Below are 54,374 nucleotides of genomic sequence, written 5' to 3' on the forward strand. Positions count from 1 at the left end.
TTCGGCAATGCCGACGCCCGATTCCAGTCTCTGTCCGGTGACTGTTTCGGATCCGTTACGAAGGCAGTTTCTCAAGCGGAAGTCGAGCCGGTCGATGCCGAGCTTGCCGGCCAGCTCGTCGTACAAGGTCTCCTGCATGATGGTCGCTTGCGGCACGCCGAAGCCGCGGAAAGCGCCGGAAATCGGCCCATGTGTATGGATGGCGCGGCCTTCGGCGCGGTAGTTCGGGGTCGCGTAGGGACCTGAGGCATGCACCGGCACACGGTTGGCCACGGTCGGTCCCCAGCTCGCGTACGCCCCGGTGTTGAAATCGCCTGAGAAAATCATGCCGGTGACATGGCCCTCGGCATCGGCGCCGATGGTCGCTTTCATCTGCGCCGGGTGGCGCTTGGTGGTCGACATCATCGATTCATTGCGCGTGTAGGCAAGCGCCGCCGGCCGCCCGGTCCTCATCGCCACCAGGCCGACCAGCGGTTGCAGGGACACGTCGAGTTTGGAACCAAAACCGCCGCCCGTCGCGGTCGGCACGATGCGCACCTTGTCGACGGGCAGGCCCAGCACCTTCGCCGTGTCGTCGCGGTCCATATAGGGCGCCTGCGTGCAGGCGACGACGACCAGCGTGTCGCCATCCATATAGGCATGGCCGGCTTCCGGCTCGATATAGGCATGCTCGACATAGGACGTCTCGATCGCACCGGTCACGGTGCCAGCGGCATCGGCAAGCGCCGTCTCGGGATCGCCGCGTTCGACGAAGCCCTTGGTCAGAAGGTTGGCCGGGCGGTTCACATGGATCAGCGCCGCTCCTTCGGCCTGTGCCTCGCAAGGCTGCAACAGATGTGGCAATTCGGTCCAGCGGATCGGGAAATCCGACAGGTCGAGATCGAGCATCGCCTCGCGCTCGCCGGCAACAAGCGCCACCGCCTCGCCGCGAAACCGCGCCAAGCCTTCGGCGAGAGCCGGCTGGTCGGCGAACGGACCGATGACGCCGAAACAGTTCTTTCCCGGGATATCGGCCGCCGTGAAGATACCGGCGATGCCGGGACGAGCTTTTGCCCAGCCGTCGAGGTCGCCGAAGGCGAAGCTGGCATGGTAGTGCGGCGAGCGGATTACCAGCACCGCCAGCGCATCGGCCGGGAACGAATCGCCGCCGAATTTCTCACCGCCGGTCACCTTCGGCACGCCATCGAGCCGGATCGGGGAGGAGCCAATGGCGTGACCGGACCGAGGCAGACGGAAATCCAGGCTTGCAGCCTGGGCGGAGGCATCCATCACAGCAGCGACGATCTTCCGGTACCCGGTGCAACGGCAGAGGACACCACCAAGCGCGTCCTGCACTTCGATCTCGCTCGGCCTGGCTTTCTTGTCCAGCAGGGCCGTCGCCGCCACCAGCAGGCCCGGCGTGCAGATGCCGCACTGCGCCGCACCATGCGCCAGGAAGGAGGCCTGTAGTGCCGACAGCCGGCCATTGGCGAGCCCTTCGACCGTCGTTACCGACGCTCCGGCGGCCGACGCCGCCGGCATCAGGCAGGCGCAGACCGGATCGCCATCGACCAGCACCGTGCAGGCGCCGCAGTCGCCGGCGTCGCAGCCGACCTTGGTCCCGGTCAGCAGCAATTCGTCGCGCAGCACCGAGGACAGCCGGCGCAGCGGCGGCACGTTGACCGAGACGGCGGCGCCATTGACCGCGAAGGTAATCTCGGCGCGTGCGAGGCCGGGCTGACCTGCGTCACTGTCGGAAAGGGCTCCGCCGGGTCGACCTTGGCTGATGTCAGGCTGTGCTTTGTTCATGCCGCCGCCGTCCTGTCACCATTCACCGGCCCCGCAGCCGCCAGCACGGCGCGGACAACGATTTCGCGCGCCGCGTCCTGCCGGTATTCGGCGCTGCCGCGCACGTCGCCGATCGGCGACAGCTCTTCCATCGGCGCGGCGAGGACCGCTGTGGCCAGCCCATGATCCGCCGCCAGTCCGCGCAGGGCCGCCTCGACCCCGCCGAGCCGCTTTGCAACAGCCGAGCAGGAACCGACGGCGACCGCCGCTTGCTCGACGATGCCGTCCTGCACGACCAGGCGTGCCGCCACCATGGCGATCGAGATGACGAGATAGCGCCGCGCGCCGAGCTTGACGAAAGCCGACATACCCGCGCCGGCCGCTTTCGGCACGCGGATGGCGGTTACCATCTCGCCAGGCCGCAGGTCCGTGCGGCGATTGCCGAGGATGAATTCCCCGAGTGGCAGGTGGCGCACCGCTTGCGCCGAGCGCAGTTCTATCTCGGCGTCTAGCACCAGCAGCGCCGGCACGCCATCCGCGGCCGGCGAAGCGTTGCAGAGATTGCCGGCGATCGAGGCGACATTCTGGATCTGAACGGACCCGACCTCCCGCGCGGCCGCTTTCAGCGCATCGAAGGCCGGCGGCAAGGGGTGGCGAACGATATCGGTCCAGCTGGTGCGCGCCCCGATCCGCCAGTGCGTTTCGGTTTCCGCAATGCCGCGCAGCGCGGCCAGCCCGTTGATGTCGAGCACATTGTCGCGGAAAGGCTTGTTGCCTTGCGCCGGGTAGAAGTCGGTGCCGCCGGCAAGGATGCGCCACGAAGCTTCGCCAAGCAGGGCGAGCGCCTCGTCGACCGTGGTGGGTTTCGCGTAACGGATCACGCTTTGCCTTCCCAGAAAAAGGGCCTTTCCGAGGGAACTTGCCGGCGTCCGGGCCCGGCTTAAATTCATTCGTATGCAAATGATATCAAGTCGGCGGAAATTGTCAAAGCCGGAGTTTGCGCAGCACCCGCACGGCTGCCGCCGCCACGCATTTGTTCTCCGCAAAATCTAGGTGCTGGGGCGCCCTTTGCGCGTTCGGGGTTGCGCCCGGCGCTCTAATGGTTGACGCGGCCTGCCATCTGGTCAAGTTTCTCCCTCGGTCGCGCCAGCGGCTTTCTTTCGCCGGGATCCCCCTGGGAGCCCGCGCCCGATACCGACAGGAAGGAACCCCATGGCCGAAGAAGCGCTTGTCGTCATCGACCTGCAGAACGACTTTTGCCCTGGCGGCGCGTTGGCTGTGACCGGCGGCGACGAGATCGTGCCGCTGGTCAACGACCTGATCCGGCGAACCGATCATGTCGTGCTGACGCAGGACTGGCATCCAGCCGGCCATTCGAGCTTTGCCTCAAGCCATCCAGGCGCCCAGCCTTTTGAAACCATCGAGATGCCCTACGGCCAGCAGACATTGTGGCCGGACCATTGTATCCAGGGCAGCCTCGGCTCGGATTTTCACTCGGGTCTTGCCTGGACCAAGGCCGAGCTCGTCATCCGCAAGGGATTTCGGCCTGATATCGACAGCTATTCGGCCTTCTTCGAGAACGACCACACGACGCCGACCGGCCTTGCCGGCTATCTCAGGGAGCGCGGCATCGACACTCTGACCCTGGTCGGCCTGGCGACCGATTTCTGCGTCGCCTTCTCGGCGCTCGACGCGGTCAAGCAGGGGTTCAGGACCACTGTCAGGCTCGATGCCTGCCGCGGGATCGACCTCAACGGTTCGGTCGAGACGATGTTGGCAAGGATGCGCCAAGCAGGCGTGACGCTCGAAGACCACGCGGCGGACTGACCTCATCGTGGGAGAAGAGAAGGGGTCGATAGGGGCGACGGCTTTGACGGCAAGTGCCGTGGTGGCTGTCGCGATGCTGTTACCGGGAACGGCCTTCGCCGCGGAAGAGCACGGCCTGCCAGGCCGGACGATGTCGCTGTGGTGGGCGCTGCCCTTTGCCGGGCTGTTGCTTTCGATCGCCACGGGACCGCTGCTTTTCAACCATGTCTGGGAGCATCATTACGGCAAGATTGCTGCATTTTGGGCGGCTCTCTTGGTGGTGCCGCTCGCATCGGCCTTCGGCACGACGGTGGCAACGGAAGCGGTGCTGCATGCGCTGCTCACCGAATACATGTCGTTCATCATTCTCCTGTTCGCGCTGTTCACCATTTCGGGCGGCATTCTCGTGGCCGGCAACATCCACGGCACGCCATTGGTCAATGCCGGGCTGCTGCTCATCGGCGCCCTGCTCGCTTCCGTCATCGGCACTACCGGCGCCTCGATGATCCTTATCCGGCCGCTCATCCGCGCCAATGACAACCGGCCGTTCAACGCCCATGTCATCATCTTCTTCATCTTCCTGGTGTCCAACATCGGCGGTTCGCTGACGCCGCTCGGCGACCCGCCGCTGTTCGTCGGCTTCCTGCGCGGCGTCGATTTCTTCTGGACCACCGCCAACCTCTGGCGCGAGACCCTGTTCGTCAGCGTCGTCGTGCTCGCCGTCTTCCTGGCGATCGACACCACGCTGCATCGCCGCGAAATGGGCGCGCCAAAGATCAAGGACCCGACGCCGGACACGAAAGTGCGCATCCGCGGCCTGCCCAACCTGCCGCTGCTGGCCGGCGTGATCGGTGCGATCCTGCTTTCGGCCACATGGAAGCCCGGCATCAGTCTTTCCATTCAGGGGGTGGACCTCGAGTTGCAGAACCTTGTGCGCGATGTCGTCATCCTGGCGCTTGCCTTCGTTTCGCTGGCCGTCTCGCGCAAGGAGTATCGGCAGGCGAACGGTTTCAACTGGGGGCCGATCGCGGAAGTGGCGAAACTGTTCGCCGGCATCTTCGTCTGCATCGTGCCCGTCGTCGCCATCCTGAGGGCCGGCCACGAAGGCGCGCTTGCGCCGCTGGTCGCGCTCGTCACGTCAGCGCAGGGCATGCCCAACGATCTCGCCTATTTCTGGCTGACCGGAGCGCTGTCGTCCTTCCTGGATAACGCTCCGACCTACCTGGTGTTCTTCGAGCTGGCCGGCGGCGCTCCCCGGCATCTGATGACGGAGCTCGCTTCGACCTTGGCGGCGATCTCGGCGGGTGCGGTGTTCATGGGCGCCAACACCTATATCGGCAACGCGCCGAACTTCATGGTCTACGCCATTGCCCGGCACCGCGGCGTGAACATGCCGGGTTTTTTCGGCTACATGGCATGGTCGGGCGCGGTGCTGATCCCGACGTTTTTGATCGCCGGGTTTTTGTTCTTTGGATAAGCCCACGATGGCGCCAAGCGGTTGACGCGGAACGGCTACTAGGGGAGATAGTGCTCAGCCTACGCCGACATAGCGCCTGACCGCCGACGGGTCGGCGCGCAACGCCTCGACATCGACCGTCTCGCGGTTGCGGCCGTTCTCGATGAAGGCGACGCGGTCGGCTACCGACAGCACGGCGTCGACCCGCTGCTCCACCAGGATGGTGGAAACGCCCAGTTCGCGCAGCTTCGCCACCGTTTCGCGGATTTTTGCGATCATCGACGGCATCAGCCCTTCGGTCGGCTCGTCGAGCAGTAGCACCTGCGGTTCCAGGCAGAGCGCGCGTGCCATGGCCAGCATCTGCTGCTCGCCGCCCGACAAGGTGCCCGAGCGCTGCCTGAGCCGCTGGCGCAGCAGCGGGAACAGGTTGAGCACGTTTTCGCGCACGGCCTTCCCCTTGCCGCGCGCCATCAGCCCGATCTCGATGTTCTCCGCCACCGTCATTTCGGCGAACAGCCGCCTGCCTTGCGGCACATAGGCAATGCCGGCTTTGGGCACCTCGTGGGCGGCCAGGCCGGTCAATTCCTGGCCTGCGAGGCTGATCGAACCGGCACTCGCCCGGACCAGTCCCATGATGGCTTTCAGCGTCGTCGTCTTGCCGGCGCCGTTGCGGCCGAACAGGCACAGCACCTCGCCCTTGTTCAGCACCAGGTCGAGCCCATAGAGCACCTGGATCTCGCCATAGAAGCAGTCCAGTCCCGCGATCCGCAACGCTTGCGTCTTGCTCGTCTCGGTCATGGGGCGGTCCCCAGATAGGCTTCCTGCACCGCCGCATTTTCGCGGATCGCCTCCGGCGTGCCCTCTGCCAGGATCTTGCCGGCGTTGAAAACGGTGATGCGGTCGGCAAGCTGCATGACGACAGGCATGTTGTGCTCGATCAGGAGCACGGTGGCGTCGCTGGCGATCTCGCGCACCAGGGCGATGAAATTGTCGATCTCGCTGTCGGCGAGCCCCTGCGTCGGCTCGTCGAGGATCAGCAGGCGCGGCTTCAGCGCCAGGCCCATCGCCACCTCCAGCAGGCGCTGGTGGCCATAGGACAATTGACCGGCCGGCATATGGGCGCGGTCGGCCAGCCCGGTGCGTGCGAGCGCCGACATGACAGCGGCCTGTATCGCGCTCTTGGAATGGCCATGCCGTAGCGTCAGTTGCACGGGCAGCGCGACGTTGGCGTAAACGGACAGGTTGGCATAGATGCTGGTGATCTGGAACGTGTAGGCAATGCCTTGGCGGACCCTGACATAGGCCGGCAGGCCGGTGATGTCGGAGCCGTCGAAAACGATCGATCCGGACGAGGGCGGGATTCGGCCGCTGATCAGGCTGACGAAAGTGGTCTTCCCGGCACCGTTGGGGCCGATGACGGCGCGGATTTCGCCCGGCACCAAGGTGAAATCGACGCTGTCGACGGCGCGCAGGCCGCCGAAATTGCGCGACAGGCCTTTGGTGGTCAGAAGCGGCGTCATGGCAGCCATCCGAGCCAGCGCTGCCGGATGCTGCCCAGAATGCCTTTCGGGAAGAACAGCACCAGCAGGATCAACGCGACGCCGACGATCAACAGGTAGGCGGAGGTGAAGCCGCTGGTGACGTCGATGACATAGTACATGAACAGCGTGCCGATCAGCGGTCCGAGCGTGGTGGCGGCGCCGCCGAGCAGCACCCACAGCAGCGGCAGGATCGAGTACTGTACCGAGGCGAAGCTCGAGCCGACATAGCCGAACAGCAGCGCATAGGCAGCGCCCGACGCCGCGCAGATGGCGCCGGAGACGACCACGGCGGCGAGCTTGTTGGAGAAGGTGTCGTACCCCAGCATTTTGGTCCGTTCCTCGTTCTCGCGGATGGCGACCAGCACGCGGCCGTATCGGGAGCGGACGACGGCCAGCGTGACCAGAAGCACGAGCGAGAACAGAGCCAGCGCGCTCATGTAGCGCACCGTCGGATTGGTGAGATCGAGCGACGTCGCGCCGAAATTCAGGACGCGTGCCGGCTGCGGCACCACCATGCCCTGGTCGCCGCCGGTCCACGCGGCAAAATAGAGGATGAGGAGGTAAAAGACCTGCGCGAACATCATGGTGACGATCATGAAGGCGACACCCGTAGTGCGCAGCGCCAGCAGCCCGATCACCAGTGCCAGCACCGCGCCGCAGGCGATACCGCTCAACAAAGCCGCCGGCACGCTCCAGCCAAGCTGGATGACGGCAAGGCCGGCGCCGTAGAGGCCGGCGCCAAAGAACATGGCATGACCGAGACTGAGCAGGCCGACATAGCCGAACAGCATGTTGTAGCCCATGGCGAAGACCGCCAGCACCATGATGCGGGCGACGAGGCCGTGATGATAATCCGGCAGCACGAAGCTCAGGACAAAAAGCAGCGCGATGACGCCGAGATGCAAGCCATAGGCTTTTGCCGGCGAGGTCTCGCTCATCGCGTCGCCGTCCCGAACAGGCCCTGCGGCCGGAACACCAGCACCATGGCGACCAGCAGCGTGGCGATGATCTTGGCCAGCGTCGGCGAGAAGAACATCGAGATGATGCCGTCGGACAGGCCGATCAGCACGGCGGCGATGACGGTTCCGCGCAGCGAACCGAGGCCGCCGATGATGACGACGATGAAGGAAAGCAGCAGCGGGTCCTGCCCCATCAGATAATGCGCCTGGCTGATCGGCACGATCAGCACCGCCGCTATGGCCGCCAGCATGGCGCCGAGCGCGAAGACGCCGCCATAGACTCGATCGACAGGGATGCCGAAGGCCTGTGCCGTCTCGCTGTCATACTGCGTGGCACGCATGACGAGGCCGACCCTGGTGCGCGTCAGCACCAGCCATGTCACGACGAGCAGAAGGACGGATGCCGCAATGATCGACAGCTTGTAGCCCGAATAGCCGAACCACGGCAGAAGGATGCGATAGCTGAAGGGCGGCTCTACCGGGCGCGCTTCCGGACCATAGAAGGTCAGCGCCAGCTGCTGGATAATGTAGAGCATGCCGATGGTGGCGACGATGGTGGCTTCCGGATTGTAGTTCAGCCGGCGCAGCACCAGCCGCTCGGCCACCAGTGCAAGGGCGCCGACGACCAGCGGTGCGATGATAAGTGCCGCCAGGAACCCGAGCGCCGGATGGCCTCCGATCGCAGTCGTGATCGCCCAGGCGAGCACGGCGCCCAGCATGAAGAACTCGCCATGCGCGACGTTGACCACGCGCATCACGCCGAACACCAGCGACAGGCCGAGCGCGGTCAGCGCCAGCACGGCGGATGTGACGAGCCCTTCGAGGGCGGCAAGGAGGAGGTGGGGTCCGAAATGCATGGGTTAGGCACTCACCGATAGCGCAATCGCGCCCCTTGAGGGGGGTGAGAAGTGGTCCGCGCAGCGGACGGAAAGCCAATTGCTTGGCTTTCCGAACGACGAACGCCCGGAGCGACAGCGAAGGGCCGGGTCCGGCAGGACAGAGGGGGGTGGCTTGGCGCTCACGCTTGCTGTTGAGCCGGCCTACAACGCCTGCGTCGTATAATCCCCCTCGGCCTCGTAAAGCCCGTCCTCGATCTTGGTCTTGTGCACCACCTTGAGCTTGCCGCCTTCGACCTTGGAGATGTTCTGGATGCCGAAGCACTGGTGGATCTTGCCGTTGAAGGTCTTTGGCCCTTGCGGATGCTCCGGGCCTTCGGCGAATTCGGTCAGCGCCTCGGTCGCCTCGACCAGCTTGGCGCGGTCTTCCGGGCCCTTGTAGCCGGCGTCTTCCATCGCCTTCTTGACGACGTAGAGCGTCTCCCAGCAGCCGAACATATGCGCGGCGGTGGAGACATCCTTGGGGTCGCCGACGGCCGCGCCATTGTCATCGATGCCGACGGCGGCGCGATAGGCCTTCTGCGCCTCGGAATCGTCCGTCTGGGCATAACGTGGCGAGCCTTCCCAGAAATGGCTGCCGCCCAGGAATTCGAGCCCGGGGCTGTTGATGTCGACGGCTTCGAGCGAATCGATGAAGCCGAACAGCTGCGGCCGGTTGGAGCCGTAGAACTCGCCAAGCTCCTTGACGAAGGTGAGCACCGCCGGGCCGACCATGACGTGGTAGATCACCTCGGTCTCGGCCGGAATCTGCGGGAAGTATTTGGTGAAGGAGCTCTCCGTCGGCGGAATGGCGATTTGCGCGATGACTTCTGCGCCCTGCGCCTTCAGCGCCGGCGGGAGGTAGTCGCGGTGGTCGTAGCCGAAAGCGAAATCGGGGAAGATCTGCGTCACCTTCTTGCCGGCATTGGCCGCGATCCACGGCGCCATCGACTGGATCTGGCTCTTTACGTCCGTGATGCCGGGCTGGAAGACATAGCGGTTGAGCTTGGTCGAGGCGACATGGTGGCCTTCGCTGACGACGAAATAGGGCATCTTGGCTTCCCCGGCGGCGGGTGCCGAGCCGATGACGACGTGCGAAAACAAGGTGCCGAAGACGATGTCGGTCTTGTGCTGGGTGGCGAACTTGCCGACCACCTCGGCACCGCGGCCGGGATCGGTGCCGTCATCCTCGATGATGACCTCGACCGGCCGGCCATTGATGCCGCCGGCCGCGTTGATCGCCTTGACCGCCGCGGCCGTGGTCTTCTCGTACCAGCGGCCATAGGCGGCGCCGATGCCGGTTCGGTGCGACTGGAAGCCAATCTTGATCGGGGCGGAGCTTTGCGCCTGGGAGTAGCGGACGAAACCGGGCGCGACCGCCAGGCCGGCGCCGGCGGCCAGACCCTTCAGCGCGGTGCGGCGGGTGAGACCGGCCTTGGAGAGATCGAAAAACCCATTCTTGTCAGTCACGGCAGTTCCCCTGTTTTTGAGTTTTGACCAATGGCTGGAACGTAGCAGACCGCTTCCTGCGGACGGCCGAAATTGCATGTGTACAAACTAAATCACCAAAGTCCGGACACGGCAATGCCGTTTCCCCAGGGGGATCCCGGTTTATTCCACCGCGTCTAGCCAACGGTCGGCGTGGCGAGCAGCCAGAGGCCGAAGACGGTGTAGGCGATCATCAGCAAGGTGAGCGGAAACTGGCTGAGCGCGGCGCGAGCGGGAACCGGATGCAGGCGTGCGGCGAAGCCGTGGGCGACGAGCACGGCAAGCAGATGACCGAGAATGATGGCACCGGCCTGGATGTTCCACAGCCACCATGCCGAGCCCGCGCCGGCGACGATGCCGGCTTCGATCTGCATGTCGGCGGTGCCTAAAAGGTTCCAGCCGAGCGCAAACGGATCGGACAGTGCCGCAAGCGCATACTGGCCGTCGACCAGCAGCGCCGTCAGGTAATGCGCGATGTGGTAGGCGAGCGCGATCGGCACGATCGACCAGACCAGCAGCCCCGTCGCCTCGCCAAGCCTGTGGCCGTCGCCGGCGAGCTTCTGGCCGACGACCACGGCAAGCAGGAAGACCGCCGCAAGTAGCATGAATGTCAGGACCAGGCCAAAACTGCCGCTGCCGATCACCGCCGTGCGGCCGGGGAATTCAAGCGGATTGATGCCGAACAGGCCCAGCCAGAAGAAGGTCTTCGACAGGCCGTCATAGGAAACCGAGGACAGGGCGAGCAGCAGGAAGGCCACGCCGCTTGCCGGCAAAGGCGCGGCGGTCAGCAGCTTGGCGCCCGGCCAGCATAGCGCAAGCCGGCCGCGCTCGTCGCGCACGAGCGGCGCGAAGCGTGCCACCATTGAGAAGAAGACGGTGAGGAATTCGCCGCTGCGGGCCCACGCCCCATAACCGAACGACAGCATCGCCAGCAAGGTGAACAACCAGTAGAGGCCGGCGGCCCGGGCCAGCCGCGTCGGATCGTCGGGCGCCGGATCGATGAGCTCGAACCAGGCAAAAGCGAAGAACAGGACGACAGCCGGCCAGCAGCCGAGCCATGGCGGAAGGCGCCAGGCCGCTTCATCGCCTCTGCCGGTCAGACGCAACAGGAGACGCACCGGCCCGTACCAGGGATTGAGCCAGGACCAGAGGTCGCCAAGGAAACCTTGCAGCAGCGTGAAGCCGGCCCACAGCAGTGTCCAGATCACCAGAGGCAGCGGGTTGGAGAGCGGATCGCGGCTGCCGAGAAAGCCGGCGGAGATGAGGAATGCAAAGCCGGCAAAGGATATCAGGCTGGCAGCGGTGCGGGCATCATCACCCAGTGTGAACAGTGGCAGGCGCCGCCGCCAGAAACGTTCGAGCCGATCCGCCGGCAGCAGCGCCAGCACGAGGAAGCTGGCGGCCACGGCAAAAGCGCCGCCGACAAGGTAATAGCTGGTCGGGAGAAGCAGGACGTGGCCGCGGTCCGAGGCGTGGGCGAAGGCTGGGGTGGGTGAGAGGAGCAATAGAGCGATAGGCAAAGATGCTAATGACCGACGACGGCACTCTACGGCGCCCCCCTCTGTCCTGCCGGACATCTCCCCCTCAAGGGGGGAGATTGGCGGTTTCTCTGTCGGCGCTTCCCTTGCAACGCCGGAGGTTCGCGAAGACGAAGACGACAGCATGATCTCCCCCCTTGAGGGGGAGATGTCCGGCAGGACAGAGGGGGGCGCCAAGGAACTCAGCCTATCCGACTTTGCCGTCTCGTATGGCGATGCCGGAAGCACCGGTCGTGCCCTCACACCTTGACCAACTGCTCCACCCGGTCCTTTTCACCGAAGATGCGCAGATACCGCTCGATCTCCTTGAGGTCACCCGTCGCCTTGGCCGGATTGTCGGAGAGCTTGACCGCTGGCCGGCCGTTGGCCTCGGTCACCTTGCAGACCAGCGATATGGCGTCGAGGCTGTCGGTTGCCGTAGGCGCGCAGCCCTCGAAATCATTGGTCAGGTTCGTGCCCCAGCCGAAGGACATGCGCACCTTGCCCTTGAAGTGGCGGTAGGTCTCCTCGATGGTCTCGACCTCGAGCCCGTCGGAGAAGATCAGCAGCTTCTGCCTGGGGTCCTTGCCCTTCTCGCGCCACCAGGACAGGATCTTCTCGCCGCCCTCGATCGGCGGCGCGCTGTCGGGGCGAAAGCCCGTCCAGTCGGCCACCCAGTCCGGCGCGTCGCGCAGGAAGGAAGCCGTACCGAAGGCGTCGGGCAGCACGATCAGCAAATTGCCGCCATAGTAGCGCTGCCAATCCTGCAGCACCTTGTAGGGCGCCTGTTTCAATTCCTTTTCCGAATTGGCCAGCGCTCCGAACACCATCGGCAGTTCATGCGCGTTGGTGCCCAGCGCCTCGAGGTCGTTGTCCATGGCCAGAAGCACGTTGGAGGTGCCGGTGAAGGCCTCGCCGATGCCTTCCTTCAGCGCTTCCACGCACCAGCGCTGCCACAGGAAGGAATGGCGCCGGCGCGTGCCGAAGTCGGAAATACGGATGCCGGGCAGCGCCTTCAGTCGTTCGGTCTTGGCCCACATCTTGGCTTTTGCGCGGGCGTAGAGCACGTCGAGCGTGAAAGGCCCGAACGACCGCAAGGCGGCGCGCGAGCGCAATTCGTTGATGATGGCGAGCGCGGGAATCTCCCACAGCGTGGTGTACATCCACGGGCCGCTGAAGGAGAGCTCATACTGCCCGCCGCGCCTGGAAAGCTCGTACTCGGGCAACCGGAAATTTTCCAGCCAGGCCAGGAATTCCGGCTCGAAGATCTGCTTGCGGCCATAGAAATTGTTGCCCCCCAGCCAGATCATCTCCTTCTTGGAGAAGCGCAAGGTGCGGGCGTGGTCAAGCTGTTCGCGCAACTCGCCCTCGTCGATCTCCTCGGCCAGCCGCACCGAAGTGGTGCGGTTGATCAGCGAAAAGGTGGCGTCGACCTTGGGGTACATGCCCCAGATCATCTGCAGCATCAGAAGCTTGTAGAAATCCGTGTCCAGCAGGCTGCGCACGATCGGGTCGAGCTTCCAGGTATGGTTGTAGACGCGCCGCGCAATATCGGTCCTGGCCATGTCTCGTTACCGCCTTCGCTGCCTGCCGCCCATGATCGCGACAGGCCTCATAGCATCGAATTGGCAAAAGCGCTGCCCGGTTTCAGGCTGGCCCGACAAAAAGAAAGACCTGCGGCAGCCAACCCGTCCGAACGCAATTGATTTTTCCAAAGCGCTACCGGACACTCCGGAGAGACAGACAGGAGAAAACCGACATGGGTTATGACAGCGGCAAGCTCGACGCGTTGCGCCGCAAATATGGCGAGAGCCATGGCGGCGAGATGTTCGACCCGAAGTTCCGCAAGGTCGCCGACAAGATATTCTCCAAGTCGGGCACGCGGCTGGCGCCCTATTCCGGTATCCCCACCTTCCTCGCCGCGCCCTATCGCGAAATATCGGCCGACAACCCGGATTTCGGCGATTTGCAGGTGGCGATAACAGGCGTGCCGATGGATCTCGGCGTCACCAACCGGCCGGGCTCCCGCTTCGGGCCGCGGGCGCTGCGCGCCATCGAGCGCATCGGCCCCTACAATCACGTGCTGGAATGCGCTCCCACGCATGAGCTCAGGGTCGCCGACATCGGCGACGTGCCGTTCCAGAGCCGCTACCGACTCGAGACCTGCCATGAGGACATCGAGCGCCGCACCAACCAAATCGTCGATGCCGGCGTCATTCCATTGTCGGTCGGCGGCGACCATTCGATCAGCCATCCGATCCTGAAGGCCGTCGGCAAGAAGGCCCCGGTCGGCCTCATCCACATCGACGCCCATTGCGATACAAGCGGCTTGTTCGACATGACCAAGTTCCACCATGGCGGCCCGTTCCGCAACGCGGTGCTCGATGGCGTGCTCGACCCGACGCGCACCATCCAGATCGGCATCCGTGGCTCGGCCGAATATCTGTGGGAGTTCACCTACGAATCCGGCATGACCGTGATCCATGCCGAGGAGGTGACCGGCCTCGGTATCCCCGCCATCATCGAGAAGGCGCGCAGAATAGTCGGCGACGGACCGACCTATGTCTCCTTCGACATCGACAGCGTCGATCCGGCCTTCGCGCCGGGCACCGGCACGCCGGAAGTCGGCGGCCTGACGACTCGGGAAGTGCTCGAACTGCTGCGTGGCCTCAAAGGCCTCAACATCGTCGGCGGCGACGTGGTCGAGGTGGCGCCGCAATATGATGCGACCACCAACACCGCGCATGCCGGCGCCCAGGTGCTGTTCGAAATACTGAGCCTGATGGTGTTCAGCCCGGCGCTCAAAAACAGCTGACGCCGACAATGACGGAAAGGCCACCGGACAACCCGGCGGCCCTCTGCATCAGTGTTCGAACACCAGCGGCGGCGCGAGGCGATCCCGCCGTAGCCAGCGCGCCAGAAGCAGCGCCGCCACCACCGCCAGTCCGCTGGACAGCCCGATCCAGATGCCGACGCCATGGAAGCCGAACGGGAAGGCGAGCAGCACGCCCAGCGGCAGGCCGACGCCCCAGTAGCCGATGGCGGCATAGATCATCGGCACCTTGGTGTCGTGCAGGCCGCGCAGCATGCCGGCGGCAACCGCTTGCGCGCCGTCGAAGACCTGGAACAGGGCCGCGAAGACCAGGAACGATACGGCAAGCGTGATCACCCTGGCATTGGCCGGATTGGTCAGATCGATGAAGGCGCTGATCAGGAGATGCGGCCACAGGATCATTACCAGGCCCATCAGGGCCATGAACGAGACGCCGATGACGAAGGCGGTCCAGCCGGCGCGCGAGACGCCTTCCGGATTGCCGGCGCCATGCGCAAGCCCGACGCGCACCGTCACCGCCTGGTTGAGACCGAGCGGCACCATGAAGGAGATCGAGGCGATCTGGATGGCGATGGCGTGCGCGGCAAGCGAATCCGCGTCGATCAGGCCCATCAGCAGCGCCGCGGCGTTGAAGATCGTCACCTCGAAAGCGAGGATGCCCGCGATCGGCAGGCCGAGCCGCAGCAGGCCCTTGAAGCGCGGCCAGTCGGACCGCCAGAAGCGGCCGAACAGATGATAGCGCCTGAATTTCTTCTCCCACATCACCACGGCGGCCATGCCGACGAACATCAGCGTTGAGGACAGCGAGGTGGCAAGGCCCGAGCCTGATATGCCCATGGCCGGAACACCGAGATTGCCGAACATGAACACCCAGTTGAAGAGCGCGTTGCAGGCGACGGCGACAAAGACGATTATCAATGCCCAGCCCGGCCGCTCCAGCGCCGAGATGAAGGAACGCAGCACAATATAGCCGTAGAAGGGCAGCACCGCCCATTCCAGCCAGCGCAGGTAGATGCCGGCGCTATGCGCCAGAGCGGGCTCCTGGCCCATGGCGAGCAGCACGTTCTCGCCGTGCCAGAGGAAGATCCAGATCGGGATGCAGATGAGGATCGCCAGCCACAGGCCCTGGCGCACGGTGCGGCGCAGGTCGCGCACCGAATGACGGCGGCGGCCGAGCTCGGTCGCCATCATCGGCGAGGTCGCCAGCATCAGGCCGAGGCCGAAGATCAGCGGCATGAAATAGAGATTGGCGCCAAGCGCGCCGCTGGCCAGCGTGTCCGCACCCAGCCTGCCCATCATCATGACGTCGGTGGCCGTCATGGCGGTCTGGCCGAGATTGGTCAGCACCATGGGCCAGGCGAGCGCCAAAGTCGCCCTGATTTCCTGACGCCAAAGATTTTCCGGCGCGCGAGCGCCGGCTTCGATCGCAGACATTATTCCGCTCTTTCAAGGTTGCGGCGCATCGGCAAAAAAGCCGGAAGCCGCATTGCAAACGGCGAGACCTTCGGTTTCGCGGCGTTTACGTCAGCTTTTGTACGAAACGCGACATGAAGGCAAGGGAGGAGGGGCGGGAACGGATTGATCCAGTCGGATCGCCGATGACGCTGAAGCCTCGTGACCGACGCTCTCCGACGGCCCATTTCACACATGGCCCCAAGGCTGCTACGCATTGCAAGGACGAGCGAGGTGCCACGGAACCCAAATTTGCAGGAGGCAGGATGCAGTTCAGGCGCAGAAGGAATCCGGTTGCGACGCTTCGCACGGCGCCGGCCTTCGAACATATCGTCACCGAGGCGAGCGACAGTTTCCTGTGGCGGCTGGACGACTATCCCTGGGAGCGCAATGTCTGGAATTTCCATCCGGAGTACGAAATCCACCTCTTGCGAAAATCCTCCGGTGTGGTGCTGGTCGGCGACCACATCGGCGAGTTCGGGCCGGGTTATCTGACCATCGTCGGCGGCGGGCTGCCGCATGATTGGGTGACGGCGGTGCAGCCGGGCGAGCTGATCGAAGGCCGCGACATCGTCCTCCAGTTCGATGCCGAGAGGCTGCGCGGCTCGGCTGGCCTGTTGCCCGAACTGCGCGAACTGGAGCCGTTCCTGGAGCGGTCGCTGCGCGGTATGGTTTTTCATGGCCGCACGGCATTGGAAGGCGCCGAGCTGATGGAACGGATGGGGGAGGCCAGCGGGCTAACCAGGTTCTGCCTGTTCCTGAATCTCGTCGATCTCCTCGCCAGGACCGACGAATACGAGCTGTTGTCCTCGCCGGATTTCTCCCCGGTTCTGGATGCCGCCTCGCTCGACATCATCCAGCGCACGCTGACCTATCTGTTCCAGCATTTCGCCGAGGATCTGAAGCTGCCTGATGTGGCGGCGCTCGCGGGAATGACCGAGAGCACATTCTCGCGCTTCTTCCAGAAGAACACCGGCAATTCCTTCAGTGACCACCTTGCCAAGCTGAGGCTCTGGCAGGCCTGCAAGCTGCTGGCCGATACCGATATTCCGATCACCGACATCTGTTTCCAGGTCGGCTACATGAACATCTCCAATTTCAACCGCGCCTTCATGCGCAAGCACAAGATGACGCCGTCATCCTATCGCAAGCTGTCGCGGCAGCGGCTGGCGATGCGCGCGTAAGCACGCCCTAAAAACCACCGCCCCCGAGTCCGTTCGATACTCATGTGAGATTGGCCGCAACGGGATGCCGGTTTTTGCGCCGCACAATGCATAAAAGTACAGGTCTTCTGCAACGGGGCTTCTAGCGCGAGCCGCTGCAACTCCGCATTTTGGCGATGGGTGGCAAGTCGCTCGGGCGATGGTGAGGATCGCGCAAGCCGAGGACGTCCGCTTCCTGCGACGTGTTCCTGGAGGAGAAAATAATGAAACCAATTCGGCTCGCTGCCAGCCTTGGTGCAGCTTTCATGCTTTCCGCTACCGTTTCCACCATCGCTTTGGCGCAGGCGCCGGTCTGCTCGGCGCCGGTCAAGGTGCTGGCGCAACCACGTGACGGCCTGACGCTTCTGGAGGACTCCAAGGCCGAGTTCGAGAAGCTTGCCGGCGCCGGCTTCCAGATCGATTACCTCAACGAAAACGACCGCCGCGCAAAATCGCGCGCCGATGCGTCCACGGTCGGCAACTACAACGTCTACTATGTCGACGAAGCCAATGTCGCGCTGTTCGCGTCCTCGAAATGGATCGTGCCGCTGAGCGATTATTATCCGGCCGACTACGACTATGCCGATTTCGATCCGGGCCGCCAGAAGGTCGCCACCTATGATGGCAAGGTCTGGTTCGCGCCGCTGACCGGCGGCGGCGACCTGATGGTCTATCGCAAGGACGTGCTGGAGGCAGCCGGCATCCAGCCGCCGAAGACGCTCGACGAGCTGATCGCCGACGTGCCGAAGCTGACCAATCCGGACAAGGGCATGTATGGCATCGCGCTGCGCGGCGCGCGCGGTTCGGGCGCCAATGTCTGGCGCTGGATGCCGTTCTTCAAGGCCTATGGCGGCCAGTGGTTCGACGGCGACAAGCCGGTCTTCAATTCCGACGCCGCGGTCAAGGCGACCGAGACCTACCTGAAACTGTTCAAGGATTCGGCGCCCGGCACGCAGACCGGCAGCTGGGATGAATCGACCGGCGCCTTCCTGTCGGGCCAGGTCGCGATCCTGGTCGAATCGACGCCGCTGTCGGGCATGGCGGTCGACCCGAAGACCTCGCAGGTCGTCGGCAACATAGGTTTCCTGCCGCCCCCGTCGCCACTGCCCGGCGGCGGTTACGGCCATGGCCTCGCCATCGCAGCGAAGGCCAATGCCGACGACGCCTCGAAGAAATGCGCCGGCCTGTTCATCGCCTGGGCAACATCGAAGGAAAACGAGAAGCGCCGGCTCGACGCCCACCAGTTCGGTGAGCTGAACCGCACCAGCATTCTGGCCAGCAAGGAATTCGCTGATATTTACGGCGCCGATCTCGGCCAGGCACTGGCCGAAACCGGCAAGGTCACGGCGGTCAATTTCTGGCAGGACCCGCGTTGGCCCGATCTCGGCGACCGCTGGGGTATCATCCTCGAGGAATTGGTCACCGGTACCCGCACCGACATCAAGGGCGGCCTCAACGAACTCGAGGCCTATGCCAACGAGCTGGTGAAGAAATAAGCCATCCTCCCCCTGCGGCGCGCGGTCCACGGCATTCGGTGGAGCGCCGGAACCTGTGCGCCGCAGGTCTTGGTTTCATCATTGCGGTTTGAGCCAGCCTTCGCGCGAAAGGTCAGTCATGCTCAATCATTCGAGACGCAGCAGAGGTTAGACAGATGCCGCGACGCTCATCCCTGCCGGTCACCTTCGTCGTGCCGACACTCGCCATCCTTCTGGTGCTGTCGATGGTGCCGACGCTCTACGCGGTCGTCATCGCCTTGCAGAACCGTGAACTCAGCTCGACAGCCTATTCCTATGTCTGGTTCTCGAACTTCGCCGACCTGTTCGCCGACCGCCGCTTTCTCAACGCCGTCTGGGTGTCGGTGAAATGGGAATTCGTCACGGTTATCGCGACGATGACGGTCGCCATCGGACTGGGCGTCCTGATGTTCGAGGTCGCCTCGCCGCGCCTTCGCAACGTCTATTGCCTGCTGTTCATCATCCCGGTCCTGCTGCCGCGCGTCTCGGCGGCCTTCGTCTGGAAGTTCGCCTACCATCCGCTCTACGGCATCGCCACTTACCCCTACCGGCTGCTGACCGGTGGGCTGATCTTCGATCCGCTGTCCAAGCCGTCGACGGCGCTGTTCGCCGTCGCTTCGGTCGACGTCTGGCAATGGGGCCTGTTCTTCGCCGTCATCGTGCTGAAGCTCCTGGAAACGCTGCCGCCGCAGCCGATCGAGGCGGCCCGGCTCGACCATGCCAAACGCTGGCAGATCCACGCCTATGTGACCTTGCCGATGCTCAAGGCGCCGCTGATCAGCCTGATGTTCGTCAAGATGATCGAGTCGCTGCGCTCCTTCGACCTGATCTATGTGATGACCCGCGGCGGTCCGGGCGTGGCGACCGAAACGCTCGACATGTACGCCTTCTCGCAAGGCTTCATCGAGTCCGGCAAGGTCTCCTACGCCTCGGCGATGGCGGTGCTGATGATGATCGCCACGGTCATCACCTTCACCATGCTGTGGAAGCGGGTGCAGGCATGAGACCATATCGCATGAGACCCGGCCGCCTGATCGGCAAGACCGTGCTGGCGTTTGCCGGCTTCATGGCCGTGTTTCCGTTGCTGTGGACGGCGCTCAATTCGCTGAAGAACAATGTCGACATCATCACCCGCGTCCCGCGCCTGGTGTTCACGCCGACGCTGGCCAACATCAGCTATATCGTCGGCCGCGACAGCGTCATGACCGGCCTCTACAATTCGGTCGTCGCCTGCGGTTGCGCGGTGCTGATCGGCGTGGTGCTCGGCCTGCCGGCGGCTTACGCGGTGGCGCGCTACCCGAACCGTTGGGCCGGCGACATCCAGTTCTTCGTTTTGTCGCTTCGCTTCCTGCCGCCGGTGGCGGTCGCCATTCCGCTGATGGTGATCTGGCTGCAGCTCGGGCTTTACGACACGCTCGCCGCGCTGATCGTCACCTATTGCCTGCTCACCATCTCGGTGATCATGTGGCTCGCCATTCCCGCCTTCCAGGCCGTGCCGAAGGAGGTCGAGGAAGCCGCCTTCGTCGATGGCTACGGCGCCTATTCGGTGTTCTGGAGGATCGCGCTGCCGGTCGCGGCGCGCTCGCTGATCGGCGCGGTGGCTTTCAGTTTCGTGCTGGTCTGGAACGAGTTCCTGATAGCGCTGATGCTGTCGAGCTCCAACGCCAAGACCTTGCCGATCGTCGCCTCGGAACTCTCCCAGCAAGGCATGAACGTGCCGTGGGGAATCCTGAACGCCTCGGTCGTGCTTCTGTCGCTGCCGCCGCTTTTGTTTCTCGGCGTGCTCAGCGGATTCCTGAATTCCGTTTTCCGGCAAAAAAAGACTTGAAGCGAGGACGACACGATGCGGGCACTGGTGCTTGAGAAAAAGGGCGAGCTGGCCCTGCGCGAGATCGCGTTGCCGCTCGACGTAGGCCCGGACGACGTCAGGATCGCCATCCACACGGTCGGCGTCTGCGGCAGCGACGTGCATTATTACACCCATGGCGCCATCGGCAGCTATGTCGTGCGCTCGCCGATGGTGCTCGGCCACGAAGCGTCCGGAACGATCGTCGAGATCGGCGCCAATGTCCGGACGCTGAAGGTCGGCGATCGCGTCTGCATGGAACCGGGCGTGCCGAACCTGTCGTCGCGGGCGACGAAGCTCGGTATCTACAATGTCGACCCGGACGTCACCTTCTGGGCGACGCCGCCGGTGCATGGCATTCTTGCGCCGCAAGCCGTGCATCCGGCCGCCTTCACCTACAGGCTGCCCGACAATGTCTCCTTCGCCGAAGGCGCGATGGTCGAACCTTTCGCCATCGGCATGCAGGCGGCGGCGCGCGCGCGCATCGTTCCGGGTGACGTGGCGGCTGTCGTCGGCTGTGGCCCGATCGGCATCATGATCGCGCTGGCCGCCCTGGCCGGCGGTTGCTCGAAAGTGCTGATTTCCGACTTCTCCGCGCCCAAGCTCGAAATTGCCGGGCGCTATCCCGGCGTCGTTCCGGTCAACATCGGCGAGCAGTCATTGGCCGAGGCGGTGGCGGAGGCGACCGACAATTGGGGCGCGGACATCGTCTTCGAGGCCAGCGGCAGCCCCAAGGCGTTCGCCAATCTGTTCGATATCGTGCGCCCTGGCGGCGCGGTGGTGCTCGTCGGGCTGCCGGTGGAGCCGGTGGCGCTCAACGTGCCGGCGGCCATATCGAAGGAAGTGCGCATCGAAACCGTGTTCCGCTATGCCAACATTTTCGACCGCGCTTTGCAGCTCATCGCTTCCGGCAAGGTCGATCTCAAGCCGCTGATCACCGGCACCTATCCCTTGTCCGACAGCATCGAGGCTTTCGAGCGTGCGGCGGCGGCGCATCCGCAGGACGTCAAGCTGCAGATCCTGCTTAGCGGCGAAAAGGGCTGACCATGTCCGCGATCACCTGTTCCCATGTCGACAAGGCCTATGGCGCCACGACGGTCATCCGCGACCTCAACCTCTCGATCGAGGAGCACGAGTTCGTCGTGTTCCTCGGCCCGTCCGGCTGTGGCAAGTCGACCTTGCTGCGCATGTTGGCGGGGCTGGAGGACATCAGCGGCGGCGAGGTCTCGATCGGCGGCAAGGTGGTCAACGATCTCGATCCGGGCGACCGGGGCATCGCCATGGTGTTCCAGAACTACGCCCTTTACCCGCACATGACGATCTTCGACAACATCGCCTTCGGGCTGCGGCGCCAGAAAGTGCCGGCGGCCGAGATCCAGAAGCGGGTCGAAGCGGTGTCAAGGACGCTCGGGCTGGAACCCTATCTCGGCCGCAAGCCGGCCGAGCTTTCCGGCGGCCAGCAGCAGCGCGTGGCGATCGCGCGCGCCATGATCAAGACGCCGAAAGTGTTCCTGTTCGACGAGCCGCTGTCCAATCTCGACGCCAAGCTGCGCAACCACATGCGCGTCGAGATCGCGCGGCTGCACCAGTCGCTGAAGACCACCACCGTCTATGTCACCCATGACCAGCTCGAAGCGATGACGCTCGCCGACCGCATCGTGCTGCTCAAGGACGGCGTCATCGAGCAGGTCGGCTCGCCGGCGGAAATCTACGAGCGGCCGGGCAATCTGTTCGTTGCCGGCTTCATCGGCACGCCGAACATGAATTTCATCGATGTGACGGTGGCCCGGAAAGAAAATGGCTGGACGCTGACCAATGGCGGAACTGTCTTCACCCTCGACGGCTCGCGCTTCAAGCTACAACATGGCGAGCAGGCGGTGCTTGGCATCAGGCCTCCGGATCTCAAGCCCGCGACCCCCGGCAGCGCCGGAAATTTCCTGGCGGGAACGGCCGATCTCATCGAGTTTCATGGCAACGATGCACTGGTGACATTCGCTCTTGGCGGCAAGGAGATCAGCGCACTCGTTCCCAGCCGCGTCTGCCCAACTATCCGCAGCGATGTCCGCTATACGTTTGACGAATCGGATATGCACCTGTTCGATGCCAAGTCCGGCCTATCCTTGTTGACACGGTAAGGCGCGTTCTACTGGATCGCGTCGAGCGCCTGGCGTTGCCGGTGCATCTCCAGGAAAATCCGGTAGTCGCGATCGAAGCGGGCGCCGGCGGCCGGGTTGGCGGCGCGGGTCCTGCCGCCCTGCTGCATGGCAAGACAGGCCGCGTTGAGGTCGGGGAAAAGCCCGGCGGCGGTCGCCGCCACCATGCCTGTGCCGAGCAGCACCGCCTCGTCGGCCAGCGGCTCGACCACCGTGCAGCCGGTGGCGTCGGCATAGAGTTCCATCAAGAGCGGATTTTTGGTGTGGCCGCCGGTGACATGCAGCGTGTCGATGAGATAGCCGTTCTCGTTCAGCGCTTCCAGCACATGGCGCACGCCGAGCGCGATGCCCACGGCGGTGCGCCAGTAAAGTCGGCACAGGCTGTCGAAGGAGGAATCCAGCGTAAGGCCGCTGACCACGCCGACCGCATGCGGGTCGGCGAGCGGCGAGCGGTTGCCGTGAAAGTCGGGCAGCACATGCAGCCGGCCGGCAAGGGCATCGCCCTCCGCCGCGCGCAGCTCGGCGACGCGGCTTGCAATCCTCGCATGCATGGCCGCGTTCGGCTCGCCGCCCGCGCCGTGCCAGCGGATGATGTGGTCGAGCAGGGCGCCGGTGGCCGACTGGCCGCCCTCCGACAGCCACAGCTTCGGTAGCGCGGCGCCGTAGTATGGCCCCCAGACCCCGGCGAAGGGCTGCGGATCGGGTGACATCGCCATGACGCAGGAGGATGTGCCGGCGATCAGCGCCAAATGACGGCCGATATTCCGCTCGTCGCCGGCAAACCCGCCGAGCACGCCAAGCGCACCGGCATAGGCATCGATCACCCCGGCGCCGACCCGGCATGTCTCCGTCAGGCCGAGCTCCGCCGCTGCTTGCGCGCTCAAAGAGCCGATGTAAGCGCCGACCGGACTGGCCCTTTCGGGCAGATTGCCGTGCTCGAAGAGGTCGCCGAGGCCGACGAGTTCGAAGAAATCGCGCTGCCATGCGGGTTCCCGGTGCGCCAGATAGGTCCATTTGGCGGTCAGCGTGCACTGCGAGCGGGCCAGCGACCCCGTCGCCTGCCAGGTCAGGAAGTCGGTAAGGTCGAATAGATAGCCGGCTTCATTCCAAGTCTTCGGCAGGTTTCGCTTCAGCCACATCAGCTTCGGCGTCGCCATTTCCGGCGACATGACGCCGCCGATATAGTTGAGCACCTCATGGCCGCTCGCCGTGCATTCGTCGGCCTCGGCGATGGCGCGGTGATCGAGCCAGACGATGGTGTCCCAGCGCTCCTCTCCGGTCACCGAAACGCTGAGCTGGCCGCCTTGCCTGTCGCGCACGACCAGCGAGCAGGTGGCATCGAAGGAAATGCCGGCAATGTCCTCGGCGGCAACACCGGATTTTTCGCGGGCCGCACGCACCGCGGCGCACACGGCTGACCAGATATCGCGAGAATCATGCTCGGCGTGATCGGCTTTCGGCTGGTGCATGGCGATCGGGTGCTCGGCGCGGCCGAGCAAGGTGCCACTGGTGTCGAGAATGCCCGCGCGGGCGCTCCCGGTGCCGACATCGACCGCGCAAACGAACTGTTTCGTCAAGATGCTCTGTCTCTCGCTCCCAGGCCTGCAATCAGATCGGGCAATTGCAGCATGTCAGCGAATATAAAGTCCGGCTCACTCGACGCAAGCCGCGCTTTCAGGGCAGGGTTGCCGGCATGCGCGCCGCCGGTGAAGGCGAACACGCGCATATCAGCCGCCCGCGCCGCCGCGACGCCGGCGGGGCTGTCCTCGATCACCAGGCATTTGCGCGGATGCGCCCGCATCGAGGCGGCGGCATGAAGGAACAGGTCGGGCGCCGGCTTGCCCCTGGCCACCATGCCGGCACTGAACAGATGCGGCTCCATCAATCCGAGCAATCCGGTGACGTCGAGCGCGTAGCGGATGCGGTCGAGCGTGCCCGAGGAGGCGACGCAGAACGGCAAGCCAAGCCTCGGCAGCACTTCCTTGACGCCGGCGATCGGCTTCAGCTCCTCGCGGAATTTGCGCATTAATTCGACGCGCATCGTGGTCAGGTGCTGATCGGTGATGGGAAGGCCGAAGTCGCGGGCGAGGATCTCGCGCACGCTCTTCATGCTCTTGCCGAGGAAATGCTCGTAGGCCGTGTCTTCGCCAATGCTGCCGCCGGCAAGCGCAATCATGCCGAGCAGCGCCGAGACCGACAGCGCCTCGCTGTCCACCAGCACGCCGTCGCAGTCGAAGATGACCAGTTCCGGCGCCATGATCCCGTTTCAGAGCTTGCCGGCGAGGTAGCGCGTCAGCGTGGCGCGCGTGCCATCCGTCCACAGCAGGTTCAATGCATGCGCGAAAGCCTCGACGAACGCGGTGGCGCGCCCGACATCGCCATAGATGTCTTCCATCGCAAGCCAGGCGGCGGGCGCGTCCTTTGCCGCCTTTGCCGTCGCCTGCAAGCGGTCCCAGTTCGGATCGTTGGGCTCGATGACCGCGCCGCTGTCCGTCGTGCCGAAGCAGTAGCGGCACCACAGCGCCGATTCCAGTGCCAGGCCGGCGACGCTCTTTCCCGCCTTCAAGCGGTCGGCGATGGTCGGGATGATGAATTTCGGCTGGCGATTGGACCCGTCGAGACAAAGCCGGCGCACCGTGTCGCCGATCTTGGGGTTGGAAAAGCGCCTTTCGATGAGCTGGTAATAATCCTCCAGGACCGTGTCCGGCACCGGCGGTACGGTCGGAATGATTTCGTCATGCTCCAGCTTGTCGAGAAAGCCGCGCACCAGCGGCTCCTGCATCGCCTCATGCACGAAATGGATGTCCATCAGCCCGGCCGGATAGGCGATGGTGGCATGGCCGCCATTGAGGATGCGGATCTTCATAAGCTCGTAGGGCGCGACGTCTTTGACGAACTGCACGCCGACCTTTTCAAGCGGCGGCCGGCCGTCGGTGAAATGGTCTTCCAGCACCCATTGCCGGAAGGGTTCGCAAAAGACAGGCCAATTGTCCTCGACGCCGAAATCCTTGGCCAGGATCGCGCGTTCGCGGTCCGACGTGGCCGGCGTGATGCGGTCGACCATCGCGTTCGGGAAAGCGACATTGCCGCCGACCCAGGCCGCCAGATCCTCGTCGATCAGGCGGGCCAACCCGATGACGCCATCCGACGTGACATGGCCGTTGTGGGGAATGTTGTCGCAGGACATCACCGTGAACGGTGCGATGCCATCGCCGCGCCGCCGCACCAGGCCAGCGAGGATGATGCCGAACACGGTCTTCGGCGTTGCGCCCGGCTGCGCATCGGCGACGATATCGGGATGCGTCGGGTTGAACACGCCGGAGGCAGGATCGATGAAATAGCCGCCTTCGGTGATGGTCAACGACACGATCTTGATCGCCGGATCGGCCAGCCGTTCGATGATGGCGGCGGCATCGCCCGGCGTCAGGAAGTCGATCATGGCGCCGGTGACGCGGGCGCTCATATGCCCCTCATCCTGCTCGACCACCGTCGTCAGCCAGTCCTGCTCTTCCAGTTTGCCGCGGCCGATCTTCTCGCCCTCGAACACGCCGGCGCCGACCAGCGCCCAGTCGTGGCCGACGCCCGAATTGAACAGCTCGTCGAGATAGACGGCCTGGTGCGAGCGGTGGAAGTTGCCGACGCCGAAATGCACGATGCCGGCCTTCAGCGCTGCGCGGTCGTATTTCGGACCTGCGACCCTGGCGGGCAGGTTGGCGAGATTGGCGGAAGAGAGTTTCACGGTCATCTGTTTACCCTTTGGCCGGGTTGCGGCCTTCGTTACCCTTCTCTCCCCTTCACCGGGAGAGGGTAGGAAGCGGCACATGCCTTCCGAGGCGATGCGGCCGCCACCTTGATGTTGGCCTCTTCTCCCCGCGGAGGCACGGGGAGAAGAGGCCGCCCCCGCCTCAACTCATCCACTGGCCGCCATCGACATTGTAGGTCTGGGCGACGATGTATTCGGCTTCGTCGCTGGCCAGGAACACGGCCATGCCGGCGAGGTCCTCCGGTCTGCCCATGCGGCCGTAAGGCACGCCTTCGCCGACCAGTCTTTTCTTTTCGCCCTTGGGCCGGTTTTCGTATTTGGCGAACAGCGCGTCGACCTGGTCCCACATGTCGCTGTCGACGACGCCAGGCGCGATGCCGTTGACGTTGATGCCGTGCTTGATCAGGTCGAGCCCGGCCGACTGGGTCAGTGAAATGACCGCCGCCTTGCTGGCGCAGTAGACCGCGACCAGCGCTTCGCCGCGCCGCCCGGCCTGGCTCGCCATGTTGATGATCCTGCCGCCCTTTCCCCGCGTGATCATCGAGCGCGCCGCCGCCTGCAGCATGAACAGCGTGCCGGCGACATTGACCGAGAACAGTTTTTCATAGCTCGCCCGCGAGATCTCGACGATCGGCGCAAGGTCGAAGATCGCGGCGTTGTTGATCAGTATGTCCAGGCCGCCGGTCCTGGTTTCCACCGCCTGCACCGCGGCATCGATGGAGGCCTGGTCCGTGACGTCGATCGTCACCGCGTAGGCCTTGCCGCCGATCCCGGCGGCCGTCTTTTGCGCAGCCTCGAGGTCAATGTCGGCAATCGCCACGATAGCGCCCTCACGGGCATAGGCTTCGGCGAAGGCCTTGCCGATGCCGCGCGCCGACCCGGTGATCAGCGCCGATTTGCCTTTCAGCCTCACGGCGCCAATGCCTTGCCGTCGGGGCCGAAGCGATGCAGCTTGGCCTTGTCGGGGGTGAGACAAATGCTGTCGCCATGGTGGACGCTGAGTTCGCCGTCGGCGCGCACCGTCAGCGGGCCGACACCGTCGGCCTGGACATGCAGGAACGTGTCGGATCCCAGGTGTTCGGCAACGCCGACTGTTGCCTTCCAATCGCCCGCCGTGGTCGAGATCGCCATGTGCTCGGGCCGGATGCCGATGGTCTTGGCGCCGTACTTCGCCGCCGGGGCGCCTTCGATCAGGTTCATTTTCGGCGAGCCGATGAAGCCGGCGACGAACAGGTTCTTCGGCGTCTTGTAGAGCTCCATCGGCGAGCCGACCTGCTCGACATTTCCGGCATTCAGCACGACGATCTTGTCGGCCATGGTCATCGCCTCGACCTGGTCGTGGGTGACGTAGATCATCGTCGTCTTGAGCTGGTGGTGCAGTTCGCTGATCTCCAGCCGCATCGTGCCGCGCAGTGCCGCGTCGAGGTTGGACAAGGGTTCATCGAACAGGAAGGCCGAAGGCTGGCGCACGATGGCGCGGCCGATGGCGACACGCTGGCGCTGGCCGCCGGAAAGCTGGCCGGGGCGGCGCTCGAGATAATTGGTGAGGTTGAGCACGCGCGCGGCGTCCTTCACCTTCCTGTCAATGGTCGCCTGGTTCTCGCCCGCCATCTTCAGTGGGAAGGCGATGTTCTTGGCCACCGTCATGTGCGGGTAAAGCGCATAGGACTGGAACACCATGGCGAGCTTGCGCTTGGCCGGCGCCTCGCCGGTGACGTCGCGGCCGTCAATGTTGATGGTGCCGCCGCTGGTGTCCTCCAGGCCGGCGATCAGGCGCAGCAGCGTGGACTTGCCGCAGCCCGACGGGCCGACGAAGACGACGAACTCGCCGTCCTCGATGACGAGATCGATGTTCGGAATGATCGAAGTCGAGCCGAAGGATTTCGAGACGTTCTTGAGCGTGATATTTCCCATGCTTTCCTCCCGGTGGATTTCCGTCCGCCGCCTGGCGCACGCTGCTACTTCACGGCGCCCCTACTTCACCGCACCGAAGGTCAGGCCGCGCACCAGTTGCTTCTGGCTGAACCAGCCCATGATCAGGATCGGCGCGATCGCCAGCGTCGAGGCGGCCGAGAGCTTCGCCCAGAACAGGCCTTGCGGGCTGGAGAAGGAGCTGATGAAGGCGGTCAAGGGTGCCGCTTCCGTCGTGGTCAGCCGGATCGTCCAGAACGCTTCGTTCCAGGCCAGGATGATGTTGAGCAGCATGGTCGAGGCGATGCCCGGCACCGCCATGGGTGTGAGCACATAGATGATCTCGTTCCACAGTGAGGCGCCGTCCATGCGCGCCGCTTCCAGGATCTCGCCGGGGATTTCGCGGAAATAGGTGTAGAGCATCCACACCACGATCGGCAGGTTGATCAGCATCAGCATCACCATCAGGCCGATGCGGCTGTCGAGCAGGCCGGTGTCGCGGAAGATCAGGTAGATCGGAAACAGCACGGCCACCGCCGGCATCATCTTGGTGGACAGCATCCACATCAAAATGTCCTTGGTCCGCTTGGTCGGCGAGAACGCCATCGACCAGGCCGCCGGAATGGCGACCAGCAGGGCCAGGATGGTCGAGCCGACCGAGAGCAGCACCGAGTTCAGGAAGAACTTGAAATAGCCGTTCTGCGCCTGGACCTCGGAATAGCTCTCGAAGGTCCCGGACGGGATCAGGTTGAAGCCCTGGATCGCCTCCTGTTCCGACTTGAACGAGGTGATGATCGTGTAGAGGATCGGGAAGAAGATCAGCAAGGCGACGATCCAGGCGGCCGCCGTCGCGGTCGTCTTGTGCCGGGTTGTGACTGCGCGTGCCATCTTTTCCTCCCTTACCTGTCAAGGTTCTTGCCGACGGCGCGCATGGCGAAGAAGGCGACGATGTTGGCGAGAATGACCGCGATGATGCCGCCGGCCGAGGCCTGGCCGATTTTGAATTCGAGCAGTGCCTTCTGGTAGACCAGGAAGGGCAGGTTGGTGGAGGCGTATCCCGGACCGCCATTGGTGGTGACGAGGATCTCGGCATAGACCGAAAGCAGGAAGATCGTCTGGATCAGGATGACGACGGTGATCGCCCGCGACATGTGCGGCAGCGTCAGGTAGATGAAGCGGCTGATGAAGCCGGCGCCGTCCATCTCGGCGGCCTCCTTCTGCTCGCCGTCCAGCGACTGAAGCGAAGTCAAAAGAATGAGCGTCGCGAAAGGCAGCCACTGCCAGGCGACGATGATGATGATGGCGGTCAGCGGATATTGTCCGAACCAGTCTATGGGCTGGAGGCCAAAGAACCGCGCTATGTCGGCGAAGACGCCGTATTGCGGATGCATGATCATGTTCTTCCAGACCAGTGCCGCCACCGGCGGCATGACGAAGAACGGCGAGATGACGAGGATGCGCACGATGCCCTGGCCCCACATCGGCTGGTCGATCAAAAGCGCCAGCAGGATGCCGCCGACCACGGTGATCACAAGCACGCTGACGACGATCAGCAGCGTATTGAGGATCGATTGCAGGAAGGCCGGGTTGGAATAGAACAACGCGTAATTGGAGAAGCCGACGAAGCCGTCGCGGATCGGATTGAGCGGATTGTACTGCTGGAAGGAGAACCAGAGCGTGAGCGCCAGCGGAACGACCATCCAGACGAGCAGCAGGACGACGGATGGCGCCATCATGAAACGGGCAAGCGAACGGGTCTGCTGAGTAGCCATGACGGTCACCCTTCAAGGATCGGACGGAATTTTCTCGAGCTGTCGGAAGTGGCCGCCCGAACTGGGTTTCGGGCGGCCGTTGCCGGCCATGGTCGGCGACCGGCCTTAGGCACCGGGAGGAGCCTTACTGGATGTAGCCGCCCTCGGTCATCGCCGCGGTTGCGGCGTCCTGGGCCTGCTTAAGCGCGTCGTCGACGCTCGACTGGCCGGCAAGGGCTGCCGAGAACAGCTGGCCGACGGTGGTGCCGAGGCCCTGGAATTCGGGGATGGCGACGAACTGCACGCCGACATAGGGCACCGGCTTGACGGTCGGATGCGTCGGGTCGGCAGCATTGATGGAGTCCAGCGTCATCTTGGCGAACGGAGCCGCCTTCTGGTACTCGGGATTGGCATAGAGCGAGGAGCGCGTTCCCGGAGGAACGTTGGCCCAGCCTTCCTTCGAGGCGACCAGTTCTGCATAATGCTTGCTGGTTGCCCATGACACGAACTTCTCGGCGGCATCGGCCTTCTGCGTGCCGGCGGGAATGGCCAGCGACCACGCCCACAGCCAGTTGCCGCGCTTGCCGAGCCCATTGTCAGGCGCCAATGCGTAACCGACCTTGTCGGCGACCTGCGAGGCCTTGGGATCGGAGACGAAGGACGCGGCGACGGTGGCGTCGATCCACATGCCGCACTTGCCCTGCTGGAACAGCGCCAAATTCTCGTTGAAGCCGTTGGAAGACGCGCCCTCCGGCCCGTCGGCCTTCATCAGGTCGACATAGAACTGCAAGGTGTTCTTCCATTCGGGCTGGTCGAATTGCGGCTTCCAGTTCTCGTCGAACCAGCGCGCGCCGAAGGAGTTCGACATGGCGGTCAGGAAGGCCATGTTCTCGCCCCAGCCGGCCTTGCCGCGCAGGCAAACGCCGTTCACGCCATTGGCGCGGTCGGTCATCTTGTCGGCGGCCTGCTTGATGAAGTCCCAGGTCGGCGCGTCGGGCATCTTCAGCCCTGCCTTCTCCATCAGGTCCTTGCGGTACATGACGAAGGAGCTTTCGCCGTAGAAGGGCGCGGCATAGAGCTTGCCGTCGACCGAGAGGCCGCCGGCGATCGCCGGGATGATGTCCTTGGCGTCGTAGTCGTCGCCGAGCTTGTCGAGCGGCAACAGCCAGCTCTGCTTGGCCCAGATCGGGACCTCGTAGGTGCCGATGGTCATCACGTCATACTGGCCGCCCTTGGTGGCGATGTCGGTGGTCACGCGCTCGCGCAGCACGTTCTCTTCCAGCGTCACCCAGTTGAGCTGGATGTCGGGGTTCGCCTTGGTGAAGTCGTCGGTCAGCTTCTGCATGCGGACCATATCGCCATTGTTGACGGTGGCGATGGTGATGGATTCGGCATGTGCCGCGAACGCGAGCGCGCTGGCCGAGCACAAGCCCAGGATGAGCGTACGAAGTTTCATCAAATTCCTCCCATGGACCAAGATGAGCATTTGCCTTGGCTGTGAGCAATTACTCACTAAGAATGAATTATGTCAAGCCAGATTCGATGGTGCAGCGCACACTCGATGGAGGAGCGCCGACCTGGCGCGTTGCAAATGGCCGTCCCGCAGGCGCGGACCGGGCGACAACGGCGATCTGGATGGAGCGCGGTTTTGATCCTGGAGTTAGCCGGTCAGCAGGCGATCTCGGCCAGGATCCAGTCGCGGAAAGCGCGGATCTTCGGCACGTTGCGGCGCGCCTCCGGATAGACCAGCCAGTAGGCGTGGCCGTCGTCGCCGACCAGGTCGAAGGGCTGGATCAGGCGGCCGTCGGCGAGTTCCGCCTTGAACAGCGCCCTGGTCAGGACCGCCACGCCATGGCCTGCGATGGCCGCATTGGCCTCATAGGCCTGCGCGCCCATGCTGCTGCCGGGGCGCTTGGCAAGGTCATGGCTTTGCACGCCCGCGGCCTCGAACCATTGCGTCCACCAGATGTCGCCGGGATCGAGGATAGGCAGCTTGAGCAGATCGGCCGGTTCCTTGACGCCGCCGATGCTCGCGGCGAGCTTGGGGCTCAGCATCGGCGTGAAATCGGCGTCGAGCAGCTTGTAGGCCTCCAGTCCCGGCCATTTGCCGCCGCCCGAGCGGATGGCAAGGTCGACATCCTCGCGGGCGAAATCGGTCAGGCGGCTGGATGTGTCGAGCCGCACGGCAAGGGCGGGATGCGCGATCTGGAACGAACCCAGATGATGCGCCAGCCAGTTGGAGGCAAAGGTCAGCACCGTGGTGACGCACAGCAGACCGTCCGCCCCGCCGCGCGCCGCCGCATAGGCCTGGCCGAGTATGGCGAAGGCCTCGCTGACCGCCGGCGCCAGGCGCTGTCCGGCTTCGGTGAGCTCGATCTGTCGCGGCCGGCGCAGGAAAAGCGGCGCGCCGACCCGCTCCTCCAGCACCTTGATCTGATAGCTGACCGCTGCCTGCGTCATCGCCAGTTCCTCGGCCGCTTTGGTGAAGGACAGATGCCGCGCCACCGCTTCGAACACCCGGATCGCCTGCAGCGGCGGAAGCTGCGCAACCTGTCGCGAGCTGAGATCCGGCATAAAGCCTCCTTATGGGTCCTTATCGACGTTCGATTGGCAAAGGCGGCCGGCAAGACCGACATTCATCCTCAGCCCGTCACTCGGGTTGAAGATAGCGAAGGTTGACGATCATGACCATGGCGCAGCAAAAATGCACTCCCGCTCCGGATCATCGCTGGATTTCATGGCTTGCGGACGGATTCGGCTGGTTCGCGACCAGGAAAAAGGCGCATCTCGACATCAGGGACCTGTCACCGCACTTGCGGCGGGACCTTGGCTTCCTCGACGGCAACGACCCCTTCGGACGGCATGGATAGCCCGCCCGGATTTTATCGCAAATCGATGTTGCCTCGAGGCTTTTGGCTCATCCGCTCGCCAGCAGGGCGGCGGCGGTTCGTTCGTCGGTGATGAGGCCGTTGACCAGCCGGCGGTTCACGGCCGCCAGGATGCCCGGCAGCTTGCGTTCACCCATGGCGAGCGCGATGACCAGCGACTTCTCGCGTGACGGCAGGGCCGCCGACGACACCCGGTCGTTGGTGATGCCCTCGATCATGCGGCCGTCGCGATCGAACACCCAGCCGACAATTTCGGCGACGCCGCCGGCCTTCTGTAGCGCCTTCAGCTCGGCGTCGGAAATGAAGCCGTCCTCATAGAGCGGCGCCTTCGGGCCGAGGTCGCCGATGCCGACGAAGGTGACGTCGGCCTCCGCGGCGAGCGCCAGCGTCGGCTGGATCATCGGCTGGCTGAGCAGCATCTCGCGCTCCTGCGGCGAGGAGGCGATGACCGGCAACGGCATCGGGAACGACCGCGCCTTGACCCTGTCGGCCATGGTGAAGATGACGTTGTAGAAAGCGGCCGAACCGTCGGGCGAGATATTGCCGGTCAGGGACACCACCTTGTGCTGCGGGCACTCCATCGGCGGCAGTTGCTCGATCGCCGCCTTCAGCGTACGGCCGGTGCCGATCGCCAGCACGATCGGCGCCGGCGATCTCAGCCGCCTCTCGATTTCCGCTGCCGCCGCCTCGGCGATACCGATCGTCGTCGACGACGAGGTCGGGTCGCTCGGCACCACCTCCACCAGGTCGAGCGCGAAGCGCGACTTCAGGCGGGCGGCGAGGTCGAGGCAGTTGGCGATCGGATGGTCGACGCGCACCTTGATCAGGCCTTCCGACACTGCCAGCGACACCAGCCGCTGCGCGGTCTGCCTGGAGATGCCGAGCGTGGCGGCGATCTGGTCCTGCGTGTTACCGGCGACGTAATAAAGCCAGCCCGCGCGCGCGGCATCGTCCAACCTGTTGCTGCCGCCTTCCTGCCGGTTATTCACGTTCTGCCTCCCGAAACCGCCGGTCATGGAGGCGGTCCGCGACTACTTTCGCAGGGAACCGCGCGCTGCGCAATTGTCAATCGCCAGGGCAATTGCTTGCGCCAGCGGGCGTGGGATCGGCCGGATCATCGTCGGCCGGGGGATTCCACGGCAGGCAAAAGGAGGATTTCCGTTCCGACAGGTGGCACGTTCTGCCGTCCGGATGGTTTATCTCGCGGGGTAAACCCTTTAAGGGAACGCCAAAAGGAGCGTTGCATGACACCGAAAGCGGTTTTCTGGGACATGGACGGCACGCTGGTCGACAGCGAACCGCTGCACGAAGCAGCCCTGGTGGCGGCGATGCGCAATGTCGGCCTTCAGCCTCCGCCCGACCTGCATGAGCGCGTTCTCGGGGTCGCTGCCTGGCCGGTCTACCTGATGATGCGCGACGAGTTCGGCCTGGATCTGCCCTTCGACGAGTGGATCGTCCATAAATACGAGCATTATCTGCCGCTTGTCGCGACATTGAAGCCGCGCCCCGGTGCGATCGAGATATTCAACGAATTGCGCGCGCTTGGCGTGCAGCAAGCCGTGGTCTCGAATTCCGACCGCATGATCGTCGACGCCAATCTGCACATGGTCGGCCTGATCTATCCAGGCATGAAGACCATCAGCCGCAACGACGTGCGCGAAGGCAAGCCGCAAGCCGAGCCGTTCCTGCGCGCCGCCTATCTGGCCGATGTCGATCCCGCGGACGCGGTGGCGGTCGACGACAGCTGGCCGGGCGCCATGGCGGGGCTGGCGGCAGGCATGAAGACGATCTTCTGGCCGGAAAAACCGATGGACGGCCCGCCCGGTGCGGTGGTCATCAACAGCGCCGAGGAATTGCGGGCTGAACTGGGGCTCTGAGCTAAGCGCTGCTCGACCCCCACTCCGTCTCGGCTTCGCCGAGCCACCTCTCCCCCGATCGACGGGGGAGAGGAAGGGCGCCAAGCTTTTTTTCATCAACGCTCGTCTAGCAACGCTCCCTTCCTTTCCCTCCGGAGGGGGGAAAGGTGGCGCTGCGAAGCAGCGACGGATTGGGGGAACCACCTGGCAATCAAGCCTCGGGCCGGTCGTTCACGCCAGTCACAAAAGATGGATAGCATAGCGTAAACGGCGAGAAGGAAGAGTCCGGCTTTAATTCCGATAAACCGGCTCCTGCTCGTCCAAAATCGCCTTCAGTTCGCTGAGATGCCGCTCGGCCTGGCCGGGATAGTCGTCCATTTCGCTTGCCGCCTTCTCGGCGATGGCGTCGGAAAGCGTGCGTAGCGGCCGCCCTGTCCACAGCGCCTTGATGTAGGTCTCGGCGGCGCGTTCGAAATAGAACATGCGGTTGAAAGCGTCGGCCACCGTGTCGCCGATGACCAGCACGCCGTGATTGCCCATCACCATTACCTTGACCTTGGGGTCGGTCAGGAGCTGCGAGCAGCGCTCGCCCTCTTCCTCGAAGGCCAGACCGCCATAATGGGCGTCGACCACATGGCGGTTGAAGAACATCGCCGAATTCTGGTCGATCGGCGGCAGCCTCGAATCGGCGAGCGAGGCCAGCACGGTGGCGTGGATGGAATGCACATGCATGACGCAGCGCGCATGGCGGACATTGCGGTGGATGGCGCCGTGCAGGCCCCATGCCGTCGGGTCCGGCGCATTCGGGCCGGACAGCGTCTCGGGATCGTTGGCGTCGATCATCAAAAGATCGCTCGCCTTGATGCGCGAGAAGTGCACCTGATTGGGGTTCATCAGGAATTTTGTGCCGTCTTCGTTGACCGCCAGCGAGAAATGGTTGGCCACCGCCTCATGCATGTTGAGCCGCGCCGTCCAGCGGAAAGCGCAGGCGAGATCGACGCGCTCCTCGTAGAAGGGCAGGTTGGTCAGCTGTTCCTTTTGCAGGCGGGCGATGCTCATCGAAAAATCCTCCGGGTTTTAGGAACAATGCCGTGCCCTGCTTGTGCCCGCAACCGGTTTCGGTTGGTGCAGCCGGCTCACGCCGCCGTGCTTGCGGCGGCCCCGACCTTCAAGCCGCCATGCTCGACGATGAAATCGATCACCTCCCGCAACCCCTTGCCGCGCGACAGGTCGGTGAAGCCAAACGGCCGTTTGCCGCGGATGCGGGCGGCGTCGCTCTCCATCACGTCGAGATTGACGTTCACATAGGGCGCCAGGTCGCTCTTGTTGATGATCAGGAAATCGGAACGGGTGATCGCCGGACCGCCTTTCCGCGGGATCTCCTCGCCCTGGCAGACGGAGATGACATAGAGCGTGAGGTCGGCGAGATCCGGCGAGAAGGTGGCGGCAAGGTTGTCGCCGCCGGATTCGATGAAGATGATGTCGAGATCGGGGAATTTGCGGTTGAGCTCCGCGATCGCCTGCAGATTGATCGAGGCGTCCTCGCGGATGGCGGTGTGCGGGCAGCCGCCGGTCTCGACGCCGACGATGCGCTCCTCCGGCAGCGCCTGCAGCCGCGCCAGCATCATGGCGTCTTCCCTTGTGTAGATGTCGTTGGTGACGACGGCGATGGAGAATTCCTCACGCAGCGCCTTGCACAGTTTCTCGGTGAGCGTCGTCTTGCCCGAACCGACGGGGCCGCCAATGCCGATGCGAAGGGGACCGTTGGGCTGCGTCATGTCGGGAACTCCGTGATGGCGAGAACTGCAAAGCCGAGCCCGATCAGCAGGCACAGCGGCGAATAAAGGCTCCTATCGAGCCGCGCGAAAGGCTGTTCCGGTGCCAGCCGGCGCCACCGGGGCGTGAAGCCGGCAATGCCGCGTCCGAGAAACACCAGCCCGATCAGCAGCGCGGTGGCGGCGAGGCCTTGCCCAGGAAAGGGCGAGGCAAACACACCCTCCAGAGCCATCGGCCAGAGCGTTGCCAGCGCCAAGCAGGCGGCGACGGCAAAGCAGGCGAACGGCGCCGGCATCTCGTCGACGCCGCGAAAGCCGACGACCGCATGCGCGCAGGACGCCGCATCCTTGCCCGGCCATATCCCGCCAATGCCCCAATAAACGTGCAACGCGGTGATTACCAGCAGGACGAATGAGAGGACGAAGGCAAGGACGATCATGAGCGGAACAATCGCGAATACTGGGTTTCGTGCTGCATCGCCACGATATCAGAGACAAAGGCGCAACCGCCGAGATCATCCAATGTCGAGCGGGATGCGCGGGCGGCGGTCGCAAGGGCCAGCGGCTCGAAGCCGGCGAGCAAACTGGTCGCGCCGCTTTGTCCGATGACGCCCAGCCGGATCGCGGCCTGGACGAGGTTGGAGAAGAAGGCCTGCAGGAAGGCGGACAGCGCGTCCTGAAGCGCGATACCATTGCCGCCGGCAACAGCGCCGACGGCGACGCAGTACGCACAATCGGCGGGCAAGCGCTCCAGCACGGGAGTGGGCCAGGCGGCGGCCGCTTTGAGGAAAGCCGCACCTTGCAGCATGGTCTCGGCATGGCGCTCACGCGACCCGGCCAACGCCTCCGCCAGTGTGGCGACTTCGGCCGGATCGCCGCCGTCGCGGGCGTTGCGCCAGCTCTCCGCGAACAGCACGGCATCGTTCCAGGCGGAGCCCATCTCGACCAGCGTTTCAAGCCAAGCGGCGAGGCTCGCCGCATCGGTCACCAGCCCATCATGCGCGGCGCGCTCGAGGCCATGGCTGTAGGAAAAGCCGCCGACCGGAAAGACCGGCGACAGCCACGCCATCAATCGCAGCAGGGCGACCCCGGATGGCTGGTCAGTCATGGTGATCATGATGATCATGATGATCGTGATGGTCGTGCGAATGCGAATGGCTGTGCGAATGCGCTTCGGCGTGGCTGTGGGCGTGCGCATGGCCGTGGTCATGGCCGCCGGAATAGGCGCCCCGCACCGGTTTGAACGGTTCGGAAACCTCGCTCACCGTGGCCCCGAGCCCCTCCAGCATCGCCTTGATGACATGATCGCGCAGGATGAGGATGCGTTCCGCCTCTATCGCCGCCGCGAGATGGCGGTTGCCGATATGCCAGGCAAGCTCGGCCAGATGCACGGCGTCGCGGGCGCGGATATCATAGACCTCCTCCGGCGCCGCGATGATCTCGACGTGGCGGCCGTCTTCCAGCACCAGCCTGTCGCCGTCGTTGAGGGTGACGGGCTCCGGCAGGTCGACCAGCACCTTGCTGCCATCGGACAATTCGATCGCCCGGCGGCGCAGATGCCGCTCGTCATGGGCAAGAACCGCGCGGCCGGATGGCGCCGTGGTGCCGGCATTGCCGGAGGTCAGCACCGAGATGGCGCGCGGGAACTTCGTGAAGTCGGTGTTGAGGTTGAGCTTCATTTCATGGCTCCGCCATTGGCTTGCGCCCGGGCACGGGCAGGGCGTGAAAGCACGCGGTCGAAATAGGCGTTGACGCGGTCGGATTCTATTGGAAAGCGGCCGGCTCGGGCCCAGCCGCCCATGTCGCCGAGCAGCACGTCGACAGCCGAGAACCGGTCGCCGAGCGCGAAAGGCTTGTCGCCAAGCCGGCGGTCCAGCGCCTTGACCTCCGAGGCGAAATCGTAGGCGGCCGCGGGGCCGACATCGACCCGGACTTCCCTGGGCAGCAGGAAACGGTGGCGCAATTTGTTCCACAACGGCGCTTCCAGCTCGGACTGGGCGAAATGCATCCAGGAATCCATTTCGGCGCGGCCTGCGAGGCCGGGACTGGCGCCCATGCCCTTATCCGCGTGCTTATCGGCGAGATAGACGCAGATCGCCGCCGAATCCGTCAGCGTCAGCTCGCCGTCGATCAAGATCGGCACCTTGCCCGAGGGATTGAGCGCATAGGCTTCGGGCGAGCGCAGGGGAATTTCGACGAATTCATAGGCCTGCCCGAGTTCTTCGAGCATCCACAGAACACGGCTAACCCGGGATCCACGCGATCCGACGGCCTTGTACATGATTGAACCCTGCCTTTCCCGGTCAGCCTAGAGCATCCGCGGCCGTCATACGATCGTGTCGAACAGCCGCAGGATGAACGATACCTGGTAAATCAGCGCCGCCGCGACGAAGGCGATGTGAAACCGGCGGTCGCGCACCAGGATCGCGGCGATGCACAGCGCGACGAAGACCGGCGTGCGGAACAGATATTCGTTGCCGAAGCGGGCGAAATGCTCCGGCCCCTTCAGCAGCGTGTCGATCACGTCGAGCACGTAGGTCGCGGCCAGCAGGCCGAAGAACCAGGCGCGGCGCGAATAGAAGAAATCCTCATAGCTGGTGTAGTCGAGCATCGAATCCGGAAACAGCAGCGCGCAGAGCAGGAACAGGGTGATGGCGTAGAAGATGATGAACAGGTACTTGCCGAAGGTCCATGTTTCGATGGCGTAGAGGCCGAACTCCCACCACCAGAAATGCACCAGCATCAACAGCACCGAAGCGACCCAGGCCAGATGCACCGTATAGAGCCGGTACTGGCCGGGATGCTGGACGATGCGCGCCACCCCCGACAACAGGCGCGCGACGCCGAGCCCGATCACCATGCCCAGGACGATGCGGATATGCGGGAAGATGTCGTGGGGCGAAGCTATTTCGGTGGCCATGCCGAATGCTCGCCAGGTGATGGAACGTCCGTCAACACACCACTATCAGTCTATTCGCGCATAAGGTTGTCTGAAGACCACGGTGATCCTGGGAAATAATCATCGTCCAAGATTTCCTTGATCCCATAGGGGCAATGGACAGGGAAATCCCGATCTCTCAGGCCTGTTTCGTCCAAGGCCTTTAATCTTGCTATCTTGAACTCTCGATCGAGCACCTGCGCAGGATATTTTTTGAGGCTCGGACTTTCATCAAGCAGGCCCTCAATCCGAAGCCGTTGCTCCCGAATTGTCAGCAACCAGCCCGTTTTGCGCTGCTCAGACTGAAACTCCCATTTTAGCAAGTGAAGGACCAAAGTGCCAAGCCTGCTCGCAATTTCCCTTTTGTCGCTCCGCCCCAAGCTCTCGATCTCCTCGGCAACATTCTCACGATCGAGGTCGGAAAGACGACCTTCGCGCAGCAACGCGCCCTGCTCGGCGCACCACTGAGCATAGTCGGCCTCGTAGGGCGTCAATTGCTGTTTGCGAAATATCTTGTTCATTGAGGAGATATTGCTCCCAAAGTGCACAATTTCCAAGCCTGCGGAGAACGAGTGGGCCCATTCGGGCAGTCGGCACAACCCACTCACCGCCGCATTTAACGAGGGCAATGGCTCGCGGCGATCTTATCAAAACAGAAAATATCGCTGCGCCATCGGCAGCACCGTCGCTGGTTCGCAGGTCAAGAGTTCGCCGTCGGCACGAACCTCGTAAGTCTCGGGATCGACTTCGATATGCGGCGTGGCGTCGTTGAGCACCATGGAGTGCTTGCCGATGCCGCCACGCGTGTTTTCGACCGCGGCGAACTGCTTGTCGACGCCGAGCCGGCCGTGCAGACCGGACTCTAGTGCCGCCTTCGAGACGAAGGTTACCGACGAGTTGGTGCGCGCCTTGCCATAGGCGCCGAACATCGGCCGATAGTGCATCGGCTGCGGCGTCGGGATCGAGGCGTTGGGGTCGCCCATGGGAGCGGCCGCGATCATGCCGCCGATCAGTACCATATCAGGCTTGACGCCGAAGAAGGCCGGGTTCCACAGCACCAGGTCGGCGCGCTTGCCGACAGCGATCGAACCAATCTCCTTCGACAGCCCGTGCGCGATGGCCGGGTTGATCGTGTATTTGGCGATATAGCGGCGGACGCGGAAATTGTCGTTGTTGCCGGTCTCCTGCGGCAGCGAACCGCGCTGGCGCTTCATCTTGTCGGCGGTCTGCCAGGTCCGGATCGCCACCTCGCCGACGCGGCCCATCGCTTGTGAGTCCGAGGAGATGATCGAGAAGGCACCGATGTCGTGCAGAATGTCTTCCGCCGCGATGGTCTCCTTGCGGATGCGGCTTTCGGCGAAGGCGATGTCTTCCGGGATCGACGGCGACAGATGGTGGCAGACCATCAGCATGTCGAGATGCTCGGCCAGCGTGTTGACCGTGTAGGGCCGCGTCGGGTTGGTCGAGGACGGGATGACGTTGGGCAGGCCGCAGACCTTGATGATGTCGGGCGCATGCCCGCCGCCCGCGCCTTCGGTGTGGAAGGCGTGGATGGTGCGGCCCTTGATCGCCGCCACCGTGTTCTCGACGAAGCCGCTCTCGTTGAGCGTGTCGGTGTGGATCATCACCTGCACGTCATGGTCGTCGGCCACCGACAGGCAGCAGTCGATCGCGGCCGGCGTCGTGCCCCAGTCCTCGTGGAGCTTCAGCGAGCAGGCGCCGCCCAGCACCATCTCCTCCAGTGCCGCGGGCAGGGAAGCGTTGCCCTTGCCCGACAGGCCGATATTCATCGGGAAGGCGTCGAAGGACTGGATCATGCGCGCCATGTGCCATGGCCCGGGCGTGCAGGTGGTGGCGAGCGTGCCGTGCGCCGGGCCGGTGCCGCCGCCGAGCATCGTGGTGATGCCCGACATCAGCGCTTCCTCGATCTGCTGCGGACAGATGAAATGGATATGCGCGTCGAAGCCGCCTGCGGTAAGGATCTTGCCTTCGCCGGCGATGATCTCGGTGCCGGGGCCGATGATGATGGTGACGCCATCCTGTGTGTCCGGGTTGCCGGCCTTGCCGATTGCCGCGATGCGGCCGTCCCTGAGGCCGATATCGGCCTTGAAGATGCCGGCGCTGGCGTCGATCACCAGCGCATTGGTGATGACGGTGTCGACCGCTCCTTCAGCGCGGGAAACCTGGCTCTGGCCCATGCCGTCGCGGATGACCTTGCCGCCGCCGAATTTCACCTCCTCGCCATGAATGGTGAAATCCCTCTCGACCTCGACGAAGAGTTCGGTATCGGCAAGCCTCACCCTGTCGCCGACCGTCGGCCCGTACATCTGCGCATAGGCGGCGCGGGTTATTCTGGCCATCAGTGATTGCTCCCGAATTGCGGTGCTGGTGAAACCGGGCTGCACATTGCTGCCATCCAATGGTCACGCAATGACCCGCTGGTCGACACCTTCTGATCCCATTTGGCGGTTGAGGTTGGAGGGTCACCCCAAAAACGACCGTTTGCCAAATCGATGGAAGGAAAATCCATGCGCAAAACGATAGTTCTCGCCGCTGCCGCCACCCTGATGCTGGCGGGTGCCGCCAGTGCCCAGCAGCAGCCCGCGCAGCAGCCCGCTCCGGCAGCGCCGGCCGCGCCCGCCCCCGGCGGGCAGCAGGCCGCGCCGACGATCCAGAGCGTCAACATCGTCGACATCACCGAACTGCCGAAGGACACGCAGACGCAGGTCAACCAGGTGATCGCCCAGCGCGGCGATGCCGGCCTGCAGAAGCTGCGCAGCTCGATCGATGCCACGCCCAAGGTCAAATCCGCCCTCGAGGCCAAGGGAATGACCTCGGCACAGGTGGTCGCGGCCAGCATGGAGCCCAACGGCGCCCTGACCCTGATCACCAAGAAGGCGAGCTGACGGCGCGCCTGCGCGGCGGGCCGTCGTCCGGTCCGCCCGCGCTATCTGGAAGGGAACCTTGGCCGGGCAGGAGCCGTTTCGTTTCATCGGCGCTGAACGGCGCCGCGAAATGAACCCGTCCAGGAGCGAGCGATGGCGATCAATCCCGGCAAGAGACGGCTCTATGCCTTCGCCTCCATGGCATTCCTGGCGGTGGGCAGCCCCGGAGCCTCCCTTCACGCACAAGGGCTCGAAAGCCCTGAGACCGTCAACCGGATCATCGGCTCGGACGTCAAGCAGGAAGAAACCAGGAGCGATGCCGAAGCCGGCAAAGTTGCCAGGGCGATTGATCGGACGCGTGAAAACATCGGCACGGTGCGCAAGACATCCAAGCTCGACAAGGTCGATATCGTGTTCCTGACCGATGCCGCGCGCACCGAAGGCGGTCCGCCGCCGGCGATCGAAACCAAGGTCAAGCAGCATCAGGACGACATTGCGGAGCTGCGCAAGGAGATCGAGGCCAACGCGCTGCTGTTCAATGCCATCGACTCGCGACGCGTGCTTGCGCAGGACGTTCTCGCCGTGGAATTCGACGACCCCGGAAAAATCGTCATCTATGCGGCGGCCAAGCCGTCCGATTGAGCCGAGGGCACAACTCGCTTTCGTGCTCGCCCGAAAGCCCTTTGCCCTCTTTGCACGCCGCGCATGAGACGCCCTCGGCCTCACAGCCTGCCCATCACCTTCTGCTGAAAGCCATAGACCTCGCGCTTGCCGCCCAGCGGCACCAGCGTAACGTCGCGCTCCTGTCCGGGCTCGAAGCGCATGGCGGTGCCGGCGGCGATGTCGAGGCGCATGCCGCGCGCCTGTTCGCGGTCGAATTTCAAGCCCTCATTGGTCTCGAAGAAATGATAGTGGCTGCCGACCTGGATTGGCCGGTCGCCGCTGTTGGCCACTTTGAGCGTAACCGTCGGCAGGCCTTTGTTCAGGTCGATGTCGCCGTCGGCGGGAATGATTTCACCCGGGATCATCGTTCGTCACACGGCGCCGAGGACGAGGCCGAGCCCGATCGCCGTGCAGGCGGCACCAGCGGCCCGCATGAGCACGCGAAACCGCCTGCCGAGGCCAAGCCCGGCGGCGATGCCGGCGGCGTGCAGCAGCGCCGTGGCGACGGCAAAGCCGGCCATATATTCAAGCCCTGCGGCATTTTCCGGTACCTCGGTGCCATGGGCGTGACCATGAAACAGCGCGAACGCGCCGATGATGGCGACGCCGGCCGTGACAGGAAGATCGACGGCCAGCGCCACGAACAATCCGAGCGCCACCACCGACGCCAATATGCCCGGCTCGACGAAGGGCAGCGGCACATGCAGCATGCCGAGCGCGCCACCGGCCAGCATGACGCCCACAAAGGCCGCCGGCCATGCCCACACCGCCTTGCCGCCTTTCTGTGCCGCCCACAGGCCGACCGCGACCATCACCGTCATGTGGTCGAGGCCGGAGAGCGGATGCATGAAGCCGGCCGCGAAGGAGGAGGTCGTGCCGGCCCCGACATGGGCGTAGGCGGGCATTGCGGCTGCCATGAGCAGAATCGCAGAGAGGCACAGGCGTTTGGCGGGGATCATTCTACTTGCCTTTCGTTGGTGAGCGCAGAGGTCACGCGGCCTCGCGCGGACCGCAGCTCTCGGCTTTGAGGACGCGCTTGGTCGAAGCGGGATACTTCTTCAGCATTGCCGGCGGACGGATCGGCCGTGCCGAAAAATTGCCGCCGCAATTGGGGCAGACGCCGCCGAGCACGTCTTCCACGCAATCGGCGCAGAAGGTGCATTCGAAGGTGCAGATTAGCGCATCCGTCGCCTCCGGCGGCAGGTCCTTGTCGCAGCATTCGCAGTTCGGGCGCAGCTCAAGCATATCTGTCTCCTCACCGTATCGGCTCATGCACGGTCACCAGCTTGGTGCCGTCGGGGAATGTCGCCTCCACCTGCACGTCATGGATCATCTCGGCGATGCCTTCCATCACCTGGGCGCGGCTGACGACGTGGGCGCCGGCTTCCATCAGCTCGGCGACGGGACGGCCGTCGCGGGCGCCTTCGACGACGAAGTCGGTGATCAGCGCGATCGCCTCCGGATGATTGAGCTTGACCCCGCGCTCCAGACGCTTGCGCGCCACGACCGCCGCCATGGCTATCAGCAGCTTGTCCTTTTCCCTCGGCGTCAGGTTCATGCGTTTCCCTGAAATGATGCGGACACGATCACAGTGACCATATTTTGGGCAGCCCCGCCTTTCCGTTGAGCAAGCCGACGAGCGGAACCAGATGCTGGCGCAGCCGGTAGCCGTCGCCGGCATACAGCCTCGCAAGAAGCTTGCCAGATTCCTGCACGCTCCAGGTGCTGGCGCCGCCCTGGCCGCCGATGATCTCCCGAACCGGATCGAGAAGCGCTTCCGCCCGCGGCGAGATCAATAGCACCGTCGCCATGGCGACGGCGCCGCCGGCAATCGGTGGGCGCGCCAGGGTCGCGGCGATGTCGGGCCCGATGCGGAAATCCTCGGCATGGATGAGAGCCCCGCCCCGGCGGACGCGCCAGCGGTCGTGAAAGCCGCCCTGGACCGCGCGTTCGCCCATCGCCGTCCGGCCGAAGACGGTGGCTTCCAGCACCAGCGCCTCGGCGCCGGCGGCAAGATCAAGGTCGAGCGTGCGGGCAAAGGCCGATCGGTCGAAAACGATGGTCTCCTGCGGCAGCCAGGCGACGCGGCCGTTTTCGCCGACCGTTAGCCGGACGCTGACTTCGGCCCGGTCGGAAGCGGCGCGATAGATTTTCTCGCAGGCCTGCGTCGTTATCGTGGCGCTGGCATGCGCGCCGACGTCGATCTCCCAGCCGAGGCGGTCGCCTCCGGTCAGCCCGCCCGCGGTGTTGATCAGCACGGCTTCCAGCGGGCCGCCGGAAACGGCCGGCATCCTTATCTTGGCGGAACCGTCCTGATAGAGGCGGCGCAGCCGTGTGCGGCCGTCTTGACTGGCGCAGACGAGCTGCGCCAGTCCGGCCGCCCGCTGCGCCGGCGGGGCCGAAAATCCGGTATGTTCGATCGTATCCACGCCGTCAGGTTAAGCACCGCGGCGGTTTTGTCGATATATAGCTTGTTGCTTGATGGCGTTTCCGTTTCTATAGAGGGAGCCACCTTGGTACGCTCATGCGACGCCTGGCGGGGGTCCAAGGCGACGGTCGCGGCCTGATATCGAGGACAAAAAGGCGCTGTTCAGTTGGCGTCGGGAAACGACAAAGTGGGGAAGAAACCGAATGGCTGACCAACTGGCGACCGAAATCATCGAAAAGATCAAGGCTCATGCCGAGCCGGGCGGCGAGGAGATCACCACCAGCACCGAATTGACGGCGCTCGGCATCCATTCGCTGGAACTGACCGAGATCATCTTCGATCTCGAGGAGCAGTATGGCATCGAGATCGAGATGAACACGGTCGATGCCTGGAGCAACCTGAAGAATGTTGGCGACATGGTCGAGGCCGTTCGCGCGCTGATCGCGAAAAAAGCCTGACCGGATGCACAAGCGCGTCGTCATTACCGGCATCGGCGGTTTGTGCGGGCTTGGCACCGACGTGCCGGCGATCTGGACCGAGATGCGCGCCGGCCGCTCGGCGATCGGCCCCATCGATAACCCGTTCCTGCACGATTTGAAGGTCAAGATCGGCTGCGAGATCAAGGGGCTGCCCGACCATGGCATAGAGCGCAAGCAGCTGGTCTCGATGGACCGTTTCAGCCTGTTGGCGGTGATTGCCGCCCGCGAAGCCTTACAGCAGTCCGGTTTGGCCGCCCATGCGGACAATACCTACCGCATGGGTGCCGTTATCGGCATCGGCGTCTGCGGCTTCGAGACGGTCGAGGAGAACTATCGCGCCATCCTGATCGAGGGCAAGAATCGCGCCGGCATCTTCACGGTGCCGAAGGTCATGCCGGGCGCCGCCGCCGGCCAGGTCAGCATGCATCTCGGCCTGCGCGGACCGGTGTTCGGCGTCACTTCGGCCTGCTCGTCGGCCAACCACGCCATCGCATCGGCGGTCGACCAGATCAGGCTCGGCCGCGCCGACGTCATGGTCGCCGGCGGCACCGAGGCGCCGCTGGTCTGGGGCGTGCTGAAGGGGTGGGAGGCTCTGCGCGTGCTGTCGCCCGATACCTGCCGGCCGTTTTCGGCCGATCGTCAGGGCTTGGTGCTGGGCGAAGGCGCCGGCATGGCGGTTCTGGAAAGCTACGATCATGCGGTGGCGCGCGGCGCAAACATCCTCGCCGAAATCGTCGGCGCCGGCCTCTCGGCCGATGCCTCCGACATCGTTGCGCCGACCATAGAAGGGCCGGAAGCGGCGATGCGTTTCTGCCTGGCGGACGCCGGGTTGAATCCCGAGGACATCGACTACCTCAATGCGCACGGCACCGGCACCAAGGCCAATGACCAGATCGAGACCGCCGCGATCAAGCGCGTCTTCGGCGAGCACGCGCGCTCGCTTTCCGTCTCCTCGACCAAGTCGATGCATGCCCATTGCCTTGGCGCCTCGGGCGGGCTGGAGATGATCGCCTGCGTGATGGCGATCCGAGAGGGCGTGGTGCCGCCCACGGCGAATTTCCGCGAGGCCGACCCCGATTGCGATCTCGACGTGACGCCGAACGTCGCGCGCGAGCGCAAGGTGCGCGCCGCCATCAGCAACGGCTTCGCCTTTGGCGGCACCAATGCGGTGCTGGCCTTCAAGGCGATCTGATCCCGGCGATCGTGTTCTGCCCGGCAGGTCAATCTGCCGGCTCCCGATGCCGGCATCATTCGATTTGTTGACTGTGCGTGCACGGCCAAACGCCTGACGCCGCATTGATCGTGCCGGGGCGTACGCCTAATTCTTTGCCGACCCCACCCAGACCGCGCCGCTCGGTGCGAAATCCCGCCCAGGAGTTCTCGATGGCCGACCTGTCCGCCTTTCCAATCACCGCCCGCTGGCCGGCCAGGCATCCGGACCGGATCCAGCTCTATTCGGCGACGACCCCGAACGGGGTGAAGATATCGATCGCCCTGGAAGAGATCGGCCTGGCCTACGAGCCGCATTATGTGGACATCGGCAAAAACGAAAGCTGGACGCCGGAATTCCTGTCGCTCAATCCCAACGGCAAGATACCGGCGATCATCGATCCGAACGGTCCCGACGGCAAGCCGATCGGCCTGTTCGAGTCCGGCGCCATCCTGCTCTACCTCGCCGACAAGACCGGCCTGCTCGTCCCGGCGGACGCGGCGCTGCGCTACGAGACGATCCAGTGGGTGTTCTTCCAGATGGCGGCCGTCGGCCCGATCTTCGGCCAGGTCGGCTTTTTCCACAAATTCGCCGGCCGTGAGATTGCCGACAAGCGGCCGCTGGAGCGCTACCGCGATGAATCGCGCCGCCTGCTCGGCGTTCTCGACGGCAGGCTGAAGGGCCGCCGATGGATCATGGACAATGACTACACCATCGCCGACATCTCGCTCATCGGCTGGGTGCGCAATCTGATCGGCTTCTATGAAGCGCGCGACCTCGTCGGCTTCGATGATTTCGCGCATGTGGCGGCATGGCTGGAGCGCGGCCTGGCTCGGCCGGCGGTGCAGAAGGGGCTGACACTCCCGGCAAAGGGCTGAAGCGGCCCGGCCGCCCTGGGGCGCGGGATATCGCCTTGGCCGGCCCGGCTGGGCTATTTCGCCTTGGCTTTCGGGCCGCCCTTGCCCATCACGGAAGCCGCCAGCGAAGCGGCGCCGCGTGCCGTCGCCACCACCGCGCCGGCCGCGACGCTTGCCACGGTGCGGACGGCGCCGGATTTCTCTGGGGCCGGCTTGCGCGCGCTGGCCGGCTTTGCGGCCGCGGCCGCGACCTTCCGAGGCGCGGCCTTGCCGAAGCTGGGCTTTGCGTCCTTCGAACGTTCGGCGATCGCCGGACCAGCGCCGGCTTTCGCCTGCGTCGTCTTCGTCGTCCTGGTCTTGGCGGTCGCGGGTTTTCTTGCCTTGGTTGCCATTGCAAAATCCCCTTACGCAGGACAATCGGTTCTCGGCCATAACGGTGCGAAACCCCTTAAGGTTCCCGTCGAAAAATACCGACAATTAAGCAGGTTAACCAATCACCAGGTCGGCCGCCCGGCGCCGCGCCAGCACGCGTTCGATGTTGGGCATGTCGTTGGAGGCGATCCAGGCGCGCGCATCCTCCTCGGAGCGGCCATGTTCGTGCCAGCGCTCCATCAGGCGGCGCTCGAGCTCGTTGCGCGGCACCTCGACGAAGATCGAGAAATCGAACAGCGGCGCCAGCCGCGACCACGGCTCCTCGTCGAGCAGCAGATAATTGCCCTCGACCAGGATGAATTTGGTCTCCGCGCCGATGATCGCCGCCGCGGCGCGCGACAGTTCCTTGCCGCGGTCGAACACCGGGATGGCGATGTCGGGCTCGCCGGCCCGGATGCGCTTCAGAAGCGTCTCGAAGCCACCGAAGTCGAACGTATCCGGCGCGCCCTTTCGCGCGCGCAGCCCGCGCTGGTTGAGAACGACGTCGTCATAGTGGAAGCCGTCCATCGGCACGACCTCCACGGCGCCTTCCGGCAGCAGATCGTGCAGGCTCGCCGACAATGTCGACTTGCCGGCCCCCGGCGGTCCGGCAATGGCGACGATGAAGCGCTTTGCCTTGCCGGCGCGCTTGAAGATGGTGGCGGCGAGATGGGCGATTTCGGACATGGCGGCCTCGCTTGCCCCTGATGGTTGGCGCGACCGTTATTCTGGCGGCACTCGGCGGAAATTTCAAACCGGCATTTTGGGTAAGGTGCGGTGGTCAAGTGTCGAAACGCCGACGTTCGAAGCCAATCCGCTCAACCAGCCGCGGCCTGCCCGATGCGCAGGAAATCGCTGTCGAACGGCACCTCCCGCGCCGAGCCTCGGCCCAAGAGCCGCATGCGGCCCTCCGCCGTGGTGACCTCCTGCGGCGGCTCGCCGCCCGCCAGCGGCAGGGCGCCGATGACATGGCGGAAGGAGACGCTGGCGCCTTCGCCGACTGTAAACGCCGTCGCCACGCCTTCGCGCGTCAGCCAGTTGTCGCCGATCGAGGCGGCATGGCCTATCGCCGTGCGCCCGTCCTCGATGCCGAGCACGCCGAGATGCCGGCCGCTCCACGGCGCGTAGTCGCGGCCGCCATTGCTGAACCACAGCATGGTGACCGGCAGCTCCGCCGGGTTCTTCAGCACCAGAACCAGATCGTCCTCGGCCCGGCGCGCCAGGGCCGTCCAGCCCGGCCCGCCATGATCGGCCTCGACCAGCGTGACAAAATCCTCGCGCCGGTCGTCCATGCGGTAATCCGTCAGGTCGAGCGTGCCGCCGCCGGCAGCGGGAAAATGGCCAAGATCGCTGCTGCGCCCGGGATAGGCGAGCAGGAAGCGGCCGCGCGCGGGATCGGGCTCCAGCGGATCGGCGGGCGAGGCCGCGAAGCGTTTTGGCGAAAAGGCCAGCCGGCCGCCATCCGTCATCGCCGTCATCGGATGATGGGCGACGGAGATCGCGCCGCGGCCGCCGGAAAACACATGTTCCTGATAGAGGAAGGCATGGCCGTCGCGCAGCGTCAGGATCTTGTCGACGGTCGCGCCCATGACCTTGCGGCGCAGCCGGAAAACGGCTCGCCAGCCGCCGTCCACGGCGCTGCTTTCGGTGACGTCCCAGGCGCTGTTGGCCGGCCAGCCATGCAGCGGCGCTTCCTCGACGTCGCTGCGCGAAAACGGCGCGCACAGGAAATCGCCGGACAGCCGCACCGTGCCCTCGGGCAGGTCGGCCGGCAGCGTGTCGCGTGGCGCGCCGACCCAGGGTGCGCGGTGCAGCGGCCGCAGCCGGCGCCCGCCATCCTCGACTACCATGTCGGCGATATGGCCGACCGTGGTGTCCAGCGAGACCGAAATGCCGCGTGCCTTGAGGGTGACCGTATCCATTGCGCTCTCATCGAATCCGAAGGCGCAACAAGAACCGTTCGCCGCCGGTTGCGCAAGCGCCGCGACCGGCATTTTGCATCATCCTTGGAACACAAGCTTGCGAAAGCAGACAAAGCTGGGGCTACCGCCATTAACCAAATGGACGCGGCTGGCGGGTTACGTTAGCTTCGCCGCATCTCAGCAACAGCCCAGCCAGAACAGACCTGTCCTTGTCCCCCTTGCGTCGCCTTCCGCTCGTCCAGAGACTTCTCGTCGCCCTTGGCCTGTTGCTGATGGCTGCGGGCTGCTCGACCACGACACCGCCGGACTCTGTGCTCGCCGTGCCGGCGCCGCCGCAGAAATACGCCGCCATCGTCGTCGATATCAGAAGCGGCAAGCAGCTGTTCGAGGTCAATTCGAGGGCGCAGCGCTATCCGGCCTCGCTGACCAAGATGATGACGCTCTACCTCCTGTTCGAGGCGATGGAGAGCGGCCGCGTCTCCAAGGAAACGCAGATCCCGGTCTCCGACCATGCCGCCTCGCAGCCGCCGACCAAGCTGCGATTCCGGCGCGGGGAAACGATCGACGTCGACTCCGCCGTCCGCGCCATCGTCGTCAAGTCGGCCAATGACGTGGCGGTGGCGGTGGGCGAATATCTCGGCGGCTCGGAGGACGAGTTCGCCGCCATGATGACGTCGAAGGCGCGCCAGCTCGGCATGACCAGCACCATTTTCCGCAACGCCTCGGGCCTGCCCGACGACGGCCAGGTCACCAGCGCGCGCGACATGGCGGTGCTCGGCATGGCGCTGCACCAGCGCTTCCCCCAGCATTTCCACTATTTTTCCGAAAGCGACTTCATGTTTCGCGGCCGGCTGGTGCGCGGCCACAACGACATGCTCGGCCGCGTGCGCGGCGTGAACGGCATCAAGACCGGCTATATCAGGGCTTCCGGCTTCAACATCGTCACCTCCTACGAAGCCGACGGCCGCCAGCTGATCGTGGTGGTGATGGGCGCCGACAGCGCCCGCCAGCGCAACGACCATGTCGAGGCGCTGATCCAGCGCAGCCTGTCGCCGGCGGTTGCCGACGCCCCGACCAGGGTGATGTACGCCGAACAGCAGTGAGCGGGGCGAGCTTCGGGGCTGCCTCGCTTCGGACCAGCTTGCTCAACTATCGAAGTCGGTGCCGCCCCTCATCGCCCTGCCGGGCACTTCTCCCCGTATAGTGACGGGGAGAAGGGGCTGGCCGCAACCTCGGCACCCTTTTGCAGCGTTGGTGATGGGCGAAACCGGCGATAACAGCCCCTCTCTCCCCGTTCTACGGGGAGAGATGTCCGGCAGGACAGTGAGGGGCGGCGCAGTCGCTCGAAAGCGGGCGATGGCGTCCACTTGACCCGATAGGAATTTTTTCTTTACAGGGTGAAGGCAACTATGCTACTATCCTCCCTATGGTGCTGATTTGCGCCAGCCACCCGCCGCAAGGCGGGTTTTTTGTGCCGTCGCCCAGGCGCCGGCCAATCACTTCGTCATCCACGGGCGGAGCAAGGAGCGTAGCGACGCGGCGCGAGGATCCATGCCGCGACTCGGCAGGCGCCGCAACGGTTCGCAATTCTGCCCCACCGCGGCCAATGTCACGGAATGGATCCAGGCTCCGCGACGGAGCTTCGCCCCCGTTATGGTTTCCCCAGGGGTTGATGACGATTTCACAGAGCCGCCGCCAACCTCGAATGTCTCTCGACCAGGCGAGCCCCGAAAGGCGGCCCGCTGCCCCTTCCTGTCACGCAATCGTCCGCAAGGCGTGGCATAGGCATGCCAAATGGCCGTGATGCTGGCTAAGCATCGCCCCGTCGGTCTATCGTCTTCCACCACAGCAGGAGCCCGCATCATGAGCACTCTCCCCAAGGCGTCCGAGCAGCAGGCGGCGGACAATGACAGCGGCGGCGAATATTTCGAGGCGCCGACTACAGGGGAAGACCTGCACGGGGTTTCGGACGAGCATTTCGACACGCCGGAAGTGCCGGACTCAGAGCCGGCCTTGCCCGGCGCTTCGCGGGCCAAGCCCAAGAAAAGACCGTCGGCGATCTCGGGCCGCAAATTCCGCAAGCGCGACCTGGTGCGCATCGACGATTTGCGCCCGAGCCTGGCCGACCGCATCCGCTCCGACCATCCGGACCTGCCGCATGGCGCCCGCATCAGCCGCGAGGAGCTCGGCCGCTACCGCATGCGCTACATGGAGGAGCTGCTCCAGCAGGAGCACGGCGAATTCTCCGAGCTCGACCGCCAGGTGGTGGAATCGATCGCCAGGCAGGACACGATTTCGGAAAACTCGGAAGAGGAGTTCGAGGAGCACCGCTCCTTTGCCGACCGTGTCTCCGACAACATGGCGGCCTTCGGCGGCAGCTGGTGGTTCCTGATCTCGTTCGCCGGCGTGCTCCTGGTGTGGATCGCCATCAACCTGTTCGAGGGCTTGAACCGCGCCTTCGATCCCTACCCCTTCATCCTGCTCAACCTGCTGCTCTCCTGCATCGCCGCCATCCAGGCGCCCATCATCATGATGAGCCAGAAGCGCCAGGAGGTGAAAGACCGCCTGCGCTCCTTCAACGACTACCGCGTCAACCTCAAGGCCGAGCTCGAAGTGCGCCATCTGCACGAAAAACTCGACTACCTCATCTCGCGCCAATGGACCCGCCTGGCCGAGATGCAGCAGATGCAGCTCGACGCCATGCATGAGCTGACCGGCGCGAAGAAGGCGAAGCGCGCGGCAAGAGGCGTGAGGAGGCGGACGGTGAAGAGCGAGGCGGGCGGGTGAGGGGGCGTGGTGCGAAGTTGATGACGACCGCCCAGGCGTGACGGGCGGCAGCCGCCGACAAAGGAATCCACAATTTCGCGAGCGGCCGCTCCAACTGGACATAGAGCTGGAAATTCAAGACAGTCTGCGCCACGCATTCATCGGGTGGGTACACTTTTGAGCGATATTAAACTGTTTCAATTCAACCATGGGCAGATTCAGGAACTGGCCGGGTCTGCCATGCAGGTCGAAAAATCGCTTCAGCACATCTTTGAGGCGAACCTTGAGGCGCTGTTAGGTGTTCGATTCCTTGCCAGCGAGCACTCAACCGGGCCAGTCCATGGCGGCCGCATCGACACGTTGGGGCTCGATGAGGACGATTGTCCCGTGATCATCGAGTATAAGCGCGCGATAAACGAGAACGTCATTAATCAGGGCCTATTTTATCTCGATTGGCTTCTCGACCATCGGAAGGAATTTCAATGGCTTGTCATGGAAAGGCTTGGTTCTGAGGCCGCAAAGAATGTCGATTTCTCGGCTCCAAGATTGCTCTGTGTTGCTGGCGATTTCACCCGCTATGACCAGCACGCGGTCAAGCAGATCGCCCGGAACATCGAATTGGTAAGATATCGGCAATTTGGTGAATCCATGCTGATGTTGGAACTCGTTCACGCACCGAAACTGGCCAAGATAAACACATTCTCAGCCGCACCCGACACAAAGAGCGCTGCCGGCGACACCACCGTGGCCACTCTGAACGAAGATTCGGAAGACCCTTATGCTACATACCGCATGGCGTATCGACTGTCGCAAGCGAGCCCGGCTCTGCGCGATCTCCATGACGCCATCCGGGACTTCTTGTTCGGCCTTGGAGACGACGTCCAGGTCAAGGAATTAAAGCTGTATACGGCCTTTAAGCGTATAAAGAACTTCGCCTGCCTTGAAGTCTACCCTCAGCCAAAGGTTGCCGTCGTGTACCTGAAGCTAGATCCACGGACAATCGAGATTGAGGAGGGCTTCACCCGTGACGTGACGAAAATTGGCCACTACGGAACCGGCAATCTGCAAGTTTCAATCAGATCAATGGCTGATTTCCAGAAGGCGCAACCGTTGTTCATGAGAGCATATGAAGGATCGTGATCGACGCTCTCGCCTCGGTTCTGTGCGCCAGCCCTTTCGATTTCGTAAAACGCACTTGCCCGTTGAAGCCCGCGCCCGCTTCCGCTAAGAAGCCGTGACTTGCCGGTTCACCCGGTTCGTTTTCCGGCCCGCCGGGAAGCACCCGTAGCTCAGCTGGATAGAGCGCTGCCCTCCGAAGGCAGAGGTCACAGGTTCGAATCCTGTCGGGTGCGCCAGTAAAAACTGGGTCCGTTCCGGACACATAGGTTACGGTTTATACCGGAGACATGGGTAACACTTTTGGCCCGAAGGGGCTTTGGAGTGGTTCGAGCCCGCCCACCCA

The 54,374-nt window shown here is 64.2% G+C and carries 56 protein-coding genes and 1 tRNA gene (1 of these 57 cut by a window edge); 20 read left to right on the top strand and 37 right to left on the bottom strand.

Annotation, left to right across the window (positions count from 1 at the left end; genetic code table 11):
• Together FJ867_RS04300 and FJ867_RS04305 are read right to left on the bottom strand one after the other, a co-directional pair.
• Positions 1 to 1,788 carry the 5' portion of a molybdopterin-dependent oxidoreductase gene (locus FJ867_RS04300; protein WP_140816627.1) on the bottom strand. Its footprint begins 1,038 nt before the window's first position, so 1,788 of the gene's 2,826 nt are visible here — the first part of the coding sequence; the start codon lies at positions 1,786 to 1,788; the stop codon falls past the left edge of the window.
• Positions 1,785 to 2,648: a xanthine dehydrogenase family protein subunit M gene (locus FJ867_RS04305; protein WP_140816629.1), complete on the bottom strand. Its 864-nt coding sequence runs from the start codon at positions 2,646 to 2,648 to the stop codon at positions 1,785 to 1,787. Before FJ867_RS04305 ends, FJ867_RS04300 begins: the two co-directional genes overlap by 4 nt.
• A gap of 331 nt (positions 2,649 to 2,979) precedes the next feature.
• On the opposite strand from FJ867_RS04305, the gene pncA reads away from it, so the two are divergent.
• Together pncA and FJ867_RS04315 are read left to right on the top strand one after the other, a co-directional pair.
• On the top strand, positions 2,980 to 3,594 hold the full coding sequence (gene pncA / locus FJ867_RS04310; RefSeq protein ID WP_140514339.1) for a bifunctional nicotinamidase/pyrazinamidase: 615 nt from the start codon (positions 2,980 to 2,982) through the stop codon (positions 3,592 to 3,594).
• Between the two features lie 73 nt (positions 3,595 to 3,667).
• Positions 3,668 to 5,050 carry a sodium:proton antiporter gene (locus FJ867_RS04315; RefSeq protein WP_140816670.1) on the top strand — a complete coding sequence of 461 codons (1,383 nt, stop codon included), beginning with the start codon at positions 3,668 to 3,670 and terminating at the stop codon, positions 5,048 to 5,050.
• 54 nt (positions 5,051 to 5,104) lie between these two features.
• Here the strand turns inward: FJ867_RS04315 and FJ867_RS04320 are convergent, their stop codons facing one another.
• The 7 genes from FJ867_RS04320 to pncB form a co-directional block, all read right to left on the bottom strand.
• Positions 5,105 to 5,827, bottom strand: coding sequence for an ABC transporter ATP-binding protein (locus FJ867_RS04320; RefSeq protein ID WP_140514341.1), 723 nt, complete (start codon positions 5,825 to 5,827; stop codon positions 5,105 to 5,107).
• Positions 5,824 to 6,549, bottom strand: coding sequence for an ABC transporter ATP-binding protein (locus FJ867_RS04325; RefSeq protein WP_140514343.1), 726 nt, complete (start codon positions 6,547 to 6,549; stop codon positions 5,824 to 5,826). The genes FJ867_RS04320 and FJ867_RS04325 overlap by 4 nt, the downstream gene beginning before the upstream one ends.
• Complete coding sequence (locus tag FJ867_RS04330) at positions 6,546 to 7,508, bottom strand: branched-chain amino acid ABC transporter permease (protein ID WP_140491386.1); 963 nt, start codon at positions 7,506 to 7,508, stop codon at positions 6,546 to 6,548. The genes FJ867_RS04325 and FJ867_RS04330 overlap by 4 nt, the downstream gene beginning before the upstream one ends.
• Positions 7,505 to 8,386 (bottom strand): branched-chain amino acid ABC transporter permease, encoded by an 882-nt coding sequence (locus FJ867_RS04335; RefSeq protein WP_140491384.1) that lies wholly within the window; start codon positions 8,384 to 8,386, stop codon positions 7,505 to 7,507. The genes FJ867_RS04330 and FJ867_RS04335 overlap by 4 nt, the downstream gene beginning before the upstream one ends.
• 183 nt (positions 8,387 to 8,569) lie before the next feature.
• Positions 8,570 to 9,874, bottom strand: a complete 1,305-nt coding sequence (locus FJ867_RS04340) for an ABC transporter substrate-binding protein (protein ID WP_140816631.1) — start codon at positions 9,872 to 9,874, stop codon at positions 8,570 to 8,572.
• A 155-nt stretch (positions 9,875 to 10,029) separates the two neighbouring features.
• Complete coding sequence (locus tag FJ867_RS04345) at positions 10,030 to 11,469, bottom strand: hypothetical protein (protein ID WP_140816633.1); 1,440 nt, start codon at positions 11,467 to 11,469, stop codon at positions 10,030 to 10,032.
• 200 nt (positions 11,470 to 11,669) lie between these two features.
• The gene (gene pncB / locus FJ867_RS04355) at positions 11,670 to 12,974 is read right to left on the bottom strand and encodes a nicotinate phosphoribosyltransferase (protein ID WP_140554616.1); all 1,305 of its coding nucleotides are present in this window, start codon (positions 12,972 to 12,974) and stop codon (positions 11,670 to 11,672) included.
• Positions 12,975 to 13,168: 194 nt separating this feature from the next.
• Here pncB and speB point away from each other — a divergent pair, with 194 nt between their 5' ends.
• Positions 13,169 to 14,224 carry an agmatinase gene (gene speB / locus FJ867_RS04360; protein WP_140491375.1) on the top strand — a complete coding sequence of 352 codons (1,056 nt, stop codon included), beginning with the start codon at positions 13,169 to 13,171 and terminating at the stop codon, positions 14,222 to 14,224.
• A 48-nt stretch (positions 14,225 to 14,272) separates the two neighbouring features.
• On the opposite strand, the gene FJ867_RS04365 is transcribed toward speB, so the two are convergent.
• Positions 14,273 to 15,676, bottom strand: a complete 1,404-nt coding sequence (locus FJ867_RS04365) for an MATE family efflux transporter (protein WP_140491373.1) — start codon at positions 15,674 to 15,676, stop codon at positions 14,273 to 14,275.
• A gap of 284 nt (positions 15,677 to 15,960) precedes the next feature.
• Between FJ867_RS04365 and FJ867_RS04370 the strand changes: the two genes are divergently transcribed.
• From FJ867_RS04370 to ugpC, 6 genes are all read left to right on the top strand, one after another.
• Positions 15,961 to 16,878, top strand: a complete 918-nt coding sequence (locus tag FJ867_RS04370; RefSeq protein ID WP_140554613.1) for an AraC family transcriptional regulator — start codon at positions 15,961 to 15,963, stop codon at positions 16,876 to 16,878.
• Positions 16,879 to 17,120: 242 nt separating this feature from the next.
• Positions 17,121 to 18,392, top strand: coding sequence for an extracellular solute-binding protein (locus FJ867_RS04375; RefSeq protein ID WP_140524194.1), 1,272 nt, complete (start codon positions 17,121 to 17,123; stop codon positions 18,390 to 18,392).
• A 155-nt stretch (positions 18,393 to 18,547) separates the two neighbouring features.
• A complete protein-coding gene (locus tag FJ867_RS04380; RefSeq protein ID WP_140671577.1) occupies positions 18,548 to 19,414 on the top strand; it encodes a sugar ABC transporter permease in 867 nt (288 codons plus the stop codon).
• An 11-nt stretch (positions 19,415 to 19,425) separates the two neighbouring features.
• Entirely contained in the window at positions 19,426 to 20,238 is an 813-nt protein-coding gene (locus tag FJ867_RS04385; protein ID WP_140491365.1) for a carbohydrate ABC transporter permease, read from the top strand.
• A 15-nt stretch (positions 20,239 to 20,253) separates the two neighbouring features.
• Positions 20,254 to 21,300 carry an NAD(P)-dependent alcohol dehydrogenase gene (locus FJ867_RS04390; protein ID WP_140816635.1) on the top strand — a complete coding sequence of 349 codons (1,047 nt, stop codon included), beginning with the start codon at positions 20,254 to 20,256 and terminating at the stop codon, positions 21,298 to 21,300.
• Between the two features lie 2 nt (positions 21,301 to 21,302).
• Positions 21,303 to 22,391, top strand: coding sequence for a sn-glycerol-3-phosphate ABC transporter ATP-binding protein UgpC (ugpC, locus tag FJ867_RS04395; protein WP_140671580.1), 1,089 nt, complete (start codon positions 21,303 to 21,305; stop codon positions 22,389 to 22,391).
• A gap of 8 nt (positions 22,392 to 22,399) precedes the next feature.
• On the opposite strand, the gene FJ867_RS04400 is transcribed toward ugpC, so the two are convergent.
• From FJ867_RS04400 to gcvA, 9 genes are all read right to left on the bottom strand, one after another.
• Complete coding sequence (locus FJ867_RS04400) at positions 22,400 to 23,986, bottom strand: FGGY-family carbohydrate kinase (protein WP_140554608.1); 1,587 nt, start codon at positions 23,984 to 23,986, stop codon at positions 22,400 to 22,402.
• On the bottom strand, positions 23,983 to 24,666 hold the full coding sequence (locus tag FJ867_RS04405) for an HAD family hydrolase (RefSeq protein ID WP_140491356.1): 684 nt from the start codon (positions 24,664 to 24,666) through the stop codon (positions 23,983 to 23,985). The genes FJ867_RS04400 and FJ867_RS04405 overlap by 4 nt, the downstream gene beginning before the upstream one ends.
• 9 nt (positions 24,667 to 24,675) lie before the next feature.
• The gene (locus tag FJ867_RS04410) at positions 24,676 to 26,154 is read right to left on the bottom strand and encodes a mannitol dehydrogenase family protein (RefSeq protein ID WP_140559024.1); all 1,479 of its coding nucleotides are present in this window, start codon (positions 26,152 to 26,154) and stop codon (positions 24,676 to 24,678) included.
• 160 nt (positions 26,155 to 26,314) lie between these two features.
• The gene (locus tag FJ867_RS04415) at positions 26,315 to 27,085 is read right to left on the bottom strand and encodes an L-iditol 2-dehydrogenase (RefSeq protein WP_140554605.1); all 771 of its coding nucleotides are present in this window, start codon (positions 27,083 to 27,085) and stop codon (positions 26,315 to 26,317) included.
• On the bottom strand, positions 27,082 to 28,086 hold the full coding sequence (locus FJ867_RS04420; RefSeq protein ID WP_140816636.1) for an ABC transporter ATP-binding protein: 1,005 nt from the start codon (positions 28,084 to 28,086) through the stop codon (positions 27,082 to 27,084). Before FJ867_RS04420 ends, FJ867_RS04415 begins: the two co-directional genes overlap by 4 nt.
• Before the next feature lie 60 nt (positions 28,087 to 28,146).
• Complete coding sequence (locus FJ867_RS04425; protein WP_140816638.1) at positions 28,147 to 28,971, bottom strand: carbohydrate ABC transporter permease; 825 nt, start codon at positions 28,969 to 28,971, stop codon at positions 28,147 to 28,149.
• A gap of 11 nt (positions 28,972 to 28,982) precedes the next feature.
• Complete coding sequence (locus FJ867_RS04430; RefSeq protein WP_140491346.1) at positions 28,983 to 29,855, bottom strand: sugar ABC transporter permease; 873 nt, start codon at positions 29,853 to 29,855, stop codon at positions 28,983 to 28,985.
• Positions 29,856 to 29,979: 124 nt separating this feature from the next.
• Complete coding sequence (locus FJ867_RS04435; protein WP_140491344.1) at positions 29,980 to 31,290, bottom strand: sugar ABC transporter substrate-binding protein; 1,311 nt, start codon at positions 31,288 to 31,290, stop codon at positions 29,980 to 29,982.
• 212 nt (positions 31,291 to 31,502) lie between these two features.
• Positions 31,503 to 32,408 (bottom strand): transcriptional regulator GcvA, encoded by a 906-nt coding sequence (gene gcvA, locus FJ867_RS04440; protein ID WP_140524183.1) that lies wholly within the window; start codon positions 32,406 to 32,408, stop codon positions 31,503 to 31,505.
• A gap of 110 nt (positions 32,409 to 32,518) precedes the next feature.
• On the opposite strand from gcvA, the gene FJ867_RS04445 reads away from it, so the two are divergent.
• Positions 32,519 to 32,704: a hypothetical protein gene (locus FJ867_RS04445; protein ID WP_140514372.1), complete on the top strand. Its 186-nt coding sequence runs from the start codon at positions 32,519 to 32,521 to the stop codon at positions 32,702 to 32,704.
• Between the two features lie 47 nt (positions 32,705 to 32,751).
• Here the strand turns inward: FJ867_RS04445 and FJ867_RS04450 are convergent, their stop codons facing one another.
• Entirely contained in the window at positions 32,752 to 33,711 is a 960-nt protein-coding gene (locus FJ867_RS04450; protein WP_140491340.1) for a sugar-binding transcriptional regulator, read from the bottom strand.
• A gap of 255 nt (positions 33,712 to 33,966) precedes the next feature.
• On the opposite strand from FJ867_RS04450, the gene FJ867_RS04455 reads away from it, so the two are divergent.
• Positions 33,967 to 34,599, top strand: coding sequence for an HAD family phosphatase (locus FJ867_RS04455; RefSeq protein WP_140816639.1), 633 nt, complete (start codon positions 33,967 to 33,969; stop codon positions 34,597 to 34,599).
• Between the two features lie 270 nt (positions 34,600 to 34,869).
• On the opposite strand, the gene FJ867_RS04460 is transcribed toward FJ867_RS04455, so the two are convergent.
• The 9 genes from FJ867_RS04460 to ureC all read right to left on the bottom strand — a co-directional run bounded on the left by FJ867_RS04460 (position 34,870) and on the right by ureC (position 41,654).
• Positions 34,870 to 35,637, bottom strand: a complete 768-nt coding sequence (locus tag FJ867_RS04460; RefSeq protein WP_140554601.1) for a class II aldolase and adducin N-terminal domain-containing protein — start codon at positions 35,635 to 35,637, stop codon at positions 34,870 to 34,872.
• Between the two features lie 77 nt (positions 35,638 to 35,714).
• Complete coding sequence (gene ureG, locus FJ867_RS04465) at positions 35,715 to 36,356, bottom strand: urease accessory protein UreG (protein ID WP_140816641.1); 642 nt, start codon at positions 36,354 to 36,356, stop codon at positions 35,715 to 35,717.
• Positions 36,353 to 36,793 (bottom strand): DUF3995 domain-containing protein, encoded by a 441-nt coding sequence (locus FJ867_RS04470; protein ID WP_140491332.1) that lies wholly within the window; start codon positions 36,791 to 36,793, stop codon positions 36,353 to 36,355. Before FJ867_RS04470 ends, ureG begins: the two co-directional genes overlap by 4 nt.
• Positions 36,790 to 37,479, bottom strand: coding sequence for an urease accessory protein UreF (locus FJ867_RS04475; RefSeq protein WP_181168310.1), 690 nt, complete (start codon positions 37,477 to 37,479; stop codon positions 36,790 to 36,792). Before FJ867_RS04475 ends, FJ867_RS04470 begins: the two co-directional genes overlap by 4 nt.
• Positions 37,454 to 38,032, bottom strand: coding sequence for an urease accessory protein UreE (gene ureE / locus FJ867_RS04480; protein ID WP_140559016.1), 579 nt, complete (start codon positions 38,030 to 38,032; stop codon positions 37,454 to 37,456). Before ureE ends, FJ867_RS04475 begins: the two co-directional genes overlap by 26 nt.
• Positions 38,029 to 38,634 carry a glutathione S-transferase family protein gene (locus tag FJ867_RS04485; RefSeq protein ID WP_140514385.1) on the bottom strand — a complete coding sequence of 202 codons (606 nt, stop codon included), beginning with the start codon at positions 38,632 to 38,634 and terminating at the stop codon, positions 38,029 to 38,031. The genes ureE and FJ867_RS04485 overlap by 4 nt, the downstream gene beginning before the upstream one ends.
• A 45-nt stretch (positions 38,635 to 38,679) precedes the next feature.
• The gene (locus FJ867_RS04490) at positions 38,680 to 39,273 is read right to left on the bottom strand and encodes a hypothetical protein (protein ID WP_140554597.1); all 594 of its coding nucleotides are present in this window, start codon (positions 39,271 to 39,273) and stop codon (positions 38,680 to 38,682) included.
• A 50-nt stretch (positions 39,274 to 39,323) separates the two neighbouring features.
• A complete protein-coding gene (locus tag FJ867_RS04495; protein WP_140491324.1) occupies positions 39,324 to 39,812 on the bottom strand; it encodes a DUF29 domain-containing protein in 489 nt (162 codons plus the stop codon).
• A gap of 126 nt (positions 39,813 to 39,938) precedes the next feature.
• On the bottom strand, positions 39,939 to 41,654 hold the full coding sequence (ureC, locus tag FJ867_RS04500) for an urease subunit alpha (RefSeq protein ID WP_140554949.1): 1,716 nt from the start codon (positions 41,652 to 41,654) through the stop codon (positions 39,939 to 39,941).
• A 165-nt stretch (positions 41,655 to 41,819) separates the two neighbouring features.
• On the opposite strand from ureC, the gene FJ867_RS04505 reads away from it, so the two are divergent.
• Complete coding sequence (locus FJ867_RS04505) at positions 41,820 to 42,197, top strand: hypothetical protein (RefSeq protein ID WP_140514392.1); 378 nt, start codon at positions 41,820 to 41,822, stop codon at positions 42,195 to 42,197.
• A 132-nt stretch (positions 42,198 to 42,329) separates the two neighbouring features.
• Positions 42,330 to 42,818, top strand: a complete 489-nt coding sequence (locus tag FJ867_RS04510) for a hypothetical protein (RefSeq protein WP_140491319.1) — start codon at positions 42,330 to 42,332, stop codon at positions 42,816 to 42,818.
• Positions 42,819 to 42,898: 80 nt separating this feature from the next.
• On the opposite strand, the gene FJ867_RS04515 is transcribed toward FJ867_RS04510, so the two are convergent.
• From FJ867_RS04515 to FJ867_RS04535, 5 genes are read right to left on the bottom strand one after another with little or no spacing between them, the layout of a single operon-like run.
• Positions 42,899 to 43,204 (bottom strand): urease subunit beta, encoded by a 306-nt coding sequence (locus FJ867_RS04515; protein WP_140491317.1) that lies wholly within the window; start codon positions 43,202 to 43,204, stop codon positions 42,899 to 42,901.
• Between the two features lie 6 nt (positions 43,205 to 43,210).
• A complete protein-coding gene (locus tag FJ867_RS04520; protein ID WP_140816643.1) occupies positions 43,211 to 43,798 on the bottom strand; it encodes a HupE/UreJ family protein in 588 nt (195 codons plus the stop codon).
• A 31-nt stretch (positions 43,799 to 43,829) separates the two neighbouring features.
• On the bottom strand, positions 43,830 to 44,084 hold the full coding sequence (locus tag FJ867_RS04525) for a DUF1272 domain-containing protein (RefSeq protein ID WP_140524172.1): 255 nt from the start codon (positions 44,082 to 44,084) through the stop codon (positions 43,830 to 43,832).
• Between the two features lie 10 nt (positions 44,085 to 44,094).
• Complete coding sequence (locus FJ867_RS04530) at positions 44,095 to 44,397, bottom strand: urease subunit gamma (RefSeq protein ID WP_140729614.1); 303 nt, start codon at positions 44,395 to 44,397, stop codon at positions 44,095 to 44,097.
• Between the two features lie 28 nt (positions 44,398 to 44,425).
• The gene (locus FJ867_RS04535) at positions 44,426 to 45,268 is read right to left on the bottom strand and encodes an urease accessory protein UreD (RefSeq protein WP_140493415.1); all 843 of its coding nucleotides are present in this window, start codon (positions 45,266 to 45,268) and stop codon (positions 44,426 to 44,428) included.
• Positions 45,269 to 45,470: 202 nt separating this feature from the next.
• Here FJ867_RS04535 and FJ867_RS04540 point away from each other — a divergent pair, with 202 nt between their 5' ends.
• The 3 genes from FJ867_RS04540 to FJ867_RS04550 all read left to right on the top strand — a co-directional run bounded on the left by FJ867_RS04540 (position 45,471) and on the right by FJ867_RS04550 (position 47,834).
• Positions 45,471 to 45,725 (top strand): acyl carrier protein, encoded by a 255-nt coding sequence (locus FJ867_RS04540; RefSeq protein ID WP_140491308.1) that lies wholly within the window; start codon positions 45,471 to 45,473, stop codon positions 45,723 to 45,725.
• A 4-nt stretch (positions 45,726 to 45,729) separates the two neighbouring features.
• Positions 45,730 to 46,938, top strand: a complete 1,209-nt coding sequence (locus FJ867_RS04545) for a beta-ketoacyl-[acyl-carrier-protein] synthase family protein (RefSeq protein ID WP_140563585.1) — start codon at positions 45,730 to 45,732, stop codon at positions 46,936 to 46,938.
• A gap of 191 nt (positions 46,939 to 47,129) precedes the next feature.
• Positions 47,130 to 47,834, top strand: a complete 705-nt coding sequence (locus FJ867_RS04550; RefSeq protein WP_140563583.1) for a glutathione binding-like protein — start codon at positions 47,130 to 47,132, stop codon at positions 47,832 to 47,834.
• A gap of 53 nt (positions 47,835 to 47,887) precedes the next feature.
• On the opposite strand, the gene FJ867_RS04555 is transcribed toward FJ867_RS04550, so the two are convergent.
• The 3 genes from FJ867_RS04555 to FJ867_RS04565 form a co-directional block, all read right to left on the bottom strand.
• Entirely contained in the window at positions 47,888 to 48,205 is a 318-nt protein-coding gene (locus FJ867_RS04555; protein ID WP_140559001.1) for a hypothetical protein, read from the bottom strand.
• A gap of 94 nt (positions 48,206 to 48,299) precedes the next feature.
• On the bottom strand, positions 48,300 to 48,911 hold the full coding sequence (locus tag FJ867_RS04560) for a nucleoside triphosphate hydrolase (protein ID WP_140563581.1): 612 nt from the start codon (positions 48,909 to 48,911) through the stop codon (positions 48,300 to 48,302).
• Between the two features lie 131 nt (positions 48,912 to 49,042).
• Positions 49,043 to 50,146 (bottom strand): hypothetical protein, encoded by a 1,104-nt coding sequence (locus FJ867_RS04565; protein ID WP_140816645.1) that lies wholly within the window; start codon positions 50,144 to 50,146, stop codon positions 49,043 to 49,045.
• 272 nt (positions 50,147 to 50,418) lie between these two features.
• Between FJ867_RS04565 and FJ867_RS04570 the strand changes: the two genes are divergently transcribed.
• The 4 genes from FJ867_RS04570 (at position 50,419) to FJ867_RS04590 (ending at position 54,267) form a co-directional block, all read left to right on the top strand.
• Entirely contained in the window at positions 50,419 to 51,249 is an 831-nt protein-coding gene (locus FJ867_RS04570; RefSeq protein ID WP_181168311.1) for a D-alanyl-D-alanine carboxypeptidase family protein, read from the top strand.
• Between the two features lie 760 nt (positions 51,250 to 52,009).
• Positions 52,010 to 52,933, top strand: a complete 924-nt coding sequence (locus FJ867_RS04580; RefSeq protein ID WP_140816648.1) for a DUF1003 domain-containing protein — start codon at positions 52,010 to 52,012, stop codon at positions 52,931 to 52,933.
• Between the two features lie 156 nt (positions 52,934 to 53,089).
• On the top strand, positions 53,090 to 54,052 hold the full coding sequence (locus FJ867_RS04585; protein WP_140816650.1) for a DUF5655 domain-containing protein: 963 nt from the start codon (positions 53,090 to 53,092) through the stop codon (positions 54,050 to 54,052).
• Positions 54,053 to 54,190: 138 nt separating this feature from the next.
• Positions 54,191 to 54,267 (top strand) — tRNA-Arg (locus FJ867_RS04590).
• The last annotated feature ends 107 nt before the right edge of the window (positions 54,268 to 54,374 follow it).

This window comes from Mesorhizobium sp. B2-5-3 (genome assembly GCF_006441005.1).
Lineage (GTDB): Bacteria > Pseudomonadota > Alphaproteobacteria > Rhizobiales > Rhizobiaceae > Mesorhizobium.

What these genes read in the sequence shown, in the direction of transcription:
- pncA (WP_140514339.1), top strand. Translation starts at nt 2,980, where the DNA reads ATGGCCGAAGAAGCGCTTGTCGTCATCGACCTGCAGAACGACTTTTGC.
- FJ867_RS04315 (WP_140816670.1), top strand. Translation starts at nt 3,668, where the DNA reads ATGCTGTTACCGGGAACGGCCTTCGCCGCGGAAGAGCACGGCCTGCCA.
- FJ867_RS04320 (WP_140514341.1), bottom strand. Translation starts at nt 5,827, where the DNA reads ATGACCGAGACGAGCAAGACGCAAGCGTTGCGGATCGCGGGACTGGAC.
- FJ867_RS04325 (WP_140514343.1), bottom strand. Translation starts at nt 6,549, where the DNA reads ATGACGCCGCTTCTGACCACCAAAGGCCTGTCGCGCAATTTCGGCGGC.
- FJ867_RS04330 (WP_140491386.1), bottom strand. Translation starts at nt 7,508, where the DNA reads ATGAGCGAGACCTCGCCGGCAAAAGCCTATGGCTTGCATCTCGGCGTC.
- FJ867_RS04335 (WP_140491384.1), bottom strand. Translation starts at nt 8,386, where the DNA reads ATGCATTTCGGACCCCACCTCCTCCTTGCCGCCCTCGAAGGGCTCGTC.
- FJ867_RS04345 (WP_140816633.1), bottom strand. Translation starts at nt 11,469, where the DNA reads ATGTCCGGCAGGACAGAGGGGGGCGCCGTAGAGTGCCGTCGTCGGTCA.
- pncB (WP_140554616.1), bottom strand. Translation starts at nt 12,974, where the DNA reads ATGGCCAGGACCGATATTGCGCGGCGCGTCTACAACCATACCTGGAAG.
- speB (WP_140491375.1), top strand. Translation starts at nt 13,169, where the DNA reads ATGGGTTATGACAGCGGCAAGCTCGACGCGTTGCGCCGCAAATATGGC.
- FJ867_RS04365 (WP_140491373.1), bottom strand. Translation starts at nt 15,676, where the DNA reads ATGTCTGCGATCGAAGCCGGCGCTCGCGCGCCGGAAAATCTTTGGCGT.
- FJ867_RS04370 (WP_140554613.1), top strand. Translation starts at nt 15,961, where the DNA reads ATGCAGTTCAGGCGCAGAAGGAATCCGGTTGCGACGCTTCGCACGGCG.
- FJ867_RS04375 (WP_140524194.1), top strand. Translation starts at nt 17,121, where the DNA reads ATGAAACCAATTCGGCTCGCTGCCAGCCTTGGTGCAGCTTTCATGCTT.
- FJ867_RS04380 (WP_140671577.1), top strand. Translation starts at nt 18,548, where the DNA reads ATGCCGCGACGCTCATCCCTGCCGGTCACCTTCGTCGTGCCGACACTC.
- FJ867_RS04385 (WP_140491365.1), top strand. Translation starts at nt 19,426, where the DNA reads ATGAGACCCGGCCGCCTGATCGGCAAGACCGTGCTGGCGTTTGCCGGC.
- FJ867_RS04390 (WP_140816635.1), top strand. Translation starts at nt 20,254, where the DNA reads ATGCGGGCACTGGTGCTTGAGAAAAAGGGCGAGCTGGCCCTGCGCGAG.
- ugpC (WP_140671580.1), top strand. Translation starts at nt 21,303, where the DNA reads ATGTCCGCGATCACCTGTTCCCATGTCGACAAGGCCTATGGCGCCACG.
- FJ867_RS04405 (WP_140491356.1), bottom strand. Translation starts at nt 24,666, where the DNA reads ATGGCGCCGGAACTGGTCATCTTCGACTGCGACGGCGTGCTGGTGGAC.
- FJ867_RS04410 (WP_140559024.1), bottom strand. Translation starts at nt 26,154, where the DNA reads ATGACCGTGAAACTCTCTTCCGCCAATCTCGCCAACCTGCCCGCCAGG.
- FJ867_RS04420 (WP_140816636.1), bottom strand. Translation starts at nt 28,086, where the DNA reads ATGGGAAATATCACGCTCAAGAACGTCTCGAAATCCTTCGGCTCGACT.
- FJ867_RS04425 (WP_140816638.1), bottom strand. Translation starts at nt 28,971, where the DNA reads ATGGCACGCGCAGTCACAACCCGGCACAAGACGACCGCGACGGCGGCC.
- FJ867_RS04430 (WP_140491346.1), bottom strand. Translation starts at nt 29,855, where the DNA reads ATGGCTACTCAGCAGACCCGTTCGCTTGCCCGTTTCATGATGGCGCCA.
- FJ867_RS04435 (WP_140491344.1), bottom strand. Translation starts at nt 31,290, where the DNA reads ATGAAACTTCGTACGCTCATCCTGGGCTTGTGCTCGGCCAGCGCGCTC.
- gcvA (WP_140524183.1), bottom strand. Translation starts at nt 32,408, where the DNA reads ATGCCGGATCTCAGCTCGCGACAGGTTGCGCAGCTTCCGCCGCTGCAG.
- FJ867_RS04445 (WP_140514372.1), top strand. Translation starts at nt 32,519, where the DNA reads ATGACCATGGCGCAGCAAAAATGCACTCCCGCTCCGGATCATCGCTGG.
- FJ867_RS04455 (WP_140816639.1), top strand. Translation starts at nt 33,967, where the DNA reads ATGACACCGAAAGCGGTTTTCTGGGACATGGACGGCACGCTGGTCGAC.
- FJ867_RS04460 (WP_140554601.1), bottom strand. Translation starts at nt 35,637, where the DNA reads ATGAGCATCGCCCGCCTGCAAAAGGAACAGCTGACCAACCTGCCCTTC.
- ureG (WP_140816641.1), bottom strand. Translation starts at nt 36,356, where the DNA reads ATGACGCAGCCCAACGGTCCCCTTCGCATCGGCATTGGCGGCCCCGTC.
- FJ867_RS04470 (WP_140491332.1), bottom strand. Translation starts at nt 36,793, where the DNA reads ATGATCGTCCTTGCCTTCGTCCTCTCATTCGTCCTGCTGGTAATCACC.
- FJ867_RS04475 (WP_181168310.1), bottom strand. Translation starts at nt 37,479, where the DNA reads ATGATCATCATGATCACCATGACTGACCAGCCATCCGGGGTCGCCCTG.
- ureE (WP_140559016.1), bottom strand. Translation starts at nt 38,032, where the DNA reads ATGAAGCTCAACCTCAACACCGACTTCACGAAGTTCCCGCGCGCCATC.
- FJ867_RS04485 (WP_140514385.1), bottom strand. Translation starts at nt 38,634, where the DNA reads ATGTACAAGGCCGTCGGATCGCGTGGATCCCGGGTTAGCCGTGTTCTG.
- FJ867_RS04490 (WP_140554597.1), bottom strand. Translation starts at nt 39,273, where the DNA reads ATGGCCACCGAAATAGCTTCGCCCCACGACATCTTCCCGCATATCCGC.
- FJ867_RS04495 (WP_140491324.1), bottom strand. Translation starts at nt 39,812, where the DNA reads ATGAACAAGATATTTCGCAAACAGCAATTGACGCCCTACGAGGCCGAC.
- FJ867_RS04505 (WP_140514392.1), top strand. Translation starts at nt 41,820, where the DNA reads ATGCGCAAAACGATAGTTCTCGCCGCTGCCGCCACCCTGATGCTGGCG.
- FJ867_RS04510 (WP_140491319.1), top strand. Translation starts at nt 42,330, where the DNA reads ATGGCGATCAATCCCGGCAAGAGACGGCTCTATGCCTTCGCCTCCATG.
- FJ867_RS04515 (WP_140491317.1), bottom strand. Translation starts at nt 43,204, where the DNA reads ATGATCCCGGGTGAAATCATTCCCGCCGACGGCGACATCGACCTGAAC.
- FJ867_RS04520 (WP_140816643.1), bottom strand. Translation starts at nt 43,798, where the DNA reads ATGATCCCCGCCAAACGCCTGTGCCTCTCTGCGATTCTGCTCATGGCA.
- FJ867_RS04525 (WP_140524172.1), bottom strand. Translation starts at nt 44,084, where the DNA reads ATGCTTGAGCTGCGCCCGAACTGCGAATGCTGCGACAAGGACCTGCCG.
- FJ867_RS04530 (WP_140729614.1), bottom strand. Translation starts at nt 44,397, where the DNA reads ATGAACCTGACGCCGAGGGAAAAGGACAAGCTGCTGATAGCCATGGCG.
- FJ867_RS04540 (WP_140491308.1), top strand. Translation starts at nt 45,471, where the DNA reads ATGGCTGACCAACTGGCGACCGAAATCATCGAAAAGATCAAGGCTCAT.
- FJ867_RS04545 (WP_140563585.1), top strand. Translation starts at nt 45,730, where the DNA reads ATGCACAAGCGCGTCGTCATTACCGGCATCGGCGGTTTGTGCGGGCTT.
- FJ867_RS04550 (WP_140563583.1), top strand. Translation starts at nt 47,130, where the DNA reads ATGGCCGACCTGTCCGCCTTTCCAATCACCGCCCGCTGGCCGGCCAGG.
- FJ867_RS04555 (WP_140559001.1), bottom strand. Translation starts at nt 48,205, where the DNA reads ATGGCAACCAAGGCAAGAAAACCCGCGACCGCCAAGACCAGGACGACG.
- FJ867_RS04560 (WP_140563581.1), bottom strand. Translation starts at nt 48,911, where the DNA reads ATGTCCGAAATCGCCCATCTCGCCGCCACCATCTTCAAGCGCGCCGGC.
- FJ867_RS04565 (WP_140816645.1), bottom strand. Translation starts at nt 50,146, where the DNA reads ATGGATACGGTCACCCTCAAGGCACGCGGCATTTCGGTCTCGCTGGAC.
- FJ867_RS04570 (WP_181168311.1), top strand. Translation starts at nt 50,419, where the DNA reads ATGGCTGCGGGCTGCTCGACCACGACACCGCCGGACTCTGTGCTCGCC.
- FJ867_RS04580 (WP_140816648.1), top strand. Translation starts at nt 52,010, where the DNA reads ATGAGCACTCTCCCCAAGGCGTCCGAGCAGCAGGCGGCGGACAATGAC.